Source organism: Pseudomonas sp. So3.2b, from assembly GCF_019464415.1.
GTDB lineage: Bacteria > Pseudomonadota > Gammaproteobacteria > Pseudomonadales > Pseudomonadaceae > Aquipseudomonas > Aquipseudomonas shahriarae.
The window spans coordinates 3967240-4023324 of record NZ_CP080494.1 but is presented as its reverse complement, the minus strand read 5'-3'; the positions used below and the strand labels follow the sequence as shown (position 1 = coordinate 4023324).

Below are 56085 nucleotides of genomic sequence, written 5' to 3'. Positions count from 1 at the left end.
CAGGACCAACTCTCGCCCGAGTTTCTGTCCCTGAACCCCAACAACAAGATCCCGGCGATCATCGACCCCAACGGTCCCGGCGGTGAGCCGCTGGCGTTGTTCGAGTCGGGGGCGATCCTGATTTACCTGGCAGAGAAAACCGCGCAACTACTGCCCCAGGCACCCGCCGCGCGCTACGAAACCCTGCAATGGCTGATGTTCCAGATGGCCGGGATCGGGCCGATGTTCGGCCAGGTCGGTTTCTTCAATAAGTTCGCCGGCAAGGCCTACGAAGACAAGCGCCCCCGCGACCGCTATGCCGCTGAAGCCCGACGCCTGCTGGAGGTGCTGGAAAAACGCCTGCTGGGCCGCAGCTGGATCATGGGGGATGAGTACAGCATCGCCGATATCGCCACCTTTCCCTGGATCCGCAACCTGATTGGCTTCTATGAATCGGGCGATCTGGTGGGCATCACCGACTTCCCCAATGTACTGCGCGCGCTGGATGGCTTTGTCGCCCGGCCGGCGGTGATCCGTGGCCTGAATATTCCGAGCTGACCCATGCCGACTTTTGATTTCAAGCAACTGGACGTGTTCAGCAGCGTGGCGCTCAAGGGCAACCCGCTGGCCGTGGTGCTGGGCGCCGATAGCCTCAGTGACCAGCAGATGGCTGACTTCGCCAAGTGGACCAACCTCAGCGAAACCACGTTCCTGCTGCAACCGCGCGACCCGCGTGCGGATTACCGGGTGCGGATTTTCACCACCGTGCAGGAGCTGCCGTTCGCCGGCCACCCAACCCTGGGCAGTTGCCGGGCGTGGCTGCAGGCCGGTGGTGTGCCCCGGGGCGACGAGATCATCCAGGAATGCGAGATCGGCCTGGTGCGCATCCGTCGCCAGGGCGAGGAACTGGCGTTTATCGCGCCACCCTTGCTGCGTTCAGGGCCGTTGGATGCCGAGTTGCTGGAGCGTGTGCGCCTGGCGCTCAACCTTGAGCCCGAAGCGATTGTGCGCAGCCAGTGGGTCGATAACGGCGCCGGTTGGCTGGCGCTGATGTTGACGGACCGGCAGACGGTGCTGGAGTTGCAGCCGGACTATTCAAAACTGCTCGGGCTGGCGGTGGGCGTGGTTGCTCCGTGCGACCCGACGCGCGACGAGGTGGATGCGCAGTTTGAAGTGCGCGCGTTTATTGCCGGTGACGGCGCCCCCGAAGACCCGGCCACCGGCAGCCTTAACGCGGGTGTCGCACAATGGCTGCTCGGTGCGGGCCTGGCCCCCAGCGAATACGTGGTCAGCCAGGGCACGGCCATCGGCCGCGCCGGGCGTATTCGCGTGCAGCAGCAGGGCGATGAGATCTGGATCGGCGGCGCCGTCTCGCTGTGTATCGAAGGGCGCCTGAGCCTGTAACGCCGTAACGCACCTGTGGGGAAGGGGGCAGCTCGGTCTCTACAGGTCACTCGTTGCTGCTCCTGCTTGTTTAGCCTAGACCGCATTGTTACGTGAATGGCAAAACACCGTTATGGCCGCCGTATTTGTGCTCTCGGTCAATCCGGGCATAAGCTTTCGCCCTTAAGCTAGCGGCCTTGCCACGTGCCCTGGCCTTTTTTGTAGGAAACCCCATGTCCAGTCAGTTCCCCGAAGCCCGTTCCCGCCGCCTGCGCCGTTCCCCTGAGCTGCGCAGCCTGTTCCAGGAAACCGAGTTCACCCTCAATGATCTGGTATTGCCGATTTTCGTCGAAGAAGAAATCGACGACTTCGTGCCGATCACCAGCATGCCCGGCGTGATGCGCATCCCCGAATCGAAACTGGCCAGTGAAATCGAGCGCTTTGCCCGTGCCGGGATCAAGTCGGTGATGACGTTCGGCGTGTCCCATCACCTGGACGCCAGCGGCAGCGATACCTGGAACGAGCGCGGGCTGGTGTCGCGCATGTCGGCGATCTGCAAGGACGCGGTGCCGGAAATGATCGTGATGTCCGACACCTGCTTCTGCGAATACACCGACCACGGCCATTGCGGCGTGATGCACGGCAATGAAGTGGACAACGACCGCACCCTGGCCAACCTGGGCAAGCAAGCGGTGGCGGCAGCCCGTGCCGGTGCCGATGTGATCGCGCCGTCGGCCGCGATGGACGGCCAGGTCCAGGCCATTCGCCGGGCGCTGGATGCGGCCGGATTCAGCCATATCCCGATCATGGCGTACTCGACTAAATTCGCTTCGGCCCTGTATGGCCCGTTCCGCGAGGCGGGTGGCAGCGCGCTGAAGGGCGACCGCAAAAGCTACCAGATGAACCCGATGAACCGCCGCGAAGCCGTGCGCGAATCCTTGCTCGATGAGCAGGAAGGGGCCGACTCGCTGATGGTCAAGCCGGCCGGTGCTTACCTGGACATCATCCGCGACATCCGCGAAGCCTCGCGTTTACCGGTGGCGGCGTACCAGGTCAGTGGCGAATACGCGATGATCAAGTTCGGCGCCCAGGCCGGCGCCATCGACGAAGCGCGGGTGGTGCGCGAAACCCTGGGTTCGATCAAGCGCGCCGGTGCGGACCTGATCTTTACCTACTTTGCGATGGACCTGGCGCTCGCCGGTATCTGATCCCAGCGCATGTACTGTGGGAGCCGGCTTGAGGGCGCCATCGCGGGCAAGCCCGCTCCTGCAGGGGGTGGGCGTGGGTTTGTGAGATAGTGGGCACTTTCAGCGACTCACAGGACACCCCCCGCATGCTTTCATCCCGGCTGACTCTCGGCCTGGCCGCCTTATTGGTGCTGGCCGGCTGTTCGACCCAACGCAGCCAGCAACTCCCCGAACGCAGTGAGGCCGAGGTCAAGGCGCAGATTGTGCGACTGATGCCGGCCAGGGTTCCGGATCGTGCCGGTTGGGCCCAGGATATCTACACGGCGCTCGACAGCCAGAAGATCTACCCCAGCACCGAAAATATCTGTGCGGTGCTGGCGGTCACCGAGCAAGAGTCCACCTATCAGGTCGACCCGCCGGTGCCGAACATGGGCAAGATCGCCCAGGATGAAATCCTCAAGCGTGCAGCCAAGGTGCATGTGCCGGCCGTGCTGGTGCGCACCGCGTTGCAACTGCGCTCGCCTACGGGTAAGTCCTACGCCGACCGCCTGAGCGCTGCGCGTACCGAGAAGGACCTGAGTGGGATCTTTGACGACTTTATCGGCACAGTGCCGTTGGGCCGCACCTTGTTTGGCAGTTTCAACCCAGTGCATACCGCAGGCCCGATGCAGGTGAGCATTGCCTTCGCAGAGCAGCAGGCGCGCAATTATCCCTACAGCGTAGATGGGAGCATTCGCCGCGAAGTGTTCACCCGGCGTGGCGGCATGTACTTCGGCATTGCCCATTTGCTGGGTTACCCGGTGAGCTACGAGAAGCCGCTGTACCGCTTTGCCGACTTCAACGCCGGTTGGTACGCCAGCCGCAATGCCGCGTTTCAGGCCGCGGTCAGCCGTGCTTCCGGGACCCGCCTGGCGCTGGATGGCGATTTGATCCGCTATGGCTCGATCATGCCCGGCACCACGGAGTTGGCGGTGCGCTCACTGGGCAAGAAGCTGGACATGCGCAACCCGAGCATTCGCAGCCAGTTGGAGCAGGGTGATCGCCTGGATTTTGAACAGACCACCCTGTACCAGCGAGTGTTTGCCCTGGCCGAGAAAGCCGAAGGCAAGCCGCTGCCACGGGCGATCCTGCCGGGGATTGTGCTCAAGAGCCCGAAGATCACCCGTAACCTCACCACGGCCTGGTTCGCCAAGCGCGTGGATGAGCGTTACCAGCGCTGCATGAAGCGCTGAGGTCAGGGGCGGCGCTTGACCAGCTTGCGCCACAACCAGACCCACAGCCACAACACCGGGAAGGCGAGGATCACGAACGGCAGCACGTAGCTGGAGCGTTCCAGGGCATCGGCGGTGCCGTCGACCAGGTTGTCGCCGAGGTTGCCGAACATCCGCGCAAAACGTGATTGCTGATGCTCGCCGTCGGATGGACTGAAGTTCAAGGTCACGCGGTTGGTGTCCAGGCGCCGCTGCTGGCCGGCGGCGATCTGCGCCAGTTCCTGCAGCTCGTTTTCGATGGAGGCCTGTTCCTTGGTCAGGGTGATCAGGTCGCCCACGGTGATGTCCTTGCGCGCCGCCAGTTCATCCAGGCGTTTTTGCTGGGCCTGCAAACGTTCCTGGCGACGGCGCACATCGGCCACCGCGTCGGCCAAGTCTTCGGCGCTGGTGATGCGCTGCCCCAGTTGCCCCCCCTCGGCCACCATCTTCACCAAGGGTTCGACCCCGCTGGGGGCGATGCGCAACACGATCGTGCCGCCGTCGCTGTTCTCTTCGATACGCAGGATATTGCAGGCGCCGAACTGTGCCGACTCGCAGGCTTGGCGGGTGGCCTGCATGCGTGGCGCGAGCAGGGCCAGCGGCATCGCCAGACTCAACTCGTGTTCATAGGCCAACAGCGCGCCGGCCCGGCCCTGTTCGCCATTGATCGGCGTCGACTCGGAATACTCCTTGGGCGAACAGCCGCCGAGCAGCAGGGCGGCCAATAACATCAATGCAGTAGATCTGCCTTCCAGGTGGCGCATTACGGTTCCTTCAAGTGTGCGGGATAAAGTGCGCGGCGATTAAAGCCGGTTTGCCCGGCGAACGCAAAGCGGGCGCAGGCTTATCGTCACTGATTTACCCGGTTGATCATGCTGGCTGCATCCACCGGAGCAGGTTAAACCTCGGGCCCGGTCACAAGGAAGATCCACCATGACTCACGTCCCTGAAGGCTTTATTCCCTTGCCCCGCAGCAGCCCGCTCCTGGATTTGCTGGGGCCGGTGTATTGCCGTGGCGAGGGACTGCACCTGCAACTGGGCCTGCGCGCCGACAACCGCCATGCCAACGGGCGTGGCACGGTGCATGGCGGCGTACTGGCGACCCTGGCGGATGTCGGCATGGGGTATGCCATGGCGTTCTCCAGTGACCCGCCGTTGCCGTTGATTACCGCGAGCATGACCCTCGATTATCTGGGGGCGGTGCAGGTGGGGGAGTGGATCGAGGTGCAGCTGGAGCACCACAAGCGCGGACGGCAGATGGCGTTTGCCACGGTCAGCTTGCAGGTGGGGGAAAAGGTGGTGGTGCGGGCCACCGCGGTATTTGCCGTGCCGCAATCCAATGGACGCTAGATATCTAATGTAGGAGCCGGCTTGCCTGCGATAGCGGTGTATCAGTCAATGCTACCGGTGACTGCCCCTCCGCTATCGCAGGCAAGCCAGCTCCCACATCGGAGGGGGGCGCAAATCAAATAGGCAAAAAAAGGCCCGGCTTTTCGTGGAGCCGGGCCTCTTTCATGTTGCTCGTTGAATCAGTCGCGCTCAAGGGCCAGTGCCACGCCCTGGCCGCCACCGATGCACAAGGTCGCCAGGCCTTTCTTGGCGTCGCGCTTGAGCATTTCATGCAGCAGGGTCACCAGCACACGGCAGCCTGAGGCGCCAATCGGGTGGCCAATGGCAATCGCGCCGCCATTGACGTTGACCTTGGCCGCGTCCCACTCCAGTTCCTTGCCCACTGCCAGCGCCTGTGCGGCGAAGGCTTCGTTGGCTTCGATCAGGTCCAGGTCGGCCAACTGCCAGCCGGCCTTGTCCAGGCAACGACGGGTCGCGGACACCGGGCCAATGCCCATGATCGCCGGATCAACACCCGCATTCGCGTAGCTGGCGATACGCGCCAGCACCGGCAGGCCGAGGGCCTTGGCTTTATCGGCACTCATCAGCAACACGGCGGCGGCGCCGTCGTTGAGGCTCGACGCGTTGCCGGCGGTGACGCTGCCGTCTTTCTTGAAGGCCGGTTTGAGTTTGCCCAAGGATTCGGCGGTAGTGCCGGCGCGGGGCTGCTCGTCCACCGCAAAGGCAATCGGGTCGCCCTTGCGCTGGGGAATCAGGATCGGGGTGATTTCATCGGCAAAGCGCCCGGCTTCAATCGCCGCGGCCGCTTTTTGCTGGGAGGCAGCGGCGAAGGCGTCCTGGGCTTCACGGCTGATGCCGTACTTGTCCACCAGGTTCTCGGCGGTGATGCCCATGTGGTAGTCGTTGAACGCGTCCCACAGGCCGTCGGTGATCATGCTGTCGACCATCTTCGCGTGCCCCATGCGCAGGCCGGTGCGGGCGGCAGGCAGCACGTACGGGGCCAGGCTCATGTTCTCCATGCCGCCGGCGATAATCACCTCGGCGTCACCGCAACGGATGGCCTGTGCGCCCAGGTGCAGGGCCTTGAGGCCCGAGCCGCAGACCTTGTTCAAGGTCAGGCTGGGCACTGCATGTGGCAGGCCGGCGAGAATCGACGCCTGGCGTGCCGGGTTCTGGCCCGAACCTGCGGTCAGGACCTGGCCGAGGATCACTTCGTCCACTTGCGCAGGGTCCAGGCCGGTCTGCTCCAGCAGGCGGCGGATCACGGCGGCGCCCAGTTCCGGTGCCGGGATGCCGGCCAGGGCTCCTTGAAAGCTGCCCACGGCGGTGCGGGTGGCAGCAACAATCACGACGTCTTGCATGGAATCTGTCCTCACTGGAAGTGCATTTCTGGAACGTGGTCCGGGACGATCAGTTTACCGGCGGTCTTGCTCACAATCTCTTCAACGCTGACGCCAGGTGCGCGTTCCTTGAGGACAAAAGCGCCATTTTCGATTTCCAGGTACGCCAGGTCCGTCAGCACGCGCTTGATGCAGTGGGCACCGGTCAGCGGCAGGCTGCACTGGCTGAGCAGCTTGGACTCACCGTCCTTGGAGGCGTGGGTCATGATCACGATGATGTTTTCTGCGCCGGCCACCAGGTCCATGGCACCGCCCATGCCCTTGACCAGCTTGCCGGGGATCATCCACGAGGCGATGTTGCCGTGTACGTCCACTTCAAAGGCGCCGAGTACCGTGAGGTCTACGTGGCCGCCGCGAATCATTGCGAAGGACTCGGCCGAGGAAAAGATCGAGGCGCCGATACGCGCGGTGACGGTCTGCTTGCCGGCGTTGATCATGTCGGCATCAATGGTGTCTTCGGTAGGAAACGGTCCCATGCCCAGCAGGCCGTTTTCCGATTGCAGCATCACTTCCATGCCTTCGGGAATGTAGTTGGCCACCAGGGTCGGGATGCCGATGCCGAGGTTGACGTAGAAGCCGTCCTGCATTTCGCGGGCGACGCGTTGAGCCATTTGTTCGCGGGTAAGAGCCATAGTGCTGTTCCTCTTATTGTTCGGGCTGGGCAGATTATTTGCGGACGGTGCGCTGTTCGATGCGCTTCTCGAAGGTGCCGCAGATGATCCGGTCGACGTAGATGCCAGGGGTGTGGATCTGCGCCGGGTCCAGCTCGCCCGGTTCGACGATTTCCTCGACTTCGACCACGGTGATCTTGCCGGCGGTGGCGGCCAGCGGGTTGAAGTTCTGGGCGGTGTGGCGGTAGATGACGTTGCCGAAATGGTCGGCTTTCCAGCCTTTGACGATGGCGAAGTCGCCGGTGATGGATTCTTCCATCAGGTACGGGCGACCATTGAACTCGCGGGTTTCCTTGCCTTCGGCGACGGGCGTGCCAACACCGGTGGCGGTAAAGAACGCCGGAATGCCCGCGCCGCCTGCACGCATTTTTTCGGCCAGGGTGCCCTGGGGCGTCAGCACGACTTCGATTTCACCGCTGAGCAGTTGCTTCTCGAACAGGGCGTTTTCACCGACATAGGAGGCGATGACCTTGCTGATCTGTTTTTCTTCGAGCAATACACCCAGGCCAAAGCCATCGACGCCGCAGTTGTTGGAGACCACCGTGAGGTCGCGGGTGCCTTTGCGCTTGATTTCGGCGATGAGGTTTTCCGGGATGCCGCACAGGCCAAAGCCGCCGGAGAGTACGGTCATGCCGTCTTCAAGGCCTGCCAGCGCTTCTTCATAGGACGCCACGCGTTTATCGAAACCTGCCATATGCACCTCTTTTATTGTTTGTGGTCCAGCCAGTGACTCGAGTGTTGCGCTGACAGATTGATTTGTTAAGTTGTTTTTTAAGGTTGATTGATTTAAAAAACAGCACAATCGCCAAGCCGTAGGAGCAGCGTCATGACAGTTAAACAGATGCGGGCCTTTCTTGCCGTGGCCCAGAGCCTGAGTTTTGCCGCCGCCTGTGAGCGCCTGCATTTGTCCCAGTCGGCCCTGAGCCTGACCATCAAGGGCCTGGAGGAGGGCCTGGGCGGGCGGCTGTTCAGCCGTAATACGCGCAACGTCGCGCTGACCCCTGAAGGCGAATCCCTGTTGCCCCTGGCTCGCCGGTTGATTGCCGACTGGGACAATGCCGAGGATGAACTGCGCCAGCGTTTTACCCTGCAGCGCGGGCGCGTGACGGTGGCGGCGATGCCGTCGTTTGCCGGCAACCTGCTGCCGCCGATCCTGAAGGTGTTCCGTGCGCGGTTTCCCCAGGTCAATGTCACGGTGCACGATTTGATCAATGAGCAGGTCCTGGAAATGGTCCGTGATCGCCAAGTGGAGCTGGGTGTGGCGTTTGAGCCTTCACCGGGGTCGTCGCTGGCCTTCACCCCGCTGTATCTGGACCGCTTTGTCGCGGTGGTGCCCGGCGACTCGCCGCTGGCGGACATGACCGCGATCGACTGGAAAACCCTGCTGGTGCAACCGTTCATTACCTTGCAGCGGCCTTCCACGGTCCGGGTGATGCTCGAGGAGCACCTCGGCGCGTTACAGATGAAACTGCCGGTGGCGTTGGAAAGCCATCAATTGGCAACCGTGGGCAAGATGGTTGCCAGCGGCCTGGGCGTCAGCGCCGTGCCTGCATTGTGCGCACAGCAGATGGAAGAGGCGGGGGCCCGTTGCATCACCTTGTGTGACCCGGTGATCGAGCGGCCGATTGGGGTGCTGACCAAGCCGGGGCATGAGCTGTCGGCGGCGGCGCAGGCACTGTTTGATATCTTCCGCGACGAAGCGGGGAAGGGGCGATTCCCGGGGATTTAAGTCGACACAAACAAATGTGGGAGCTGGCTTGCCTGCGATAGCTATTTAACACTCAACAACTAGGTTGATCGTTAAACGGTTATCTCAGGCAAACCAGCTCCCACAAAGGTCTAGTTATTCTTAGTAGTAGCGGTCAATCACTTTAACTTGCGAGTTGTCCTTGAACGACTCCCAGGCATTGTTAAGTGTATCGAAGACCTGCTCGATAAAGTTGCGATCGGCAGCTGCTTTTTTACCAACATAACCCTGGCCGCGGCGGTACATCTTCAGGCGCGCCGCCAGTTCACGGTTATTGCGGTCGAACTCGGCTTCTTCGGTATGGGGCGCCAGGCAGTCAATTTGCACTTCGCCCGATTTGCCAATCCACAGGATATGGTCGTCGAGTGTGTCTTTCTGCGCTGCGAACATCTCAGCCAATTCATCAATAGTTGGTTGGTTGTTCAGATTCATGTGTAAGCCCCTTGACCAGTTGGCGATCTTCAGTTGATTCGTTAATTCACGTTAGTTGTCTCCGGCTATGAAAACCGGGCGTCAGAAACGGTCTGCCAAATACGGACAGGGTCTTGAACCTGATGCATGTAGTGTTTCTGATGAACTGCTACGCAATGGTTTCATAACGAAGACAAGCAGCATTTGAGCTTCTTGTACCGATCCTTTCGGGCCGGTCAGCTTCATCAATCTGCCTTGTGGGCAGTGCACATCCGGAAAAACAGCTCGGCGGTCAGACGAGCTTGTTCAAAACGCTTGTTACCAGCACTCCCGATCCGGGAGACGCTTGAATCATGCAAGCTCAAAATGGTTACGTCAACGGTTATGTAGTGATTATTTTTGCTCACTACATATTTTCTGCAGAAGAGAGGGGGGGCTGGGGAAAGGTGACTTGGGCGTCACTTTTTGTGCCGGGGAGTCGAGGGGTTGCGCTGCTGTGGGAGCTGGCAAGCCAGCTCCCACATTGGATTTGTGGTGCTTAGGGGAATGCTATTCGCCGCGGATGTACTGTTCCAGTTGCTGGATCAGTGCCGCCTGCTCGGCGATGGCTTCCTTGACCAGGTCACCGATGGACAGCAGGCCCAGCAGTTCTCCTTCTTCCACCACTGGCAGGTGGCGCAGGTGGCCGTCAGTCATGATGCCCATGCAATCTTCGACGCTTTTGTGGGTGTCCACGGTGATTGCCGGGGAACTCATCACCTGGTGGACCTGGGTGGTCGTCGAGGACAGTCCATGGAGAATCAGTTTGCGCGCGTAGTCGCGCTCACTGATGATGCCGACGACCTTGCCGTCCTTGACTACCGGCAAGGCGCCGACGTTCTTCGCTGCCATCACCACCAACGCTTCAAACACGGTGTGATTCCACTGGATGGTATGGACTTCCTGATTCTTCTGGTCCTTGGACTTGAGCAGTTGTGCGACGGTCTTCATGGTGGCCACCCCGGTTTTGTTATTAGGCAGTGCCTACAGAATCCTCGACCGCTGGCGCCAGGGCAAGAGCCAAAGCGGCGTATATCCGCTTGAAAAGCGTCATTACCTGACTTTTTTTGCAATTTCAGCCCTTGTTTGCCGGTTTTACCGCCCGTTTCGGGCTGGCGGCGGTCTTGGGCTTGGCCGGCTTGCGTTTGTTTTTCCAGGGGGTGGCACCACGACCTGCCGGGCTGGCCGGGCCGCTGATGGTCATTTGCATACCATTGCAGCGGGCCACTTGCTTGCTCATCCAGGCGGCCTGTTTGGCGACGAACTCTTCCAGGCTCATCTCACCGCTCTGCACCATGTCCAGGGCCTGCTCCCAGATGGCGGTGGTGCCGGGATCGGCAATCGCCCTGGGTACCGCGTCGATCAGGCTGAAGGCCGCCGGTGTGGCAGACAGCGCCTTGCCGGTTTTCACCAAGTAACCACGGTCCAGCAGGCCCTGGATGATCCCGGCCCGAGTCGCCTCGGTACCGATGCCGGTGGTGTCCTTGAGCTTTTGTTTGAGCAGCGGGTCTTGCACCAGTTTGGCGACGTTTTTCATCGCCTTGATCAGGTCGCCTTCGGTAAAGGGCTTGGGCGGCTGGGTCCACAGGTCCTTGAGGTTGACCTTGGCCACAGCGTAATCCTGGCCCTGCACCAGCGCCGGCAAAGGCTGCGGCGCCGGCGCCTCACGGCCTTGGCTCGGGGCCAGCGCTTCGGGCAACGCACGCTTCCAGCCGGGTTCCACCACCACTTTACCTACGGCGCGCAAGGCTTCGCCGGCACAGTCGAAGTCCGCCTGGGTGCGGTCGTATTCGTGATTGGGCAGGAACTGCGCCAGGTATCGGGCGCGGACCAAGGTGTAGACGGCGCGGTGTTTGCCGGTCAACTGCGCAAGATCTTTGCCGGCGCCGGTAGGAATAATGCCGTGGTGGGCGCTGACCTTGGCGTCGTTCCAGGCGCGGGAGCGGCGCTGCGCATCGAGGTGTGGCATCAACGCGCTCACCGCCGGGTCGGCGCGGCCCAGTGCCGCGAGAATCGTCGCCGCGTCGCCATGCTGGCTCACGGGCAGGTAACCGCAGTCGCTGCGCGGGTAGGTGATGACCTTATGGGTTTCGTAGAGGGACTGGGCGATATCCAGGGTTTCCTGGGCGCCGAGCCCGAGTTTCTTCGAGCAGATTTCCTGCAGGGTGCCCAGGTCAAAGGGCAGGGGTGCCACTTCGCGCATGCGTTCGGTGCGCAGCTTCACCAGGCGTGCGCTGGCCGCGTTGCTCATCGCCGTCGCCGCGTGTTGTGCCCGCTCCGGGTTGAGGCAACGGCCCTGGTCGTCACAGATATCGTCGGCGGCGCGCCATTGCGCGATAAAACGCATCTGCTGGTGCAGCAACTCAACATCAATGGCCCAGTAAGCCACCGGGACGAAGTCGGCAATGCTGCGGTCGCGGTCCACCACCAGGCGCAGGGTCGGGGTTTGCACCCGCCCAACGGGCAATACACCTTGATAGCCGGACTGACGGCCGAGCAGGGTAAACAGGCGGCTCATGTTCATGCCGATCAGCCAGTCGGCACGGGAGCGGCCCAGGGCCGAATGGTAGAGGCTGAAGGTGTCTGCGCCAGGCTTCAACGATGCCAGGGCCTTGCGGATCGAGGCATCGTCGAGCGCCGACAGCCACAGGCGCTGGATCGGCCCGCGATAGCGGCAATGCTCCACCAGTTCGCGGGCGATCATCTCGCCCTCGCGGTCGGCATCGGTGGCAATCACCAGTTCCCGGGCTTCCCCCAGTAGGCGCTTGACCGCCTTGTACTGGCTGGCGGTCTTGGGCTTGACCGTCATCTTCCATTTTTCCGGGACGATGGGCAGGTCGGCCAGCACCCAGCGCTTGTACTTGGCGTCGTAGGCATCGGGCGGGGCGGTTTCCAACAGGTGGCCGATGCACCAGGTAACGGTGACGTCCGTGCCCAGCCAGCAACCGTCGCCCCGGCGCCGGGCGCCGAGCACGGCCGCGATATCCTTGGCCTGGGAGGGTTTTTCACAGAGGAACAGCCGCATGCTCAGCCCATTCGTTACACAGTTGAATGGGCGAAGGATGGGCAAAAGAAGGCAATTGAGCAACCTTTATCTGGATGGATATACAGCAATTTGTGTGGGCGGCGGGAAACCAATGTGGGAGCGGGCTTGCCCGCGATAGGGGGGGTGCCAGTCAGTACATTCATTGACTGACCCACCGCTATCGCGGGCAAGCCCGCTCCCACAAGGGATTTACAGGGTTTGCGGGAGATTAGTTTTTATCCAGATCCACGTTCTTGGTTTCCTTCAGGCACAGCAGCCCGACGATCAGGCTCACCCCGGTAATCACCACCGGGTACCACAGCCCGTAGAAGATATCGCCGGTGTACACCACCAAGGCAAACGACACGGTCGGCAGGAACCCGCCAAACCAGCCGTTACCGATGTGGTAGGGCAAGGACATGGAGGTGTAGCGGATACGCGTCGGAAACAGTTCCACCATCAGTGCGGCGAGTGGGCCGTAGCACATTGCGGCGATCAGGATCAGCGCGACGATCAGCACCACCACCATGGTTTTGTTGACCTGGGCCACGTCTGCCGATTTCGGGTAGCCGGCCAGGGTCACGGCGCCGCGCAGGGCGTCTTCGTCGTAGCCGTCGATGCGCACATCGCCGATGCTGACTTGCACCGCGCTGCCGGCAGGTGCGGCTTCGCTGCTGTAGGGCAGGCCCTGTTTGACCAGGAAGGTCTTGACCTTGTCGCATGGGCTGTCAAACCGCGCCTTGCCCACCGGGTCGAACTGGAAGGTGCAGGTGGCCGGGTCTGCCAGCACGGTGATCGGGGCCTGGCGGCTAGCCTGGTCCATCGCCGGGTTGGTGTAGTGGGCCAGGCCCTTGAAGATCGGGAAGTACAGCGCGGTGGCCAGCAGCAGGCCGACCATCAGTACTGGCTTGCGCCCCCATTTGTCCGAGAGCCAGCCGAAGAAGATAAAGAACGGCGCGCCAATCACCACGCTGATGATCAGCAGCATATTGGCCAGGGCCGGGTCCATCTTCAGGAACTGGGTCAGGAAGAACAGTACATAGAATTGCGCGGCGTAGAAGGTCACGGCCTGGCCGGCGTTGATACTGAACAGCGCAATCAACACCACCTTGAGGTTTTGCCAGTTACCGAACGACTCGCGGATCGGCGCTTTGCTGGCCTTGCCTTCCTCTTTCATTTTCAGGAACGCGGGGGATTCGTGCAGGCTCAAGCGGATCCAGGTGGAAATCCCCAGCAGCACGATGGACAGCAGGAACGGCAGGCGCCAGCCCCAGACTTCAAACTGATCGCCCGTGAAATAACGGCAAGCCAGCACCACCAGCAACGACAGCAACAGGCCGAGGGTCGCGGTGGATTGAATCCAGCTGGTGTGGAAGCCGCGTTTGCCGGCGGGGGCGTGCTCGGCGACATAGGTCGCGGCGCCGCCGTATTCACCGCCCAGGGCCAGGCCCTGGAGCATGCGCAGCACCACCAGGATGATCGGCGCGGCGATGCCGATGCTGGCGTAGGTGGGCAACAGGCCCACACAGAAGGTTGCCACGCCCATCAGGACGATGGTGGCGAGGAAGGTGTACTTGCGTCCGATCATGTCCCCCAGGCGGCCGAACACCAGCGCGCCGAACGGCCGCACCACAAAGCCGGCGGCAAAGGCCATCAGGGCGAAGATAAAGGCCGTGGTGTCGTTGACCCCGGCAAAAAATTGCTTGCTGATCACCGCCGCGAGGGCGCCATAGAGGAAAAAGTCATACCACTCGAACACCGTCCCCAGGGACGAGGCGAAGATGACCTTTTGCGACTCCTTGCTGCTGACAGTGGCGCCAGGCATGGCGTCCAGGGGTTGAGCACGTTCTGACATGGGGTAGCCCTCACAGTGATTATTTATTGTTGTTCCACTGTCGGCGCCAACTTCAGCGCCGCTCTTGTCCTGTAGGTGCGAGCAAACTCGCGCCTACAGGTCATGCCGGTGTTGTCTGTTCTCTTTCGGGGGTGAGGTTCCTTGTTTGAGGGGACAGAATCAGTTGCGCGGCTTTTTCCGCGATCATCAAAGTGGGTGAGCAGGTATTGCCGGAGGTGATGCGCGGCATGATCGAGGCATCGGCGATGCGCAGGCCGGGCACGCCGTGCACGCGCAACTGGGCATCGACCACCGCGTCTTTATCCTGGCCCATGCGGCAGGTGCCGACCGGGTGAAAAATCGTGGTGCCGATCCGCGCCGCCGCCTCTTGCAATTGTTCATCGCTTTGCAAGGCCTCACCGGGCAGGTATTCCACCGGGTTGAAGGGGCGCAGGGCCTGGGCGCCGACAATGCGCCGGGTCAGGCGGATGGCATCGGCGGCCACGCGCAAGTCTTCGGGATGGCTCAGGTAGTTGGGCTGGATCAATGGCGGCGTCGCGGGATCGGCCGAGCGGATATCAATGCGTCCGCGACTCTGCGGGCGCAAGTCGCAAACCGACGCAGTAAATGCCGGGAATGCGTGCAGCGGTTCGCCAAAGCGTTCCAGCGACAGTGGTTGCACGTGGTATTCGAGGTTGGCCGAAGTCTGCTCCGGCCCCGAGCGGGCGAAGGCGCCGAGCTGGCTGGGCGCCATGGACAGCGGGCCGCTGCGGTCATACAGGTATTGCAGGCCCATGCCCATCTTGCCCCACACGGAACCGGCGATCTGGTTCAGGGTGCGGGCGTTTTCCAGCTTGTAGATCAGCCGCAGTTGCAGGTGGTCCTGCAGATTGCCACCGACCCCTGGCAGTTCGTGCAGGACCTCGATGCCCAAGGGCTTGAGGATGCTCGAAGGCCCTATCCCGGAGCGCTGCAGGATGCCGGGCGAACCCACCGCCCCGGCGCACAGGATGATTTCCTTATGGGCTTTCCAGGTCACTACTTGCCCTAGCTGGCGGCCCACCACCGCACTGGCGCGGCCGCTTTCCAGGAGTACACGGTCGACTTCCACGCCGGTGAGCACCGTGAGGTTGGCGCGCTGGCGGATGGGCTTGAGAAACGCCTTGGCCGCATTCCAGCGTACGCCACCTTTCTGGTTGACCTGGAAGTAGCCACACCCTTCGTTATCGCCCTGGTTGAAGTCGTCGATGCTGGCGATGCCACTTTGCTTGGCGGCTTCGCGGAAGGCGTCGAGGATCGGCCAGTGCAGGCGCTGTTGCTCCACGCGCCACTCGCCGCTGTCGCCATGTAGGGGCGAGGCGCCGGCAAAATGGTTTTCGCTTTGCTTGAACAGCGGTAATACATCGTCCCAGGCCCAGCCGGGGTTGCCTTCGGCGGCCCAGCCATCGTAGTCGTTGGCCTGGCCGCGCATGTAGATCATGCCGTTGATCGACGAGCAGCCGCCCAGCACCTTGCCCCGTGGATAGCTCAGGGCACGACCTTGCAGGCCGGGTTGGGTTTCGGTCTTGAAGCACCAGTCGGTGCGCGGGTTGCCGATGCAGAACAGGTAGCCGACGGGGATATGGATCCAGGGGTAGTTGTCGCGCCCGCCCGCTTCAAGCAGCAGCACACGATGGGCAGGGTTGGCGGACAGTCGATTGGCCAGCAGGCAGCCCGCAGGGCCGGCGCCTACTACCACGTAATCGTATTGCGCAGGTGCAATAGTCATCTGGGGTCTCGCTTGTTTTTCTTATTGGCTCCATCCTAGTTGTTAGTTTTCGTCTTAAAAATGTTAGTTTTTACCCAGCTGCTGTGCGTTTTTAAACAGCGCTGCGCTCATGGCCGAGAGGGGGGTGACATGTTCGACTGGAATGACCTGCGGTATTTTCTTGAGTTGCAGCGCAGCGGGCGCCTGCTCACCGCCGCCCAGCGCCTGAAAACCACGCATGCCACTGTGGCCCGGCATATCGAGGCCATCGAGAAAAGCCTCGGCACCGCGCTGTTTGTGCAGCATGCCCAGGGGTACGAACTGACGCCGTCGGGCGAAGCACTGCTCAAGCATGCCGAAGCCATGGAGAACGTTGCACTGCTCGCCGAAGAAGAGCTGACCCATTCCGCCGCGCCCCTGGGCAAGATTCGCCTGGGGGTCGCCGAAGGCTTGGGGGTGATGTTCCTTGCCAGCCGCATGGGCGGCCTGTTCGAGCGTTATCCGGGGCTGGAAGTGGAACTGGTGGCGGTGCCGCGTTTTGTCAGCATCCTCAACCGCGAGGCGGAGATCAGCATCCACCTGGAGCGCCCCAGCGTCGATCAACTGGTCACGCGCAAACTCACCGACTACCGCCTGGCCCTCTATGCCAGCCGCAGCTACCTGGCGCGTTCGCCAGCCATCGAGAAACGCGAAGACCTGGCCGCCCACGCGTGGATCGACTACGTCGACGACCTGCTGTTCAGCCAGGAACTGAAACTCCTCAGCAGCTTTTGCCGCAACCCCCGGGTGGTATTCCACAGCACCAGCGTCATCGCCCAGCACCAGGCGGCGCGCTCGGGGTTGGGGATTGCCGTGTTGCCGTGTTTTGTGGCCGCTGGGGACCCGGACCTGGTGCCGCTATTGCCGGAAGAGGGCATCCAGCGCAGTTACTGGATCAGCTCCCGACGCGAATTGCACAAGTCGGTGCGGTTGCGGGTGTTGTGGGATTACGTGGTGGAGTTGTGTGCCAAGGAGCAGGGGCTGCTGTTGGGCGCGTAGCGAAGGGCAAGGGGGATCTACAGAGATCAAATGTGGGAGCTGTCGAGCCCTAGCGAGGCTGCGATGGCGGCGGTACTGCCAGCATTGATGTTGACTGACCTGCCGCCATCGCAGCCTCGCAGGGCGAGACAGCTCCCACATGGGACTGTGTGTGGGCTTAGAGTTTTACTGTCTGGTGTACCTGTTCATCACACGCACGGGCATCGTTGATCATCTTTTCAAACGGCGCGCTGACGATTTCATCATGGCTCAACCAGCGCACTTTCTGGGTCAACCGGTAGTGGTAGCGCAAGCCATCCTTGAGCTGTTCGCCATCGAGTTCCAGGTCATACCACGGCGAGTTGATCTTGCAGCCTTGAACCGGCTTGTCCATCTGCCCGCCGGTCAAGGTAAAGGTGTAGTCGACGGTGTCCGGGTTGCCCATGTACAGGTCGCCCCGTTGCCCGTTGCGGCGGTAGTTGAGCAGGCCGTCCCATTTCTCTTTGAGCGACTGGTCGGTGTAGACGTAGCCTTCGTCGAGTTTTTCCAGGGCGCCCAGGTCGGTCATGCTGGCCTTGACCGTGTAGCTGTCGGGCTGCACGAACCCGGTGGGCTGGCGGGTGACCTGGCAATCGCTGATCTCGCGGCCAAAGTTGTCGCAGATGTTCTGGTCGGTGGCGGTAGCCCCCTGTTCGCGATCAGCCATGCTCAGTTGCATCAGGGGCAGGCGGCTGAAGGTGACGCTGGCGCGGGTCGTGCCGTTGCCCTGTTTGTCGTAATGCACCTGCTTGTCCAGGCGGATGCTGGTGTCAGGGCGTGCCAGGGGGATATGTTCCTCACGCACCCGGCCCTGGGCATCGTTGACCAGTACCCAGCGGTCCTGGATATCGGGCAGGGTCTGGCCTGGGGCGAACACCGGGTTGGTCGGGTCCAGCCACCACACCTGGCCGGCCACTTCGGCGCGCACGATGGCATGGTTGGGCGCACCGGTGCCCGGCACCAGCAGCGAATCCACTACATCCCCACGGCTGACCCAGGCAGTCTCGGCCTTGATCCCGCTGGCCTTGAGCATGGCGGTGAGGAGGAGGGACAGGTCCTTGCAGTCGCCATAACCGTGCTGTTCGATCTCCTCCAGGTTAAACGGCACATAGCCGCGATCGGTGGCACGCCAGTCACCCAGGTAACGGTAATGGTCGTTGATGTGCTGCATCAGGCCGGCCACTTGCTGCGCCGGGTCCAAGCCCTTCACCGCAGCTACGGCGGCGGCACTGTCAGCCGGCAGCTTGGCCGCGAGGATCTGGTTGTAGCGCTGGGCAAAACCGCCGAAATGTTTTTGCACATCGAGGCTGCTGCCCACTTCGATCCGTGGGATCAGGCGGATATAGGCGTGGCCCGATTCGTTGATGTAGTTGAGATAGGTCGGCGTCTTTTGCTCGATATCCAGGGTCTTGCGATTGACCGAGGGGGTAATGGTGAAGCCGTCCATCAACTCGGCGCGCCACTCGATCGGCCGTTCTGCGGTGAAGCGCGCCTTGAGCCGGTCGCGCCGCGCATTGCTGGGGCCGAACTGCAGGGCGTAGTGGAACTCGGTCATCAGCGGCTTGGCGGGGTGATGCTCGCGCACGGTGTAGCGGATCTGCGTGCCGACCCGCAGGTTGGGGAATGCCAGGGACGTTTGCTTCAGCCTGGAAAACCCCTGGTCAGGGTTGGGCGCGGTGCGCGTGTCGATCTGTGCTTCGCCGAGCAGCTGTGGCTTGCCGCCGGGCTGGGTGGACTCGGCGTGCAGCACTTCAAAGCTATCGCCTTCGGCATAGTTGAAGTCGATTCGCGACAAAATTTCCCGGCCGCTGGGCTTGAGAATGGTATAGCGGTAGGTGGTGGTGCAATCGGTGCTGGCATCACGGTTGAAGTGGCAGTGCAGCTCGGATTCGTTGGCAAGTGCAGCTTCGGCCATGGGTTGCAACGCGGCATGAGCAGTGTGCGAAACAAGCCCCAGACTGGCGCAAATCAAAGGGCAGTAAAACGAGAAACGGTGCATGGGCGCCTCAGGTGGAACATTGACACAGATACCCTGGCGGGTACCAAGAAGGCGGCAGATGATAATGGATCGCAACACCAAAAACCAGTATTGTCGGACAATAAATATCGCTGAAAGGCCCGAGATAGAGCCTTCGTCTTGGTAAAGGTGGTCAGTCGAGCAGCTCGAAGTCGCTGCTGGCCAGGCGTTCGCCGTTCACCAGCACATGCACCGTATGCCGGCCGGGGTAGTGCTTGCGCGTGGTCATATCGCGGATATGTTGGCCACGCAGCAGCGTATGCCGTTCACCCGCGCCGAGGGTAAAAGCCTTGAGCTTGAACACTTTGGCGGCGCTATGGCCTGCGCTTTTTACATAGTCGATGGCGTAGTCCACCACCAGTTTTTGTGGGGCGCTGGTGGTGGATTCGAGGCTGAACGACAGGTTGATCCGCTCACCCAGGCGAATCACCGGGGGCTCGACCTTGAACTGGTGGATTTTCACCTCGGCCCGCGCCCCGGCCCCCATGATCGTCAGCGCGCGGGTATTGCCTTGTTTGATCAGGCTGCGCAGGGCGTGGCGGGCGATCCAGGCGGTGTGGGGGTTGTCCAGGGACCAGCTTTCGATGACATCCAGCACCCAATCCGGATGGTCCTTGGTGATGTCATTGAGGTGGTTGGCCACGGACTTGCGTACATACAGACTGCTGTCGGCCTTGAGGTTCTCCAGGATCGACGCGCACAGGCGCGGATCGGCCTGCACCTGGGCCAGGCGAAACGACCATGGCAACCTCGGCCGCGAGCCCTCGCTGGCGAGGCGGCGTACGTGCTCGTTGTCATCCAGCGACCATTGCTGCATCACCGCCAGGGTGCGTTGGAAATCCTTGAGCAGAAAGGCCCGCACAGCAAATTCGGCAGAGCCAAATGTGGTGAAGTACTTGAGCGCCGCCATTGAGCGCTGGAAATCATCCAGGCCATAGCTGGCCACATAATGCCCGAGGAACAGGCTGACAAAACCACTGTTCAGGCGCGGGGCCAGGGCATACAAATGTTCGAGGGTTTGCGGATAGTCCAGGGGCATCACTGCGTGCAGGCTTTCACTGACCCGAGCCATGCGCTGCATGACCGACAACCCGGCCAGGTCACGCTTGGCGTGCTTGAGAAAGCCCTTGGCATCGAAGGGCGGGTACACCGCGCTCATCTCATCGGCGATGTGTTGCAGGCGTTCGACGTTGAAGATTTCCTTGAGGGCAGGGGCGCTTTGGTCGGTCATGGGGCAGTCCGCAGGAGAGGGCGATGGTCGGGCTTTTTCAAAGTAGCACCTTACTCAAGGTCGCGAAGCTCAAAATGTGGGAGCCAGCTCCCACAAGGAATGTGCAGGGTGCTCGGTATCTACAGGTACCAGCGATATTCCCGCGCATTGATCTCCTGCTGGAAGGCCAGATGATCCTGGCGTTTGTTTTCGCAATAGACGTCGACAAACTCCGCACCCAAGCCCTCGCGCAGGACCGGTTGTTGCTGCATGGCGCGCACCGCCTCGAGCATTTCCAGGGGGAAGTCATGGCCGCTGGTGCGGTCTTCGTTCAGCGGTGCGATAGGCTCCTGCGCGGCGTCCAGGCCGTGCTCCAGCCCGACCAGGATCGCCGCCAGCACCAGGTACGGGTTGGCGTCGGCACTGGCCAACCGATGTTCGATCCGCAGGTTGCGCGGGTCGGACTCGGGAATGCGCACGCAGGCGTCACGGTCCTCGTAGCCCCAGCAGGCCTTGGTGGCCGCATTGACCGTACCGCCCAGGCGGCGGAAGGCGTTGTGGTTGGGCGAAAAAATCGGCATGCAGTGCGGCAGCAGTGCCAGGCAACCCGCCACCGCGTGGCGCAACGGCTGTTGCTGGTGCGTCGCCAGAAGGTTGTTGCCGGCGGCGTCATACAGGCTCACATGCACATGCATGCCACTGCCCGGATGTTGCAGGTAGGGCTTGGCCATGAAACTGGCGCGATAGCCATGCTTGAGCGCCACGCCACGGGTACTGCGGCAGAACAGGGCGGCCCAGTCGGCGGCGCGCAGGCCATCGTCGAGGTGACCAAAATTGATTTCAAACTGGCCGGGGCCCAGTTCGGCAGTGACCACCGTAATGTCGATCCCCTGGGCCTGGGCGGTCTGCACCATATCATCGAGCACCGGCGCAAAACGCGACAGCCGCTCGATATGCAGGGTCGGTTGGTCATCGGGGTCGTCGCTCAACGGGTCGCGGGCAAATTGCGGCAGGCCGTCGTTGAGCTTTTTATCGAACAGGTAGAACTCCAGCTCAAACGCCACCACCGGGTGAATGCCCTTGCGGTGCAGGCGCTCGAGGACTTTGGCCAGGACTTCACGGGGTTCGAATTCGATGGGGGCCTCGGTGCCGTCGGAGGTGATCAGCATTTGCCCCAGAGGCTGGGCTTCCCAGCTCACCGGCTTGAGCGTACCGGGCACCAGGCGGCGGTTGGCGTCGGGGTCGCCGTCATGGAAGCAGTAGTCGCCAATCTTGAACAGACCGCCCTGGGCGCCCAGCAGCACGGCGTTCTGCGGCAGCTTCAGGGGGCTGCCGGCGGCGACTTTTTCCAACATTTCAACCGGGTAGCGCTTGCCGTAGAAACGCCCTGGGATATCCAGGGCGATCAGGTCGACATAACGTACATCCGGATGGTTCTGGCGAAAGGTCCGTACTTCGGCCAGTAACGTGGAGGAATGGCTTTTCACGGGTGACGCTCCTTGGTGTGCCTTAGTTGTAGACCCACAGCACGCGTGCCGGCAGGTCGGTCAGGTTGCCGTAGCGGCAGTGGGCAAAACTGGCGAGGTGAAAGCTGTCGCCGGGGCCGAGAGTCACCGCGTCGGCCTCGCCTTCGACCCACAGCGTCAGGTGGCCTTCGAGTACATAACCGGCCTGCTCGGCGCGGTCGCTCATGGTCTGCTCGCCACTGTTGGCGCCGGGTTCGAGCAGGCTGTCGAGGATCGAAAACGCCCCCTGCATGCTGGGGGAGACGAGGATGTCGGTGATGCCGTTGGCGTAATACACCGTGCGCCGCTCGTTGGGGCGGGTGACCCAGGCCACAGCCTTGGGTTTGGACAGGCTGTAGAAGTAGGTGGTGGGTACGTCCAGCGCATGGCTGATGGCAGTCAGGTCCGCCACGGTGGGGCGCGACAAGCCACGCTCGACCTGGGACAGGAACCCCACGGAGCGCTCGATCTTCTGCGCCAGTTGGGCCAGGGTGAGCTTCTTGTATTTGCGCAGGTCGTGAATCAGGATCGCCAGGGCGTCCAGTTCTTCTTGTTTGTCCATGGGTGCTTCGTGAAATTCTTATCTAAAAATTTCATGAAAAATTACAGGATTAATTTCATGCGCGCAATAGAGAGCCCTTGTAAGAGCCGGCCAGCCAGCTCCTGCAAGGGCCTGTATCACCTCACTCGCGCTCGAAGCTATCGGTCTGGTTGCCATCGGCGTCGAACACATTGACCCGGTTTGGCACCTGGGTATCCCAGATGCTATAGGTCGCTTCGTTGCTGTTGTACGGGAAGCTGTAGTGGGTATACGACCCCAGTTTTTTCACCACGCGGTTGTTTTTGTCGATCAATACCAAGCCTTCAAACCCATCCATTTCTGCCGAGGCGAGGTTCTTCTGGAAGGGGTTGAGTTTGCTGTAGGTCACGGGCACGCGCAGTTTGCCGTGTACATCAATGGCGCCATAGCGGCTGCCCTTTTGCACCACCGCCATGCCGTTGGAGAACGGGTTGACGTCATCGAATGGCAGGCTCAAAGGCAGCGCCTTGCCCTGTTCGTTGATAAAGCTGTATTTGCGGCTGCCACGGTCCTGGATCAGCAGGGGCTGGCCCTGGACAAACTGGCCGAAGACGGTCGCGCCGGGTGGGTTGAGTTTCTTCATCTGCAGGTTGTAGACGTCGGTCTGTTTCTGGTCGGCGGAGGTGGCGTAGATAAACTCGCCGCTGCCGTTGATTGCGGAGTAGCGCGGTGCCAACAGCTCCTTGCCGCTCAGGCTCCAGGCGCCGTACAACGAGTTCGAGCCATAGGTGGTCTCGCCAGGGCGGGCGATGAACACGTTGCCGATCACACTGGGGTTGACGTACTTCATGGGCACCACGACCTGTAGCTTCTTCACGTCGTAGACCCCATAGGGGCCGTTGGTTTCACGCTCGACAATCATCAGGTCGTCGTTGACCGCGCTGTCGATGATTTCGAAGGGCAGTTCTTTCAACGTTTGCGTACCGGGTACAAAGGCAAAGTACTTGAACTGCAATTCGCTCCAGCCCTCGCCGGAGGATTTTTCGCCGACCATGATGTGGTACACACCGGGCATCTCGGTGGTATCAATGCGCTTGAAGCGCGGCTTGACCACCCATTGCCCCTTGCTGTCGATAAAACCGCTGCTTTCGCTGGCGCTATCGTAGGCAATGTAGCGCTCGCGAGGGGTGGTGCTGTTGTGCATGTCCCAATCAAGGGTTTGGGGTTGGAGCGGGTCCAGCACGTAAATCACGATGCTGGCGGGGGTGTCTTCGAATTGGTAGGTGGCCTGCACGTTACTCAGCTCGCTGTCGGAGCTGGGCAGGTTGCTGGCGAACTGTTCCAGATGATCCTGCACCGCCGCGGCACTCTTGAAGTCGGCGAAGTTGTCTTCCATACGCAGCAGTTCGTTGTAATAGGCCCGCAGGTTGGCCTTTTGTTCGGCGGTGGGCGAGGAATTGGAGCTGTTGCCGCCGCTGTACAGGGTCTTGCCATCGGCCGTCAGGCCCTGGATCACATAGGATTTGTTTTTCGGCGTTGCCAGTTGCAAGGAGGCGCTGGCGTCGCCCAGATGGGTCAGTTGGTACACCTCGCCACCCTCGGCGGTGGCTTTCGGGTGGGCCCGGTCCAGGACGATTTTATTGAAGCCGGGGTAGGCCTGATACGTCAGGGCCAGGCTGATGCGTTCCAGGGGCTTGTTGAGCTTGAGTTCGGCCTGGGTGGTGTCCTGGTCCTGCTCCTCACTGTCCTCATCCTTGATCGCCACCTCGGCGAACGGCTGCTGCGAGCCGTCGCGAAAGTACAGGGTCTGGATGCGATAGCTGGCTTCGGTTTGCTGATCGGGCAGGGCCCCGCGCTTGAGCACCTCGCGAATCGCCTCGACTTCCAGTTTCAGCCCGGATGCATTGTCGAAGAACAACTGCTGGAACTGCCCCGGTGTGCGCTTGAGGTCGGTCAATGCCGCCTTCAGTTCGGCGGCGGGGAAGGGCACGAACGGCTCCTCATAGTTCAGCTCTTTCTGTTCGCCTGGTGTAGCGGTGGCCGGGCCGATTTCCAGGCGCATGCTTTCGAGCATGGCGATGCGGTTGATGCCGTCGCGCATATCGAGGATCAGGTAATTCAGGCGTTTTTTTGCTTCTGGCAACGGCAGGTCCCGGATGCCATCCACACCGCCCTCATTGAGTTGCGCTTCGCTGTATTCGGGACCGTCAAGCAGGCCGTGGGTGGCGCGGCGGTCCAGCAAGTAATAAGTGGCACCGCCAATCACGGCGATCACGATCAGGGCGCTGGCCAGCAGTTTGGTTCGGGTCAGGGCTGTTTTCATTGTTCTCGGACTCGATGGAGGGCTGGCGCAAGATTAGCAGGCACCGATACCCGTGGCTGTATTGCCGGTGAATGATTGCAGGGCCCTGCTGTCGGAACCTGGGTACGCATTATTTACTGAAGGAATACCCATGAAAGCAACGTCCCTGATTGCCAGCCTGCTGGTTGCCGCCAGCCTGTCCACCGCCAGCGTTACCGTGCAAGCCGAGGACAATCCGCAGAAAACCGTGGAGCCTTCGAACATCAACACCCGAGACTTGAAAGTCGGAGACCGTGCGCCGGATATCCTGGTGCGCAAGGAGTCGGCCCTGGGCGACTGGAAAAAGCGCAGCCTGAAACCGCCCCACGACGACAGCCAGTGGGCGCGGATCAATGATCGTTATGTGCTGGTGAAAATCACCAATGGCACCATCCTCGACATCACCCCTGCCAAATAACGGGTGTGGGGGGAAACGGGCTGATGCCGCTTTCCCCCCCTTCGCTGCGCGCATTTAAAAATTGCATGCACGAATGCATAAAACAGTCTTTTTTGCTGCTCATCCTGAGGTAAGGTAGCTGCGCACGTGTGCTACGACTCTTTTCAGGAAACGAGAGCAGGATGCTGAAAACAATAAAAAACTACCCCCGCAGCGTAAACCTGCTGCTATCGGCCACGCTGGTATTGACCCTGGCCAAGGCGATCACCTTTCCGTACATGGTGATCTACCTGTCCAGTCACTTCGCCCTGGGCATCAGCCAAGTGGGCCTGGTGATCGGCAGCTCGTTGATCGTCGGTTCCCTGTTGAGCGTGTACGGCGGTTTCCTCGTGGACCGGGTCAATAGCTACCGGCTGTTGCTGGGCCTGAGCCTGCTGTTCGTCCTGGGATTCGTCGGCACCTTGCTGGCTCGCGAGCTATGGCTTTTCTACAGTTGCCTGATCCTGATCAACTTGGCGTATGCGGTGATCGATGTCGCGGTCAAGGCCGGCTTTGCCAGCCTGTTGCCGGTCGATGCGCGCAGCGAAGTGTTTTCCATCAAGTACACCCTGACCAATATCGGCTACGCGGTAGGGCCGTTTCTGGGGGCGATGGTGGCCAAGGTCGATATGAGCTTGCCGTTTGTCTTGTCGGTGTTGCTGGGGATGGGGTTCTTCCTGCTGTACTGGCGCTGGGGCGACCGCAGCCTGGCCACGGTGGACGCCGCGCAAAAACCGGTGCCGTTCCTGGCGGTGGGCCGGGTATTGCTGCGCGATCATCGCCTGGTGTGCTTTACCCTCGGCGGCCTGCTCAGTGCCGTGGTATTCGGGCAGTTCACCGCCTACCTGTCGCAGTACCTGGTGACCACCTCGGACGCCGAATACACCTACACCGTGATCAGCGCCATCCTGACCACCAACGCCCTGCTGGTTATCGCCCTGCAATACGTGATCGGTCGGCAGATCAGCCACCGTCACCTGAGCCGCTGGCTGATCTTCGGGCTGGGCATGTTCATGCTCGGGGTGATGGGTTTTGCGCTGTCCACCAGCGTGTGGTGGTGGGTGGTGTCGATGGCGATCTTCACCGTGGGGGAGATCATCGTGTTTCCCGCCGAATACATGTTTATCGACCGCATCGCCCCTGACCATCTGCGCGGCATGTACTACGGTGCGCAAAACCTCTCCAACCTCGGCGCCGCACTGGGGCCGGTGTTGTGCGGCCTGGTGCTGGCCAGCCTGCCGGCGCACTACATGTTCTACATGTTGGCGGGGTTTATCGTGGCCGGGGGGCTGTTCTACTTTATAGGGGCATCGTTGAAGCCGCGCCCGTTGTAGACAAGGCCAAAGCGCGGAGCTGCGCCCCTGTGGGAGCGAGCTTGCTCGCGATGGCGGTGGGTCAGTCAAGTCACTGTTGGCTGTCTCACCGCCATCGCGGGCAAGCCCACACAGGGGTAGGCGCATGCCCCCTACAGAGGGGTGTTGTCAGATGGAGAGCGCGCCGCCCACGGTGTTGCTGTGCAATTCGTAGCGCAGTTCCTCGACCATCGTTGCGACGTCCTGCGGGGTCTTGAGTTTGTTGACGCTGATCCCGGTGACCACCAGGTCCACGCGGCCGCTCTGGGCGTCAAACACTTTCAAAGTCAGTGACGAGTCGCGGCACAGGGTGAATTCGCAGGTCAGCGGCAACAGGGCTTCTTCGATGCAATTACGCAGTTGGGCCAGGGTAAACATGCCAGCCCCCATCAACGACGACGCAGCAACAGGCCCAGCACCAGGCCCACGCCAGCGACGATCGCCACGGTGGCCAGGGGCTTGCGCTGGGCAAAGTCACCAACAGTGTCCAGCGCATCGCCATAGGTCTGTTGCAGTTGGCCGGCCGCCTGGCGCGCTACGCCCTGGGCCTGCAGTTGTTCGTCGTCGGTCATTTCGCCGAGAAAGTCCTGAGCCTTGCCCACGGCTTTTTTCACGCGGCCGGTGACTTGTTCACTGTTCATGCTGCCTCCTTCAAGGGCAAAAAACTCGCCATGACACAGGGCATCAAACCCTGTGCCTACCCTTCAAGGTTAAGCAGCCCATCGCCCGGCAATAAGGCGAATTTGCACTGGTCGCCCTAGTGCATTTGCACCTTATTTCGCACTTTTTGCCCGCCGTTCCCCGGCAAACAACCCGCGTTCCCTGGCCCAGACGATGGCGGCGCTGCGGCTGTGCACGTTGAGCTTGGAGTACACCGTGGCCACATGATTGCGCACGGTATTGGGTGCCAGCTTCAAGCGCGAGGCGATTTCCTTGTCGGCCAGGCCTTCGCAAATCAGCCCCAGCACATCCCGCTCGCGGGCGGTCAGGTCGGTAAAGGCGATGGTCGTCAGGTTGGGGCTGTTGACGCTCTTGGCGTTGGCCAGTTTTTCGATCAGGGTCTGGCTGAACCAGGACGCGTCCTTCATCACTTCCTCGATAGCCGACACCAACTCCAGCTCCGAGCGTTTGCGCTCGGTGATATTCATCATCACCAGCAGGTAACAGGTCGTGTCCTGGATGCTCACGGTGTCGGCCGACACCACGCAATCAATCACCTCATTGCCTTTCTTGCGGATTTTCAGGTCCTGGCCGTCGAGGTTGCCGGCTTTTTCCAGGGTGGCGAACAACTGCGTGCAGGCCTCCTTGCTGTCGATGAAGTCGATATCGCTGATGGACTTCCCAATCAACTCTTCGCTGGTGTAGCCGGTGACGCTCATGAACGCGTCGTTGACGTCCACCACCTGCTGATTGTCCGCGTCGCACACCAGGGTCGGCACCGGCGTCAGGCGGAAGGACTTGGCAAACCGCTCCTCGCTCTGGCGCAGGGCGGTTTCGGCCTTGCGCCGGGGCTCAAGGTCAGTGAAGGAAAACAGCATGCACTCCTCATCGTTCATATCCAGCGGCTGGCCGGCAACAATCACCAGCTTGCTGCCGCCTTCGGGCAGTTTCAGCTCGGCTTGCATCTGCGGGATGGTCGCGCCTTCGCCCAGGCGCTGGATTGCCAGCTCCTTGCGCTCGGCCTGTTCCAGCACGTCCAGTTCGTACACAGAACGGCCGATCACCTGGTCGCGGTTGTAGCCAGTCATCTCCAGGAAGCCCTGGTTGACCTTGATATAGCGCAGATCACTCAAGCGGCAGATCACCGCCGGCGCCGGGTTGGCGTTGAAGGTCTTTTCAAAGCGCTGCTCGGCGCTGGCCCATTCGGTGGCATCGCTCAAAATCAGCACCAGCAGTTCCGGCTTGCCGGCGCTGTCGGTGAGCGCCAGGCTGCGCAGGCGGTGGACCCAGGTGCGGTCGGTGTCGGCGCTGGGCGTGACTTCGACCACCACATCACTGAACTCTTCGCCGTTGGCCACCCGGCTCAGCGGATAGGCTTCCAGGGGCAGCGGGTGATTGTTGCGGTAGCGCAGGGCAAAGCGCTCGGCGTATTCGGCGGTGTTGGCGCCGAGCCCGGCAATGTCATCCAGGCCATGCATGGCCAGTGCGGCTTCGTTGGCCCAGAGAATGCTCTGGTCGATCTCGGCGAGAATCACCCCATCGGACAGTCCGGAAATGATCTGCTGCAATTGGCGGCGATTGGTTTCTTGGGCGAGAACGGCCTGGCTCATGGTTTCTCCAAAATGGCTACATAACGACATCGGCGCCTGCAACAGGGCATGTCTGGCTTGTGTGGAGTACGACAACTGGCCTTGAGCATAGTGCAGACCGATTCAGCTTGACGGGGTGCGAATGCACCAGTCGTCCTAGTGCATTTGTGCCGAGACCGCAGGCGTCGGCCTGGACAAACTGAAGGTCTGCTCATTTGTCCAAGGAACGATTATGACCTCCCTCTATGAAACCCATCGCTCGCCTTTTCGTGTGTCCTGGGGCTCGGTACTGGCCGGCAGTGCAATTGCCCTGGTGACCTACCTGGTACTCAGCGTACTGGGCACCGCCATCGGCGCCAGTGCGGTCGACCCCATGGCGGCAGGCAACCCGTTGAGCGGCTTTGGCACTGGCGCCGGGATCTGGCTGTTTGTCTCCACGCTGTTGGCGATTGGCGTGGGCGCCTTTGTCGCCGGCCGCACAGCCCCGGATCGCGGCGGCCTGCATGGTGTCCTGAGCTGGACCATCACCACCTTGCTCACCACCTGGCTGCTGGCAGCATTGGCCACCAGCGTGGTCGGCGCCGCGGGCAATGTCGTAGGCAAAGGCCTGTCGGCGGCCGGTAGCGGCATTGCCGCCGTGGCCCCTGGCATCAGCGACAGCGTCAAGCAGCAGTTGGACGAAAAGGGCATCAGCCTGGATTGGGATAGCCTGCAGGGCGAACTCGACACCTTGCTCAAGCAAAGCGGCAAGGCTGAACTGGATCCGGCTAACGTCGAGCAAACAGCTAACCAGGCAGCGGCAGACGGTCAGCAATCGGCCACTGATGCCGCCACCAACCCGGCCCAGGCCGCGAGCGAACTCAAGCAATGGTTCGAGCGCGTCAAAGCCTCTGGTGAGCCGGCGTTGAATGCGGCCGACAAAGAGGCGCTGGTGAACATCGTCGCCGCCCGTACTGGCAAGAGCCAGGCCGAGGCCAGCCAGATTGTCGAGAACTATGCCCAGGCCTATCAGCAGGCCGTGCAGAAAGTCGAAGAACTCAAGGCCCAGGCCGAACAAAAGGCCCGCGAGGCCGGTGAAGTGGCGGCCAAGCAACTGTCCCGCGCGGCGTGGAGCACCTTGTTGATGTTGGTACTGGGTGCCGCATTGAGCTTTGGCATCGGTCGCCTGGCCATTTCGACCCGCAAAGTGCCCGTGGCTTGATCAAGGCCCATTGATTCGTAACCGCAACACCTTGCGTGAGCGCGTAAACTGTCGGCTTTTTTCGCGCTCACGCAAAGGTATGCTTTTGACCCCGGTAAAAACCACAGCCCTCCTGCTATTCACCACCCTGTTGGCGGCGTGCGGTACCTCGCCGCCACGCACCCCTGACGACATCTGCGGCATCTTCCGCGAAAAGGACGACTGGTACGACGCGGCCAAAGTCACCCAGAAGCGCTGGGGTGTGCCGATCCAGGTGCCGTTCGCCATCATGTATCAGGAATCGGGCTTCCGGCAGAACGCCAAGACTCCGCGCAAATACCTGCTGTGGATCATCCCCTGGGGCCGCGTCAGCACCGCTGCCGGCTACGCCCAGGCCAAGGATGAAGTGTGGGGCGACTACCAGAAAAGCACCGGCCGCAACTGGGCCAGCCGCCAGGACTTCGACGACGCCATCGACTTTGTCGGCTGGTACATGGACAAGACCGCCAGCATCAACGGCGTATACAAATACGACGCCTATGGCCAGTACCTCAACTACCATGAAGGCTGGGGCGGCTACCGGAATCGCACCTATGCCAGCAAGGCGTGGCTGTTGCCGGTAGCCGGCAAGGTCAAGGCCCGTTCCGATCTGTATGCGCGCCAGTATGCAGGGTGCAAGGCGGATCTGGAGCGGGGGTTCTGGGGGCGGTTTTGGCGGTGGTTGTAAGGCTGGGAGCGGGTAAGGCTCAAGAGCCTTACCCGGTTGTTTACGCGATCAATCTTCCAACGACGGGCACAATCAGCAAGGTGCTCAACGCCATCGAGATCACATTACCGATATAGGGGTGAAAGTGTGTCGGCAGCCGCCCGGCAATGGCACAGGCCAGCGGCGGCGCGATCAACGCGCCAAGCAACGCACTCGATCCAATCACCATCCAACTCCCGCCATGGGTCAGCACCGCTGCCGGTACGACCGAGACCAGCGGCACGTAGGTGGGATACCAACCGCGCTTGATCCACTGACTGCGCCAGATCAGTACACCCAGAGCCGATGTCAGCGCCTGGGCACCGATCAGTTGCAGCACCAGTCCCGACCCATAGGCGGCACTCAACGGGTTCAAGGCATACGCCAGCAGGACTCCCGCCAGCAGGCCAAGGTTGGCCCACTCATTGCCGAAGAACGGCGCTTCGGAAAAATCGGCCAAGACCCTGCGCAAGCTCCAGCCCAGGCCATAGGTTGGCGGCTTGAGCGGCAATGGTTTGTCCGCGGCGATATAGTCCGAGCGCACCAGAATCGGCACGCGGCGACAGATGACAAAGGCAATCACGCTGCCCGCCGCCATGCCCAGCACGTTACCAATCACCACCGGCAAATCCAGCGGTACACAGACAAAATTGACGATCAGCAAGCACATCGGCGTGACCAGCAGCGCCCCCAACAACGCGCCATTGAGGGTGACTTTCCAACCACCCCCAAACATCAGGACCATTGCTGCCGGCAGTGAAACAAACGCGGCGAAGGTGGGTTGCCAGGTCTCGGCGGTGACCGTCCAACCCCATAGCAGGTTGCTCAGCAGCAGGCCCAGCAGGGAACTGGTCACCAACCACGGCCACAGCCCACTGCCGTAGCAAATCGCAAAGCCTTGCCAGCGCTTGCCGGTGCGGCTGGCCCACCAGGCCAGGTATGCACCCGCCAACAACCCGAGGGAGGCAAGCTCATGCTTGTAGAAGGCCACTTCGCTGACATCTCCCAGTACCCAGCGTAGCCAGGCGATGGGGTCGGGAAATGCTGCCACCATATCGCCGTAGCTAGGCCAGGAGCCTTGGTGCGTGAGGACCGTCCAGACAATCAGCGAGATGCTGATGAGCCCCAATGCGATGATCGCCTTATCGACCCGAGATCGCTCGTTTCCAGGTTTCATGAATAAATTTTCCATGACTCGCCCTCCCTTTAGCGTGGCAGGGCGGGGTGCTGGCAATACCCGAGCATCTGATCGTAAAGATCATCGCGCCGGTCACGGTGCAGGTCGTTGAGACTGTTCCAGATCGGCGCACTGCGGGCGCTGGTCAGGTCTATATCGGCGAAGAGGATTTCCTGGCGGTTAGCCGACGCCACTTTGCCGATAGGCCAGCCATTGGTCCCGGCAATCAACGAACACCCCAGGTAGCGTGCATCACGCTCCTCACCGATCCGGCTGGCGGCGGCGATAAACACATTATTGACGTGGGCGGCGGTCATGGTCAGGTACGACGCCATGCATTTACCGGCCTCGTCGAACAGCGGCGGCGGCGTCCACACCCAGTTGTTGAGGCTACAAATAATATCGGCGCCTTGCTGGCTGAGGATGCGTGGTACTTCCGGGAACCAGATGTCCCAGCAGATCAACAGGCCAATGCGCCCGATAGGCGTTTCAAACACCGGAAAGCCCAGGTTGCCAGGGGTGAACCAGAGCTTCTCGAGGTTCCATAGGTGGGCCTTGCGGTACTTACCGATCAACCCATCCGGCCCCAGCAATACCGCAGTATTGAATAACTGCCGACCCTCGATCTCATTCAGGCCCGCCACCAGATACACCTGATGGGTGGCGGCAAACGCCATCCAGGCTTGCACACTGGCCCCGCCGGGAACGGGCTCGGCATGCTCGAATGCGTCCTGGCGGCTGCTGAAGAAGTAACCGCAGTTCGACAACTCGGGCAGTACGATCAGGTTAGCCCCACCATTGACCGCCTCGGCAGCCAAGGCCAGGCTGCGATGCAGATTGCTTTCGCGGTTATCCAGGCCGACCTGGGGGTCGAACTGCACGACAGCGACGCGGACAGGGCTTGTTGGTTGGCTCATTGGGGTGTGACCTCTTATTGTTGTGCAACCGGGGTGGTTGATTTTTTATAAGAGGGGAAAAGATGGCTGAGGTTAAGTCAGGCGCTTCTGGCTGAGGCGTAGTCTGGATCCTTAAGAGTGCACTTGCCAAAGGCGCTTGATTCTGGGAAAAAGCCAGCCAGTGTGAACCCAACGAGATCCCCCATGAGCAACGAAGAACTGCAAATCACCGACATCCGCCAAGGCGACGGTAAAGCCGTGGTCAAGGGGGCGCTGATCACCACTCAATACACCGGCACCCTGGAAGACGGTACGGTGTTTGATTCGTCCTGGGAGCGGGGCAAGCCGTTCCAGTGTGTGATTGGCACCGGGCGTGTGATCAAGGGGTGGGACCGGGGCTTGATGGGGATGAAGGTCGGCGGCGTGCGCAAGCTGTTTGTGCCGGCGCATCTGGCGTATGGCGAGCGGGCGATGGGCGCGCATATCCAGCCCCATAGCAATCTGCATTTCGAGATTGAGTTGCTGGAAGTGCTGACGCGCGACGATTGAAGGTTCGGGGTCGCTCAACTGTTCTTGATGTGTTTGAAAAAACGTCGGCAGCTCCCACAACTATTTGTTCTACCGTTCGCCGATCTCTCCTTGAATGCCGGGTATCGCTGCTGATACTGTACAAAAACACAGTGTCCGGTAGCCCGCCATGCAGTTGATCGAAAAACTCAGCATCCTCGCCGATGCGGCCAAGTACGACGCGTCTTGCGCCAGCAGCGGGGCGCCCAAGCGCACCTCCGAGGGCAAGGCCGGGCTGGGTTCGAGCGATGGCATGGGCATCTGCCACAGCTACACACCCGATGGGCGCTGTGTGTCGTTGCTCAAGGTGCTGCTGACCAATTTCTGCCTCTACGACTGCCAATACTGTGTCAACCGCCGCTCCAGTGACGTGCCCCGTGCGCGGTTCAACCCGGAGGAGGTGGTGAGCCTGACCCTGGATTTCTACCGGCGTAATTGCGTCAGCGGGCTGTTTCTCAGTTCGGGGATCATTCGTTCGGCGGACTACACCATGGAGCAACTGGTGCGGGTCGCCAAGTTGCTGCGTGAGGAGCATGACTTTCGCGGTTATATCCACCTCAAGACCATCCCCGAAGCGGATCCTGCATTGATTGCCGAGGCCGGGCGATATGCCGATCGCTTGAGCGTGAACATTGAGTTGCCCACCGATAAAAGCCTGCAGATCCTCGCGCCGGAGAAGCAGATCGGTTCGATCAAGCAGGCGATGCAGACGATTTTCACCGGCGAGCAAACCGTGCTCAACGAGCCCCGGGCACCGCGGTTCGCCCCGGCCGGGCAAAGCACGCAGATGATTGTCGGCGCCGATGACACCGACGACAGCACCATCCTGCACGGTGCCGAGGCGCTGTATGGCAACTTCAAGTTGCGCCGGGTGTACTACTCGGCGTTCAGCCCGATTCCCAATAGCCCGAAAAGCGTGCCCCTGGCGGCGCCGCCGCTGATGCGCGAGCACCGTTTGTACCAGGCCGATTTCCTGCTGCGCAGTTATGGCTTTCGCGCCAACGAACTGTTCGCGGGGCCGGGGGATCTGGCGCTGGATATCGACCCGAAGCTGGCCTGGGCCCTGGAGCATCGCGAGGTGTTCCCGCTGGACCTGAACCGTGCCGAGGCGACGTTGATCGCGCGTATCCCGGGGATTGGCCTGCGTACCACCGAACGCCTGGTGGAGCTGCGCCGGCAACGCAAGATCCGTTTTGAAGACCTGGCGCGTATGCGCTGCGTGTTGACCAAGGCCAAGCCGTTCTTCATCACCAGCGACTACCACCCCCAGCAGGCGGAAAGCACCAGCGTGCTGCTGCGCGAGCAACTGCGCGACCGCCCGCAACCGCAACAGATGGGGTTATGGGGATGATCAGCCTGGAATGCGACAACCTGTTCAGTACCTGGCGCGAGCAGGCGCGCTGGCTGCTCAGCCATCAGATCGACCCCAGCCATGTCAGTTGGGGCGAAGTGGAAGTGGCGGACCTGTTTGCCACCGATGAACACTACCCCACGCACAATGGCCCGTTCCAGGCACGCATTCCCAAGGCGCTGCTGGAGCTGCTGGAAAGTGCCGCCTGTTACCACGGTGAGCAGCGCTGGAGCCTGTTGTATGAAGTGCTGTGGCGCGTCAGCCATGGTGACCGCACGGCGATGATGGCGGGGGATCAACTGGGCAGCGAGTTGCAACGGCGGATCAAGCAGGTAAGGCGTGAGGCCCACCATCTGCATGCGTTTGTGCGTTTTATCGCGCTGCCGGCGGCGGCGGGGCCGGAGTTGCCGGAGTACGTGGCCTGGCACGAACCGGCCCACGATATTTTGCACAGTGCCAGCCAGCATTTTGTCGGGCGCATGGGCCGTCATCGCTGGATGATCGCGACGCCCCTGGATGGGGTGTATTACGACGGTGAGCAGTTGATTCATCAACGCCAATGCCCGGAGCAATGGCAGCAGTTGGCGCAGAATGTCGAAGATCCACACAGTGCCATGTGGCTGACCTATTACAGCCATATCTTCAACCCGGCGCGGTTGAATCCCAAGGTCATGGAGGGGCACCTGCCGAGCCGGTTCTGGAAGAATTTGCCGGAGGGTAAGTTGATACCGGGGTTGATCAGCGAGGCGCGGACGGGGAAGCAGCGGGATGGGCAGGCGAAGCTGATTGGTGAGCGCCCCGGCAAGCGGATTTCAGGCGGGCACGGTTAAAACATGTGGGAAACATATGGGAAGCATATGGCGGGCTGGCTTGTGTGGGAACTGGCTTGCCTGCGATAGCATCACCTCGGTATAGCTGATAGACCGAGGCGTCTGCATCGCAGGCAAGCCAGCTCCCACACAGGCAAGCCCACACAAGTCCACCCCCCCACATCTGATCTGCATCGTGTGAGGCGATGGGGTTCAGGCCAACTCAGTCGCGGTGTTTTTCACCACCGCCAGCTCCGGATGGGCCACCAGTTTGTCGATGTGCAGCTCATCATTGTTCAACCAGGTTTCCGTCAGCACGCGGTAGTGCTCCATGTCCCGGCAGCGCATGCGCAGGCTGTAGTCGAAGGGGCCACTGATCAATTGGCACTCGAACACCTGTGGGCAGGCTTTGACGCAGGCTTCGAAGGCTTTTTGCGCCGAGCGCCCGCTCTGGTTCGACAAGGCCACCAGTACCAGCAAGGACAACCCCGGCGAGACCATTTGCACATCAATGATCGCGCCGTAGCCGCGAATCACCCCGCGCCGCTCCAGCTTGCGCACCCGCTCCAGGCAGGGCCTGGGCGTCAGGTGCACCAGCGAAGACAGCTTTTCGTAGGTGATACGCCCCTGATGGCGCAAGACATCAATGATGGCTTCATCAATGCGATCCAGCACTGGGGTGGAATGGGGTCCGTTGGCCTTGGTATCCATGGTCGATTCTGTGTTCACTTCAAGCGGTTGGAGAGAAATTGCTGCAAGCGTTCGCTGGTCGGGTGGTCGAGGATCTCGGCGCTGCCTTGTTCTTCGACACGGCCCTGGTGCAGGAACAGCACCTGGCTGGAGACTTGCCGGGCAAAGCCCATTTCGTGGGTGACCATAAGCATGGTACGACCTTCCTCGGCCAACGTCTGTATGACTTTGAGGACTTCGCCTACAAGCTCCGGATCCAGCGCCGAGGTCGGTTCATCGAACAGGATAATCTCCGGCTCCATGGCCAGGGCCCGGGCGATGGCCACGCGCTGTTGCTGACCACCGGAGAGAAACGCCGGGTATTGATCGGCGACCCGGCCCGGCAGGCCGACTTTATCCAGGTACATCCGCGCGCGTTTCTCCGCTTCGGCGGCACTGACGCCCAACACCCGGCGTGGCGCCATGCAGATGTTTTCCAGCACGGTCATGTGGCTCCACAGGTTGAAGTGCTGGAACACCATGGCCAGGCGCGTGCGCAGGTTCTGCAGTTGTGCCTGGTGCGGCGCCTGCACCCCGGCGCGACCCTGGCGCATTTCAATGCTGATGCCGTCCAGGGTGATTACCCCGGCGTCGGGCTGTTCGAGGAAATTGATGCAGCGCAGCATGGTGCTTTTGCCGGAGCCGCTGGCGCCGATCAGGCTGATCACATCGCCCTTGCTGGCGTTGAGTGAAACCCCCTTGAGCACTTCGTGGTCGCCGTAGCTTTTATGCAGGTCTTCGACCTTGAGTTTGACGTTGGCGCCGGCCGCCACCACGTTCGGGCGGGGCGCGGCAGTGTGTGTGGGATGAGCGGCCAGGGCCTGTGCGGACTGATTCATGGGTTAGCCTCGGGTCGGGACAAGAAAGCGCATCCAGCGTCGTTCGGCCAGTCGGAACAGGCCCACCAATGCGAAGGACAGCAGCATGTACAGCAGCGCAGCAATGCCGAAGGCCTGGAACGTGAGGAACGTTTCGGCATTGGCGTCACGGGCCACCTTGAGGATGTCGGCGATGGTTGCGGTAAATGCCAGGGACGTGGCGTGCAGCATCAGGATCATTTCGTTGCTGTAGGCCGGCAATGCGCGGCGCAGCGCGGCGGGGATCACCACGAACAGGTTCATCCGCCAGCCGTGCAGGCCGTAGGCCCGCGCGGCTTCAATTTCGCCATGGGGAATATTGCGAATGGCCCCGGCGAAGATTTCCACGGTGTAGGCGCAGGTGTTGAGCACAAAGGCCAGCAGCGTGCAGTTCAAGGCATTGCGGAAAAACTGATTGAGCAGGGCGTTGTCCTGCACCACTTCCAGGCTGTACAGGCCGGTGTAGCAAATCAGCAACTGGATATACAGCGGCGTGCCACGAAACAGGTAGGTGTACACCTCCACCGGCCAGCGTAGCCAGAAGTGCTCGCTGACGCGGGCGATTGCCAGGGGGATCGACAGGAAAAACCCGAGGATCACCGACACGATAAACAGCCACAAGGTCATGACCACCCCGGAAAACCCAGAGCCATCGGTCCACAGGTACGCCAGGCCATATTGCTGGATCAGTTCGATCATCGCGCCACCCCTTTGATGCCGACGTTGTAGCGCCGTTCCAGGCGTTTGAAGATGCGGTTGGAGAGGGTGGTGATCACCAGGTACACCAGGCCCGCAAGGATCAGGAAGTACAACGGGTCATTGGTGGTCTTGCCGGCGTTCTGCGCGGCCTTGACCAGGTCCGCCAGGCCGATGATCGACACCAGCGCCGTGGACTTGAGCAGTACCAGCCAGTTATTGCCCAGCCCCGGCAACGCAAACCGCATCAATTGCGGGAACATCACCAGCCGAAACCGCTGCCAGCGGCTCAAGCCGTAGGCGGTCGCTGCTTCCAGTTGGCCCACCGGCACACTGAGCATCGCGCCGCGAAAGTTTTCGGTGAAATACGCACCGTAGATAAAACCCAGGGTGATCACACCGGCGGTGAAGGGATCAATTTCGAAGTAGTTCCAGCCGAGCATCTCGGTCAAGTCATTGAGCCACAGTTGCAGGCTGTAGAAGATCAGCAGGATCAGCACCAGGTCCGGCACGCTGCGGATCAAGGTGGTGTAGAGGGTGGCGGGGATGCGCAACAGTTTATGGCTGGACAGCTTGGCACCGGCGGCGATCAGGCCCAGGCTCAGGCTCAGGACCAGCGCGAGGAACGCCAGCTTGATGGTCATCCAGGCACCCTGGGCCAACAGCGGGCCGAAGCCTTGCAGGTTGAGGAGTTCATTCACGGGAAAGTCTCGATAGAACCGGTAGGAACCTGCCGCAAATGGCGGTGTTTATCGCACCGCCAGCGCTGGCAAGCCGGCTCCTACAGGGGATAGGGCGGGGGATTACTCGTGATAGATATCTTCGTCACCGAAGTACTTCTTCTGGATCAGCGCGTAAGTGCCATCGGCCTGGATGGCTGCGATGCCCTTGTTGATCAGCGCCAGCAGTTCCTGGTCGTTCTTGCGCAGGCCCATGGCAATGTCCAGCGGCAAGGTCGGGTCCTTGAAGGCCGGGCCGGATTGGTAGTCGGCGCCTTCAGGCTTGGACAGGAAGTTGAGCTGGGCTTCGAGCTTGTCGGTCAGCGTCGCGTCGAGGCGGCCGTTTTGCAGGTCGGCGTAGTTCTGGTCCTGGGACTGGTATGCCTTGACCTGGGCGCCGAGCTTGGCCAGGTGGGCGCGGGCATAGGCTTCCTGCAGCGAGCCCTGGAGCACGCCGACCTGTTTGCCCTTGAGGGATTCCGGCGTATCGCCGAAACCGGCGCCCTTGCGGGTGATCACCGAGGTGGGGCTGAGGAACAGGCGGTCGCTGAAGTCGATCTGTTTTTGCCGGGCCGGGGTCACGGCCATGGAGGACATGATGGCGTCGAACTTGCGCGCACGCAGCGCCGGGATCATGCCGTCGAACTCGTTGTGGACCCAGGTGCACTTGACTTCAAGCTTGGCGCAGATAGCGTTGCCCAGCTCAATGTCGAAACCTTGCAGGCTGCCGTCGGCGGCCACGGATTCAAAGGGTGGGTACTCGGGGAACACGCCGAAACGGATTTCTTTCCATTCCTGGGCCTGGACGGCGGTGGCGCACAAAGGCAGGAGCAGCGCGGCGACGAGTGATCGGAGCGGAGTCATGGTGTTTTCCCTATATTTTGTAATTGATGTCAGGGCAGTAGAAAGGGTGCGGCATGCATTCATTTGCTGACTCTTTGGTCGCGCTCAGAATGCTTCATGATGGTGCGTTTTTTGTGTCGTTTACCTAGTCCTTCGCATGCGGAATGCGCTGTTAAAACGCGGATTGCAGCAGAATCGGCTGCGGCACCCTGTATATCGGCTTTTCAAACCGCGGTTTAGGGCCCGCCGCTTGCGCAAAGCGGCAGGCCAGAGCGGTTTCAGGCGCGCTTTTTATGCTGTGCGGTTGGTCGCTGGGCCAGGCGGGCGAACAGGTCCTTGGGGTCGGCCAGGTCCGGTACCAGCTCCAGCTCGCTGCCCACGTCCAGGGCCTTGGCCACATCCAGTACATAACGCAGGGCCGAATAGTCTTCGAGGGCAAAACCTACCGAGTCAAACAGGGTGACCTGGCGCGCATTTTCCCGGCCCGGCTTCTGGCCGTTGATCACTTGCCACAGCTCGGTGACCGGCGAATCCTCGGGCATATGCTGGATTTCGCCTTCGATACGGCTTTGTGGTTCGTACTCGACGATCACCCGCGCGCGCTCGACGATGCGCCGGTCCAGCTCGGTCTTGCCGGGGCAGTCGCCGCCCACGGCATTGAGGTGCATGCCGGGCTCGATCATGTCGTCGGTAAGGATGGTGGCGTAGGCCTTGTCGGCGGTGACGGTGGTGACGATATCGGCGCCTTTTACCGCTTCGGCAACGCTACCCGCGAGGGTCAGCTTGATCGCCGGGAAGGCCTTGAGGTTGTTCGCCAGCTTGTGCATGGCCTGGGTATCTATATCGAACAGGCGGATCTCATTGATGCCCAGCAAGGTGTGGAACGCCAGGGCCTGAAACTCACTTTGCGAGCCATTGCCGATCAGCGCCATGCTGCGGCTGTTGTCCCGTGCCAGGTAGCGCGCAACCAGGGCCGAAGTGGCGGCAGTGCGGATCGCCGTGGTCAGGGTCATCTCGCTGAGCAGCACCGGTTTGCCCGTATCCACATCCCCCAGGGCGCCGAATGCCATGACCGTGAGCATGCCGCTCTGGGTATTTTTCGGGTGGCCGTTGACGTATTTGAAGGCATACAGCGAAGCATCCGAGACCGGCATCAGTTCGATCACGCCCTCGGGCGAGTGGTTGGCCAGGCGCGCGCATTTTTCGAAGTCATTCCAGCGCAGGTAGTCGGCGCGGATGTACTCGGCCATCTCGGTGATGCAGGTTTGCAGGCCTTTTTGCGATACCAGGTAGCTGAGGTCGTTGACGTCGATATAACGGGTCATGGAAAAACTCCTTATTGGAATGAGGCGCGGGCCGGAAGATGCACTTCGGCCAACATGCAGCGGGCACTGCCGCCGCCGATGCGTTCGATGTTGTCGATATTCACCACGACTGGGTGGGTGTGGCGTTCCACATGCAGGCGCTGCGCCGGCTTGAGCGAGCGCCAGGCGCTGGCCGACATCACCAGCAGCGGCTGGCCGTCGCGGTCGTGGAGTTCCAGCATGTTGCCGGCGAAGGCTTCCAGTTGGTCGAAGTCCAGGGCCAGGATGTCTTTGCCGGTGTCGCGCAGGGAGCGTTCCAGGCCCTGGCGTTCGTGGGTCTCGGGCAGCGCGTCCAGGCACACCACCGACAGGTCGCGGCCGACGCTCATCATCACGTTGCTGTGGTAGATCGGTGCGTGATGGCGGTCGACGGCGTGGAAGGCGCAGACCTGATAGTCCAGGCGCTCGGCAAACTGGCGCAGGGCATCGTGATGGGTGCGCCCGGAGTGGCAGGCGTAGCTGATGCGGTGCTGGCGGTCGAGGACCATGCTGCCAGTGCCTTCGAGGAACATGTTCTGTTGTTCCAGGTGGCTGAAGTCGATGGTGTCTTTGATTGCGAAGCGCTGCTCCAGTACTTGCAGCACGCCTTTATCGCGCTCCAGGCGGCGGTTCTGGCCCTCCATCGGGTACAGCACCAGGCTGCCGTCGGCATGACTGCTCCACCAGTTATTGGGGAAGATCGAATCCGGGGTATGGGGCGCGGGTGTGTCCTGCACCACCAACACTTCCACACCATGCTGGCGCAGGGTGTCGACATAACCGTCGAACTCCTCCAGCGCTTTTTGCTGTGCGGCCACCGGATCGACGGGCGCGCGCTGGAAGCGGTTGTTGATCGCGGTGTCCGGGTTAAAGGCAAAGTGCGCCGGGCGAATCATCAGGACGGTATTGGTGGTTTGCATGGGGGCACGAGTCCATGGGGTTGGGCATTGAGGCTATTTTGTGCGCTCTGGCCGCAGAATCCCGGCTGAAACAGGGGAGCAGCCCAGCCGGGAAAGCTGAAAAGAGGGGTATGGCAGCCGAATCGGCTGTCAGGGGGCGCTCAAACCTGTAGGAGCCGACTTGTGTGGGAGCTGGCTTGCCTGCGATAGCATCATCGCGGTGTAGCGGACACACCAAGGTGCCTGCATCGCGGGCAAGCCCGGCTCCCACACAAGCCCACACATGGGTATTGTGGTGGCTGTCATTACGTCACCCGTCAGGAGGAGTCATGTCTACCGCCGTCCGCCTCGCCCAACCCACCGATGCCGAAGGCATCAGCCAGGTCATCCTGGCGGCCCTGCGCAGCAGCAACGCCCGTGACTACCCGGCGGATGTGATTGCGCGGGTGGCGAGCAACTTCACGCCGGAGGCGGTGCTGCAATTGCTCACGCGGCGTACCGTGCTGGTTGCACTCCAGGATCAAGAAATCGTCGCGACCGCCGCCTTGGACGCCAATGTGGTGCGTTCGGTGTTCGTCAACCCGGTGCTGCAAGGGCAGGGCATCGGCCGCCAACTGATGGCCGATATCGAACAGCGGGCCCGTGAGGCTGGGGTCACGGTATTGAGCGTACCGTCGTCCCTCACCGCCGAGCCGTTTTATACCAAGCTGGGGTTCCAGACCGTGCGGGATGTGTACCACGGCAACGAGCGCACCCTGGTGATGGAGAAAGTATTATCGTCTCGCCACCCCATCGGCGTGTATCGCGACCGTTTGCATCGGGCCCAGGTCGCGGCGTTATGGCAGACGGCGTTTGGTTATGACACACCACATAACCGGCCGGAACTGGCGATTGATAGAAAGCTTGCGGTGGAGGACGGGCTGTTCTTTGTCGCCACCCACGGCAAGGCCGTGATCGGCACCTTGATGGCAGGTTACGACGGGCATCGGGGTTGGTTGTATTCGGTGGCCGTGCATCCGGACTATCGCCGGCAAGGCCTGGGCGCGTCGTTGGTGCGCCATGGGGAACAGGCGTTGATCGCCCTGGGCTGCCTGAAGATCAACCTGCAGATCAATCTGGGCAACGAGACAGTGGTGGGGTTCTACGAGGCGCTGGGGTATGGCGTGGAGCCGAGGATCAGCATGGGCAAGAAGATTGCGCAGAACCTGCCCAAATCCTGAAACCACCGCAAAACAAATGTGGGAGCTGGCTTGCCTGCGATAGCGATATGTCAGTCACCAATGCGTTGACTGACAGTCCGCTATCGCAGGCAAGCCAGCTCCCACACAAGCCAGCGCCTACAATCAGGGTCGGCTTAGACCTTGACGATCCAGCCAGCTGGCGCTTCAACGTCGCCGGACTGCACACCGGTCAGCTCTTTGTAGAGCTTCTGGGTCACTGGGCCGACTTCTTTTTCGCTGTAGAACACGTGCAGCTTGTCTTTGTACTCGATCCCGCCGATAGGCGTGATCACTGCCGCCGTACCGCAGGCGCCGGCTTCCTTGAAGTCTGCCAGCTTGTCGATCAGCACGTCGCCTTCGACCACGTCCAGGCCCAGGCGGGTCTTGGCCAGTTCGATCAGCGACAGGCGGGTGATGCCTGGCAGCACCGACGGCGAGTTCGGGGTGACGAACTTGTTGTCGTGGGTGATCCCGAAGAAGTTGGCCGAACCGACTTCTTCGATTTTCGAGTGGGTGGCCGGGTCCAGGTAGATGCAGTCGGCAAAGTTGGCTTTTTTCGCCAGGGAGCCGGGCATCAGGCTGGCTGCGTAGTTGCCACCGACCTTGGCGGCGCCGGTGCCGTTCGGCGCGGCGCGGTCGTAGCCGGAGATCAGGAAGTTGTGCGGGGTCAGGCCGCCCTTGAAGTAGGCGCCGACCGGGATGCAGAAGATCGAGAAGATGAACTCGGGCGCGGTACGCACGCCGATGTTGTCACCGGTGCCGATCACGAACGGGCGCAGGTACAGCGCGCCGCCAGTGCCGTACGGCGGGATGAACCGCTCGTTGGCGCGGACCACTGCCTTGCACGCCTCGATGAAGGCTTCGGTCGGCACCTGCGGCATCAGCAGGCGGGCGCAGCTGCGTTGCATGCGGGCGGCGTTCTGGTCCGGGCGGAACAGGTTGATCGAACCGTCCTTGCAGCGATAGGCCTTCAGGCCCTCAAAGCACTGCTGGCCATAGTGCAGGGCGGTGGAGCCCTCGCTGATGTGCAGCACGTTGTCTTCGGTCAGGGTGCCTTCTTGCCAGGCGCCGTCTTTCCAGGTCTGGAGAAAACGCTTGTCGGTCTTGATGTAGTCAAAACCCAATTTGTCCCAATTGATGCTTTCGTTACCCATGACACCCTCTATCTCTTTTCAACCGCCTGGTCGAAGGCAGGCTTTTGGTTTATTTCTGGATGGGCGCAACAATACTTCATTCTTGGCCTGTGTGGGAGCGGGCTTGCTCACGATAGCGGTGGGTCAGTTAACGCCTCTGACACTGACACATTGCTATCGCGGGCAAGCCCGCTGCCACAGTGGGTCAGAGGTGCAGGGCATGCCCCAGCGCCCGCAGCGCCGCTTCCTGCACGGCTTCACCGAGGGTCGGGTGGGCATGAATGGTGCCTGCCACATCCTCCAGGCGCGCGCCCATTTCCAGGCTCAGGCCAAAGGCCGTGGACAGTTCGGACACGCCAACCCCCACCGCCTGCCAGCCAACAATCAGGTGATTGTCGCGGCGTGCCACCACCCGCACGAAGCCGGTCTTGGACTCCAGGGTCATGGCCCGGCCATTGGCCGCAAACGGGAAGCTCGAGACAATGCAGTCCAGGCCCGCAGCCTTGGCTTCGTCCGGGGTGTTGCCGACCACCACCAGTTCCGGGTCGGTAAAGCACACCGCCGGGATCGCCGCCGGGTTGAACTCGCGGGATTTACCGCTGATCAGCTCCGCGACCATTTCGCCCTGGGCCATGGCCCGGTGCGCCAGCATCGGTTCGCCGCTCAGGTCGCCGATGGCCCACACATTGCGCATGCTGGTCTGGCAACGACTGTCGATCTGGATTGCCGCGCCGTTCATCGTCAGGTTCAAGGCTTCCAGGTTCCAGCCCTGGGTGTTGGGTTTGCGACCGACGGCAACCAGCACCTGGTCGGTGCCGAGGGCCAGGGTCTCGCCATTCGGATCGCGCACTTGCAGGCTGCCACCTTCAAAACCCGTCACGCTGTGCTTGAGGTACAGCTTGACCCCCAACTGCTTGAGGGATTCGGCGACCGGCTGCGTCAGCTCGGCGTCGTAGGCCGGCAGGATGCGGTCCTGGGCTTCGACCACGCTGACCTCGGCCCCGAGTTTGCGATAGGCAATCCCCAGTTCCAGGCCGATATAACCGCCACCCACCACGATCAAGCGTTTTGGCACACGGCTCGGCGCCAAGGCTTCGGTGGACGAAATGATCGGCCCGCCAATCGGCAGCATCGGCAGGTTGACGCTTTTCGAACCGGTGGCCAGCAGCAGGTGCTCGCACTGGATGCGTTGGCCATCCACGTCCACGGTCTTGCCGTCGACGATCTTGGCCCAGCCGTGGATCACCTGCACTTTGTGCTTTTTCAGCAGCGCGGCAACCCCGGTGGTCAGGCGGTCGACAATGCCGTCCTTCCACTCGACGCTCTTGCGGATATCCAGGGTCGGCACATCCACTTCGATGCCCAGGGCCGAACCCTGGCTGTGGTGCACGGTTTGCTGGAACTGCTCGGCAACGTGGATCAGGGCCTTGGACGGAATGCAGCCGATATTCAGGCAGGTACCGCCCAACGCCTGGCCTTCTACCAGAATGGTCGGGATGCCCAGTTGGCCGGCGCGAATCGCCGCCACATAGCCGCCCGGGCCGCCGCCGATAATCAGCAGCGTGGTATGCAAAGTCTGAGTCATGCCCTTACTCCAGGAACAGGCTGGCGGGTTGTTCGAGCAGGCCACGGATGGCCTGGATGAATTGCGCCGCGTCCATGCCATCGACCACCCGGTGATCGAAGGAGCTGGAGAGGTTCATCATCTTGCGGATCACGATCTGCCCCTTGATCACCATTGGTCGCTCGACGATGCGGTTGACGCCGACAATCGCCACTTCCGGCAGGTTCAGCACTGGGGTGCTGACAATTCCGCCCAACGCGCCGAGGCTGGTCAGGGTGATGGTCGAGCCCGACAGTTCGTCACGGCTGGCCTTGCCATTGCGCGCGGCGTTGGCCAGGCGGGTGATTTCTTCGGCGGTGCCCCACAGGCTGCGCGCCTCGGCGTGACGCACCACGGGCACCATCAGGCCGACATCGCTCTGGGTGGCGACGCCCACATGCACCGCGCCAAGGCGGGTGATGACTTGGGCTTCGTCGTCATAACGCGCGTTGATCTGCGGGAAATCGCGCAAGGCCACAACCATCGCGCGCACCAGGAATGGCAGCAACGTCAGCTTGCCGCGGCTGGCGCCGTGTTTTTCATTGAGGTGTACGCGCAAGTCGTCGAGGGCCGTCACGTCGATCTCTTCGACGTAGCTGAAATGTGCGGCGCGGCGCGTGGCGTCCTGCATGCGCTGGGCGATCTTGCGGCGCATGCCGATCACCGGAATCTGCTCTTCCTCGTTACGCTCGGCATACGGGTTGGCGCCGGCCGAGGCGCGGGTGCTGCCCTGTTGCAGATAGGCGTCGAGGTCTTCATGCAGAATACGCCCGGCCGGGCCCGAGCCCTGGACCAGGCGTAGCTGGATCCCGGCGTCCAGCGCATGCTTGCGCACGGCGGGCGAGGCCAGCGGGCGCTCATTGGCGTCGCGGGCCACCGGGGCCTGGGCGGCCACCACCGGCTTGGCGGCCGGTTTGCTTTCAACCGCAGGAGCCTTGATTTCGGCTTTTGGGGCCGGCGCGGCTTCTTCAACCACCGCCGACAACGCCGACTCCCGGGTATTGCCCGCGCCTTCGACTTCAATGCTGATCAGGATACTGCCCACGGCCATGACTTCACCCGGCTCGCCGCCCAGTGATATCACCTTGCCATGGACCGGCGAGGGAATATCCACCATCGCCTTGTCGGTCATCACATCCGCCAGCACCTGGTCTTCCACGACCATATCGCCAACCTTGACGTGCCATACCGACAACTCAACTTCTGCGATGCCTTCGCCAATGTCCGGCATCTTGATAACGTGCGTGCCCATTCAGACCTCCATGACCCGTTGCAAAGCCGCGCCCACACGGGTCGGGCCAGGGAAATACGCCCATTCTTGCGCGTGGGGGTAGGGGGTGTCCCAACCGGTCACACGCTCGATAGGCGCTTCCAGGTAGTGGAAGCAGTGTTCTTGCACCAACGACACCAGCTCGGCACCAAAACCGCAGGTCCGGGTGGCTTCATGCACCACCACGCAACGGCCGGTCTTTTTCACCGACTTGACGATGGTTTCCAGGTCCAGCGGCCACAGGCTGCGCAGGTCGATGACTTCGGCGTCGATGCCGGTTTCTTCGGCGGCCACTTGCGACACGTACACGGTGGTGCCGTAAGTCAGCACCGTGACGGCCGAGCCTGGACGCACGATGGCAGCCACATCCAGCGGCACCGTGTAGTAGCCGTCCGGCACCTGGGCTTGCGGGTGTTTGGACCACGGGGTCACCGGGCGGTCGTGGTGGCCGTCGAACGGGCCGTTGTACAGGCGCTTGGGCTCGAGGAAGATCACCGGGTCATCGTTTTCGATGGAGGCGATCAGCAGGCCCTTGGCGTCATAGGGGTTGGACGGCATCACCGTGCGCAGGCCGCAGACCTGGGTGAACACCGCTTCGATACTCTGGCTGTGGGTCTGGCCGCCGTAGATGCCGCCGCCGCAGGGCATGCGCATGGTCAGCGGTGCAGTGAACTGGCCGGCCGAGCGATAACGCAGGCGCGCCGCTTCCGAGATGATCTGGTCGGTGGCCGGGTACACGTAGTCGGCGAACTGAATCTCGGCCACCGGGCGCAGGCCATAGGCACCCATGCCCACGGCCACGCCGATGATGCCGCTTTCGGAGATCGGCGCATCAAACACCCGCGAGGTGCCGTACTTGCTCTGCAAGCCTTCGGTGCAACGGAACACGCCGCCGAAGTAACCGACGTCCTGGCCGAATACCACCACATTGTCGTCGCGCTCAAGCATCACATCCATGGCCGAGCGCAGGGCCTGGATCATGGTCATGGTGGTCGTGGTCATGGCGGTTTCCAGCTCGATTTTATTGTTGTGATCGTTCATGTCAGATCCCCAACTCTTGACGCTGGCGCTTCAAGTGCTCCGGCATCTCTTTATAAACGTCTTCGAACATGCTCGCGGCGCTTGGAATCTGGCCACCGGCCAGGGTGCCGTACTGTTCGGCTTCTTTCTGCGCGCTGAGCACTTCGGCCTCCAGCTGCGCACTGACCGTGGCGTGTTCCTCTTCGGACCACTGGCCAATCTTGATCAGGTGCTGCTTGAGGCGGGCAATCGGGTCGCCCAGCGGGAAGTGGCTCCAGTCGTCGGCAGGCCGGTACTTGGAGGGGTCATCGGAGGTGGAGTGCGGGCCGGCGCGGTAGGTGACCCATTCGATCAGGGTCGGGCCGAGGTTGCGGCGTGCGCGTTCGGCGGCCCAGGCAGAGGCGGCGTACACCGCGATAAAGTCGTTGCCGTCCACCCGCAGGGAGGCGATGCCACAACCCACGCCGCGTCCGGCGAAGGTGGTGGCTTCACCACCGGCGATGGCCTGGAAGGTGGAGATCGCCCACTGGTTGTTGACCACGTTGAGAATCACCGGCGCGCGGTACACGTGGGCGAAGGTCAGGGCGGTGTGGAAGTCCGATTCGGCGGTGGCACCATCGCCGATCCATGCCGAGGCAATCTTGGTATCGCCCTTGATCGCCGAGGCCATGCCCCAGCCCACGCCCTGTACGAACTGGGTGGCGAGGTTGCCGGAAATGGAGAAGAAACCGAAGTCTTTTACCGAGTACATGATCGGCAACTGGCGGCCCTTGAGCGGATCGCGCTCGTTGGACAGCAGTTGGCAGATCAGGTCTACCAGCGGCACTTCACGGGCCATCAGGATGCTTTGCTGGCGGTAGGTGGGGAAGCACATGTCGTCGATGTTCAAGGCCAGGGCCTGGGCGCTGCCGATGGCTTCTTCGCCAAGGCTTTGCATATAGAACGACATCTTTTTCTGACGCTGGGCGACCACCATGCGGTTGTCGAAGATCCGCGTCTTGAGCATGGCACGCATGCCGCGGCGCAAAATGTCTACCGGGACACCTTCGGCCCATGGGCCCAGGGCCTGGCCCTGGTCGTCGAGCACGCGGATCAGGCCCTTGGCCAGGTCGGCGGTGTCGGCGGCTTCTACGTCAATTGCGGGTTTGCGCACCGTACCCGCATCGGTCAGATGCAGGTAGGTAAAGTCGGTCTTGCAACCTGGACGGCCAGAAGGCTCGGGAACGTGCAGGCGCAGCGGTTCGTATTGCTGGGTCATGGCTTTCTACGCTCGATCTTGTGAATTTCTTGTAGTGGGCGCGCTTAGCTGACAGTCAGTCCCCGGGTAGGAGAAATCTTGTCCTACAACAATCATAGGCCGGGGCGTGGAGAATATTTATCTCTGTTTGGTTGCGCCTGAGATCATTTGAGGATAAAAAATCTGCATAAACATAATAAACAGGTGGTTTTGTCTCATGCGCAAGCTGGACCGTATTGATATCGGGATTCTCAACAGCCTTCAGGAGAATGCCCGCATCACCAACGCCGACCTCGCACGTTCGGTCAACCTGTCGCCCACGCCGTGTTTCAACCGGGTCAAGGCGATGGAAGAATTGGGCTTGATCCGTGACCAGGTCACGCTGCTGGACGCCGATTTGCTGGGGCTGCATGTCAATGTGTTTATCCACGTCAGCCTGGAAAAGCAGAACGAGGAAGCCCTGCAGCAATTCGAGGGGGCGATTTCCGACCGGCCGGAGGTGATGGAGTGCTACCTGATGGCCGGCGACCCGGACTACCTGATCCGGGTGCTGGTGCCGACCATCCAGTCGTTGGAGCGCTTTATGATGGATTTTCTGACCAAGGTGCCGGGTGTGGCGAACATCCGCTCGAGCTTTGCACTCAAGCAGGTGCGCTACAAGACCGCGCTGCCGCTGCCGGCCAATGGTTTGAACCTAGGCAGCTGACTTATTCATAACGGTAGTCAAGTTGCTCAAGGTCCAGGGTCTGCCTGACGGTCCAGCGCTCTGGCCAGGGTGCCGGTTCGTTTGGCGGGTTGAACACCAGGCTTGAGTCCAGCACGCCGTTGGGGGCGTCAGCCCTGGGCTGGAACGGCTCGCTGATCGGATGCTGCTGGCGCCACTGCTCCCATAGAAAGTCCAGATGGCAATGGTGCAGGAAAAACAGCGGGTCATTGGAAGAGGAGGCGGTGGTCATATCGCCGCCGATCCAGGCATGAACCCTGTTGTGCAATCGGTCTTCACTGACATTTTCCCAACCTCCGGAGGCTTCAGCCACGGGGACTTGCCAGTACGGGGTGCGCGCTAACGTTGAAATCACTTCCAGGGGGCCTGGCAAGGGCTGCTCGGGATTTGCCCCCAGGTCGCGACGCAGACCCTGATCACCCGAATTGTCGTCCCACACCTTGAGTTCGAATGCGCCGTTGAACACGGAAAATGGGCCGGTGGTGACACGTTGGTTTTGCATGTTGTCGCCGTTGCCCCCCATGAAATCGGCGGTGAAGGGGTTGCTGCGACCCTCTAGTTGCCAATCCCAATAGGGCAGGGTGATAGACGGATCATTTGCGGCGGCTTTGAGCGCCAGTTCGAACTGCCGAATCAGGATCCGGTGCCAGGGATAGAACAGCGGGCTTTGGTGGGGGTTGGGGACCAGTGGGTTGGGCCCGCCCATAGAGTTGCGATGGACCTGCACAAAATCGTCATAGCGGTTCTGCAGGCCGGGGCACAGGACACTTGGAACGTCGTTCTTGAGCCGCAGAATGGAGGTGACAAAGGCTCGTTTCTGCTCCCCGGTCAGGTCGCGGTGGTTACGTCGGATGTCCATGTTTCAGATGCTCCATAGAATGTGGGTTCCTGGAGTATCCGTGGGGGAGGCAGCAGAATGTGGTGTATAGATCTTCCTCTCGTAACGTCGGTAATACGCAATTGTTTCTATTCATACGAGGCGATGTGACTGATAGCGATCATCTGGAAGTGTCTGGTGAGCAAGCCATTATTATAAAAAACGCTTGTCCTTATGGGCAGTAAGGTATCTGCTAAGCTCATGTCTTAGTCGGAAGAGCGAGTCATAGAGAATGAGAAACTAGTCCATCTGGCTATTTAAGGCTCAAAGGGTGCCCGCTCGTCTGTTATCGTTGCGGCGTATTCCTAGGTCTACTTGACTTATATGAGTAGTTAGCTAAGTAGTGGTTTGCGTGATTTTTTGTTTGTCGGCTCCATAAAACAACGATAGGCCTACATTTTTTTCACAGAACGCTCCACACACTGATGCCATCGAGGCTGTAAAAGTCCTTGAGCCAGTAAGCCTCGGGGAATTGCCATCTCAATGAGATCCATAAGATTGAACTCCCGTACCACCCTGTGTTTTGGCGTGGTGTGCCTGTTGCTTTTAATACAAGGCGCGATGACCCTGGTGAAAGTTGACAAAGTCTATTCGTCCACTGTGCAAATAGAAACTAACTGGCTACCCAGCATTCGTCAGGCTGGAAAGATGGAAAGTACGTTATTGAAACTTCGCTTGGAGTTGCGCAGGTTTGCACTGGATGCTAATCGGCTAAGTTTAACTTCGGTCGGTGCTGTTAAAGAGGCGAGTAGTGCGCTGGTTAAAGTAAGCAATGAGTATGCTTCGTTTGTATCCAGTCCCGAAGAAAAGAATAAATATGATCAAGTCATACGGGATATACAGGCCTATAACCTGAAAGTTGATGAGTTGCTGGCCATGGACAGTTCACATTCGGCTGCTGACTTGAGTGTGTTTTTTAGAGATTACACCAGCCCTCTGGCCGTTAAGCTGCAGTCCATGATTGGGGAATTGTTGGCTATCAACGAAACGGGTGGGCAGGCCGCAGTGGCCACTGCGGCCCATGAATATGATGCTGCCCGATTGTTCACATTGATCCTGATGGTGGCGTCGGTGCTGTTGACCATTGTGGTCGCCCGACTGTTCACCAAAAGTATCATCACGCCGGTTGGCGAACTGTTGGCCGCGACGGCGAAGATTGCCCAAGGAGACTTGCGTGTCGCCATCCAGATCAGCGGCAAGGACGAACTGACCGACCTGCAACAGTCCACTGCAGCCATGCAGATGAGTTTGAAAAGTACTTTGCAGCATATATCCGAAGCATCCGGACAACTGGCATCGGCTGCTGAAGAGAGGAGTTCGATCACCAAGGAGTCCAGTGCCGGTATTGAACGACAAAGTATGGAGACCGATCAGGCCGCCACGGCGGTCAATGAGATGACTGCCGCGGTAGAAGAAGTGGCGCGTAATGCGGTGTCGGCCTCCCAGTCGACACAGGACTCCCAACGCTCGGCAAAAGTCGGCCAGGAGCGGGTGACCCAGACCATCGCATCGATTGAAAAATTGAGCGCCACCGTCCAGCAAACCGGGGTCGAAGTAGAGGGGCTGGCCAAACAGGCCCAGGACATTGCAAGGGTGGTGGAAGTCATCCGCTCCATTGCCGAGCAAACCAACCTGCTGGCCCTGAACGCGGCCATCGAAGCGGCCCGGGCCGGCGAGCAGGGGCGCGGCTTTGCGGTGGTGGCCGACGAGGTCAGGGCGTTGGCCCATAGAACGCAGACCTCGACCCAGGAAATCGAGCAGATGATCGCGAAGATCCAGAGCTGTTCCAGTGAGGCGGTGCTCTCGATGGGGCTGAACCGAACTGAGGCCGTGGATTCGTTGAAAATCGCCCATGAAGCGGGTGCGGCCATTACTCAAATCACCCACGCGATCGAGGATATCAACGAGCGAAACCTGCTGATCGCCACCGCGTCGGAAGAGCAGGCCCATGTCGCACGCTCTGTCGACCAGAACCTCATCAGCATTCGTGACCTGTCTATCCAGAGCTCGTCGGCCGCCAGTCAAACCTCGATCGCCAGTAATGAACTGTCGAAGCTGGCGATTGATCTCAAACAGATTGTTTCGAGGTTCTCGGTGAACTGAGTCGAGTCGGGCAGGTTGTTTGATCTTGAACTGTGAGGTAATGCCTATGTTGAAATGCATTCCTACTTCGCAAGTCAGGTTGGGTATGTACGTCCAGAAGCTCAACGGCGCCTGGACTGACCATGGTTTTTGGAAAAACAGTTTTTTGCTGACCCGTCTGCAAGACCTGCAGCGTTTGCGTCAGTCACAGGTGCAGAGCCTCTGGATTGATACCGAGAAGGGGGACGACGTGCTGCCGGACGAGCTGCCGCGTTCGCCAGCTGTTACCTTAACGGTCGCTGCACTGGCGCAATCTGCGGTGCCCCCGCGTGTTGATATGAAGGTCGAGGTGGCGCGTGCCGTCAAGGTGTGCGCGCGGGCCAAGAGTGCCGTCGTCGAAATGTTCAGTGACTTGCGCATGGGGGGCGCGATCGACCCTACTCGCGTGGTTAGCCTGGTGGATGAAATTTCCCAGTCGATTTTGCGCCACCCCCATGCCTTGATCAGCCTGGCCCGGTTGAAGCGGGCCGATGAATACACCTACATGCATTCGGTCGCGGTCAGTGGCTTGATGATCGCGTTGGCCAGGCAGTTGGGGCTGTCGCCGGCATTGGTCCAGGAGGCAGGGCTGGCAGGGTTGTTCCATGACGTGGGGAAAATGGCCATCCCGGAGGGCATTTTAAGCAAGGCCGGCAAGCTGACTGAGGCGGAGTTCGAGATTGTGCGCAGCCATCCCCAGGAGGGGGTGAACATGTTGCGCAACAGCCCGCATATCAGCGCCCTGGTATTGGATGTGTGCTTGCATCACCATGAAAAGTGCAACGGCGAGGGTTATCCCCACGGCCTGCTCCAGGATCAGATCAGCTTGTTTGCACACATGGGCGCTGTGTGTGATGTGTACGATGCGGTGACCTCAGAGCGGCCTTATAAACAAGGCTGGGGGCCGGCCGATGCCATTCAGAAAATGGCCGAGTGGAAAGGCCATTTCGATGAGCGGGTGTTCCAGGCGTTTGTCCGGTGCATGGGGATTTACCCGGTGGGCGCCTTGGTGCGCCTGGAGAGCGGGCGTATCGGTGTGGTGATTGAGCAAAGCCAGAAGTCGTTGCTCACGCCACGGGTCAAAGTGTTCTTTTCGGCGCGCTCCCGCTTGCCCATTATCCAGGTGGTGGTGAACCTGGCCGAGCAGCGCGACAAGATTGTCGCTCGCGAGAGCATCGAGGACTGGGGCTTCAAGCATGTCGACGAGCTTTGGTCAGGCTTGCCCAAGCCCAAGGGCTCTTACTTCAGTTGAGCCCGATGTGCCGTGTCACAGCTGGTTGATCGGGATTTTCAGGTACACCACGCCATTGTCTTCCGCCGGCGGCATATTCCCCGCTCGTACATTCACCTGGATCGCCGGCAGCAACAGCGTCGGCATGCCCAGCCCGGCATCACGGGTGGTGCGCATTTGCACAAATGCCGCTTCATCCACCCCGTCATGCACATGGATATTGCTCGCTCGCTGTTCAGCCACGCTGGTCAGGCATTTGGCCTCGCGGCCCTCGGGTGGATAGTCATGGCACACGTACAGCCGGGTGTCGCCGGGGAAGGCCAGCAACTTGCGCATCGAGGCATACAACTGGCGCGCATCGCCGCCAGGGAAGTCACAGCGGGCGGTGCCCACGTCGGGCATGAACAGGGTGTCGCCCACCAGGATCAACTGGTCGTCGATCAGGTAGGCCATGTCTGCCGGGGTATGGCCGGGCACGTGCAGGGCCTGGGCCTGGAGGTTGCCGATGTGGAACACCTCGTCGGGGGCGAACAGATGGTCGAACTGCGAACCGTCAACGCGAAACGCCGGCTCCAGGTTGAACAGGTTCTTGAACACGCCCTGCACCTGGCTGATGGACTGGCCAATGGCGATTTTGCCGCCCAAGACACGGCGCAGGTACGGCGCGGCGGACAGGTGGTCGGCGTGGGCGTGGGTTTCCAGCAGCCATTGCACCTGCAAGCCATGGGCCTGGACGAACGCCACGACGTGGTCGGCCTGGCGCGTGTCGGTGCGTCCGGACGCGGGGTCGTAGTTGAGCACCGAGTCGACAATGGCACAGGGTCCACCGTCCGCTTCATAGACGATGTAGGTCCAGGTCGACGAGGCCTCGTCCAGGAAGGGTTGAATCAGCGCAGGCATGACGGTTGTCCCTGATGGCTAAAAAAAGGCGTGATATTCACTTTATGTTTAAACATAATGTTTTGAGCTTAAGTGAGAGAAAGGACCGAAGCAAATGGAATCCAGTCTGAGTGAAGGTGAAGTCGCCCAGTTGCGTGCGTCTGCGTCCAAGGCCTGTACCTTGCTCAAGGCCCTGGCCAATGAGGACCGGCTACTGATCCTCTGCCAGTTGACCCAGGGCGAGCGCAATGTGGGTGAGCTGGAAACCATGACCGGCGTGCGCCAGCCGACGTTGTCCCAGCAACTGGGAATCCTGCGCGACGAAGGGCTGGTGGCGACCCGTCGTGAAGGCAAGTACATCTTTTACGGGTTGGCCAGCCACGAAGTGATTCAAGTGATGAAAACCCTCTCCGGGCTGTACTGCGGGGCGGTGATAAAAAGCTGGGCGTGACGCCATACGGCAACGACCCTTGTGTGCATTGTTGAAATAAGAAAGGCCAGGACTATGAACGACCAACACTGGGGACCGACCATCAGTGGCGACATCGTGGTCATCGGCGGCGGCTCGGCAGGCATCGGCCTGCTGGCCAGCCTGCTCAAGCGCGACCCGCAGCTCAATATCATCCTGATTGAACCCAGCGCCGAACATTACTACCAACCCGCCTGGACCCTGGTGGGCGGTGGCGCCCATGACATCCGCAAGACCATGCGCCCCATGGCCCGGGTATTGCCCGACGGCGTGACCTGGGTGCAGGCGGCGGTCAGTCAGTTGCTGCCCGACGAGCAGGCCCTGGTGCTCGACAGCGGCCAGCGTGTGACCTGGAATAACCTCATCGTCTGCCCCGGCCTGCGCCTGGCCTGGGAGAAAATCCAAGGCCTGGAGCAGACCCTGGGCCACAACGGCGTTACGTCCAACTACAGCTACCAGCACGCGCCCTACACCTGGCAACTGGTGCAGCAGCTCAAGGGTGGCAAGGCGATCTTTACCCAGCCGGCCATGCCGATCAAATGCGCAGGGGCGCCGCAAAAGGCCATGTACCTGTCTTGCGATCATTGGCTCAAGCAAGGTGACCTGAACACCATCGACGTCGAATTCAACCTGGCCGGCGCCGCGCTGTTTGGCGTGGCAACCTTTGTGCCGCCGTTGATGAACTATGTCGAGAAATATGGCGTGCAGTTGGCCTTCAACTCCAACCTGATCAAGGTCGATGGCCCGGCGCGCAAGGCCTGGTTCGAGGTCAAGGACGCCG

Annotated in this window: 53 protein-coding genes (2 of these 53 cut by a window edge); 20 read left to right on the top strand and 33 right to left on the bottom strand. The window is 61.0% G+C overall.

The window, feature by feature from the left end:
• The 4 genes from K1X80_RS17965 to K1X80_RS17950 form a co-directional block, all read left to right on the top strand.
• Positions 1-537 carry the 3' portion of a glutathione S-transferase N-terminal domain-containing protein gene (locus K1X80_RS17965; RefSeq protein WP_057439451.1) on the top strand. 162 nt of this gene lie to the left of the window's left edge, so the window shows 537 of its 699 coding nt (coding positions 163-699); the start codon falls outside the window, past its left edge; its stop codon occupies positions 535-537.
• A gap of 3 nt (positions 538-540) precedes the next feature.
• Positions 541-1383: a PhzF family phenazine biosynthesis protein gene (locus tag K1X80_RS17960; protein WP_220172390.1), complete on the top strand. Its 843-nt coding sequence runs from the start codon at positions 541-543 to the stop codon at positions 1381-1383.
• 212 nt (positions 1384-1595) lie between these two features.
• Complete coding sequence (gene hemB / locus K1X80_RS17955; RefSeq protein WP_057959111.1) at positions 1596-2570, top strand: porphobilinogen synthase; 975 nt, start codon at positions 1596-1598, stop codon at positions 2568-2570.
• A gap of 125 nt (positions 2571-2695) precedes the next feature.
• Complete coding sequence (locus K1X80_RS17950) at positions 2696-3781, top strand: DUF1615 domain-containing protein (protein ID WP_220172389.1); 1086 nt, start codon at positions 2696-2698, stop codon at positions 3779-3781.
• Positions 3782-3783: 2 nt separating this feature from the next.
• Here the strand turns inward: K1X80_RS17950 and K1X80_RS17945 are convergent, their stop codons facing one another.
• Positions 3784-4563 (bottom strand): DUF4349 domain-containing protein, encoded by a 780-nt coding sequence (locus tag K1X80_RS17945; protein ID WP_057439448.1) that lies wholly within the window; start codon positions 4561-4563, stop codon positions 3784-3786.
• Positions 4564-4732: 169 nt separating this feature from the next.
• On the opposite strand from K1X80_RS17945, the gene K1X80_RS17940 reads away from it, so the two are divergent.
• Positions 4733-5149 (top strand): PaaI family thioesterase, encoded by a 417-nt coding sequence (locus K1X80_RS17940; RefSeq protein ID WP_057439447.1) that lies wholly within the window; start codon positions 4733-4735, stop codon positions 5147-5149.
• A gap of 179 nt (positions 5150-5328) precedes the next feature.
• Here the strand turns inward: K1X80_RS17940 and K1X80_RS17935 are convergent, their stop codons facing one another.
• The 3 genes from K1X80_RS17935 to K1X80_RS17925 are packed head-to-tail and all read right to left on the bottom strand — an operon-like array spanning position 5329 to position 7914.
• A complete protein-coding gene (locus K1X80_RS17935) occupies positions 5329-6510 on the bottom strand; it encodes an acetyl-CoA C-acetyltransferase (protein ID WP_057444130.1) in 1182 nt (393 codons plus the stop codon).
• Positions 6511-6521: 11 nt separating this feature from the next.
• On the bottom strand, positions 6522-7181 hold the full coding sequence (locus K1X80_RS17930) for a CoA transferase subunit B (RefSeq protein ID WP_057439446.1): 660 nt from the start codon (positions 7179-7181) through the stop codon (positions 6522-6524).
• A 34-nt stretch (positions 7182-7215) separates the two neighbouring features.
• The gene (locus K1X80_RS17925) at positions 7216-7914 is read right to left on the bottom strand and encodes a CoA transferase subunit A (RefSeq protein WP_010211319.1); all 699 of its coding nucleotides are present in this window, start codon (positions 7912-7914) and stop codon (positions 7216-7218) included.
• A gap of 132 nt (positions 7915-8046) precedes the next feature.
• Here K1X80_RS17925 and K1X80_RS17920 point away from each other — a divergent pair, with 132 nt between their 5' ends.
• Positions 8047-8949 carry a LysR family transcriptional regulator gene (locus K1X80_RS17920; protein ID WP_120733548.1) on the top strand — a complete coding sequence of 301 codons (903 nt, stop codon included), beginning with the start codon at positions 8047-8049 and terminating at the stop codon, positions 8947-8949.
• Between the two features lie 120 nt (positions 8950-9069).
• On the opposite strand, the gene K1X80_RS17915 is transcribed toward K1X80_RS17920, so the two are convergent.
• From K1X80_RS17915 to K1X80_RS17895, 5 genes are all read right to left on the bottom strand, one after another.
• Positions 9070-9399, bottom strand: a complete 330-nt coding sequence (locus tag K1X80_RS17915) for a hypothetical protein (RefSeq protein WP_029296579.1) — start codon at positions 9397-9399, stop codon at positions 9070-9072.
• Between the two features lie 528 nt (positions 9400-9927).
• Positions 9928-10368 (bottom strand): CBS domain-containing protein, encoded by a 441-nt coding sequence (locus K1X80_RS17910; RefSeq protein ID WP_057959116.1) that lies wholly within the window; start codon positions 10366-10368, stop codon positions 9928-9930.
• A gap of 124 nt (positions 10369-10492) precedes the next feature.
• Positions 10493-12442 (bottom strand): DNA topoisomerase III, encoded by a 1950-nt coding sequence (locus K1X80_RS17905; RefSeq protein WP_186626209.1) that lies wholly within the window; start codon positions 12440-12442, stop codon positions 10493-10495.
• Between the two features lie 229 nt (positions 12443-12671).
• Positions 12672-14297 (bottom strand): MFS transporter, encoded by a 1626-nt coding sequence (locus K1X80_RS17900; RefSeq protein WP_057439443.1) that lies wholly within the window; start codon positions 14295-14297, stop codon positions 12672-12674.
• Positions 14298-14397: 100 nt separating this feature from the next.
• Positions 14398-16044, bottom strand: coding sequence for a GMC family oxidoreductase (locus K1X80_RS17895; protein ID WP_057959118.1), 1647 nt, complete (start codon positions 16042-16044; stop codon positions 14398-14400).
• Between the two features lie 129 nt (positions 16045-16173).
• Here K1X80_RS17895 and K1X80_RS17890 point away from each other — a divergent pair, with 129 nt between their 5' ends.
• Positions 16174-17061: a LysR family transcriptional regulator gene (locus K1X80_RS17890; protein WP_057439441.1), complete on the top strand. Its 888-nt coding sequence runs from the start codon at positions 16174-16176 to the stop codon at positions 17059-17061.
• 157 nt (positions 17062-17218) lie between these two features.
• On the opposite strand, the gene K1X80_RS17885 is transcribed toward K1X80_RS17890, so the two are convergent.
• The 5 genes from K1X80_RS17885 to K1X80_RS17865 form a co-directional block, all read right to left on the bottom strand.
• A complete protein-coding gene (locus K1X80_RS17885; RefSeq protein ID WP_220172388.1) occupies positions 17219-19078 on the bottom strand; it encodes a DUF3857 domain-containing transglutaminase family protein in 1860 nt (619 codons plus the stop codon).
• A 151-nt stretch (positions 19079-19229) separates the two neighbouring features.
• Entirely contained in the window at positions 19230-20327 is a 1098-nt protein-coding gene (locus K1X80_RS17880; RefSeq protein WP_169990473.1) for a DNA alkylation repair protein, read from the bottom strand.
• A gap of 119 nt (positions 20328-20446) precedes the next feature.
• Positions 20447-21793, bottom strand: coding sequence for a glutamine synthetase family protein (locus K1X80_RS17875; protein WP_220172387.1), 1347 nt, complete (start codon positions 21791-21793; stop codon positions 20447-20449).
• Between the two features lie 22 nt (positions 21794-21815).
• The gene (locus K1X80_RS17870; protein WP_057959121.1) at positions 21816-22373 is read right to left on the bottom strand and encodes a helix-turn-helix domain-containing protein; all 558 of its coding nucleotides are present in this window, start codon (positions 22371-22373) and stop codon (positions 21816-21818) included.
• A 121-nt stretch (positions 22374-22494) separates the two neighbouring features.
• The gene (locus tag K1X80_RS17865) at positions 22495-24654 is read right to left on the bottom strand and encodes a WG repeat-containing protein (RefSeq protein WP_220172386.1); all 2160 of its coding nucleotides are present in this window, start codon (positions 24652-24654) and stop codon (positions 22495-22497) included.
• 130 nt (positions 24655-24784) lie between these two features.
• Here K1X80_RS17865 and K1X80_RS17860 point away from each other — a divergent pair, with 130 nt between their 5' ends.
• A complete protein-coding gene (locus K1X80_RS17860) occupies positions 24785-25090 on the top strand; it encodes an RcnB family protein (RefSeq protein ID WP_198831232.1) in 306 nt (101 codons plus the stop codon).
• 161 nt (positions 25091-25251) lie between these two features.
• Complete coding sequence (locus K1X80_RS17855) at positions 25252-26442, top strand: MFS transporter (RefSeq protein WP_057959124.1); 1191 nt, start codon at positions 25252-25254, stop codon at positions 26440-26442.
• A 147-nt stretch (positions 26443-26589) separates the two neighbouring features.
• Here K1X80_RS17855 and K1X80_RS17850 read toward each other — a convergent pair whose 3' ends face one another.
• The 3 genes from K1X80_RS17850 to K1X80_RS17840 form a co-directional block, all read right to left on the bottom strand.
• Entirely contained in the window at positions 26590-26838 is a 249-nt protein-coding gene (locus K1X80_RS17850) for a DUF1652 domain-containing protein (RefSeq protein ID WP_038441863.1), read from the bottom strand.
• A gap of 11 nt (positions 26839-26849) precedes the next feature.
• The gene (locus K1X80_RS17845) at positions 26850-27101 is read right to left on the bottom strand and encodes a CsbD family protein (protein WP_057439434.1); all 252 of its coding nucleotides are present in this window, start codon (positions 27099-27101) and stop codon (positions 26850-26852) included.
• Between the two features lie 132 nt (positions 27102-27233).
• Positions 27234-28730, bottom strand: a complete 1497-nt coding sequence (locus K1X80_RS17840; protein WP_057439433.1) for a PAS domain S-box protein — start codon at positions 28728-28730, stop codon at positions 27234-27236.
• 211 nt (positions 28731-28941) lie between these two features.
• On the opposite strand from K1X80_RS17840, the gene K1X80_RS17835 reads away from it, so the two are divergent.
• Positions 28942-29910: a hypothetical protein gene (locus tag K1X80_RS17835; RefSeq protein WP_120733539.1), complete on the top strand. Its 969-nt coding sequence runs from the start codon at positions 28942-28944 to the stop codon at positions 29908-29910.
• Positions 29911-29995: 85 nt separating this feature from the next.
• A complete protein-coding gene (locus K1X80_RS17830; RefSeq protein WP_225923796.1) occupies positions 29996-30616 on the top strand; it encodes a hypothetical protein in 621 nt (206 codons plus the stop codon).
• Between the two features lie 40 nt (positions 30617-30656).
• Here K1X80_RS17830 and K1X80_RS17825 read toward each other — a convergent pair whose 3' ends face one another.
• Both K1X80_RS17825 and K1X80_RS17820 read right to left on the bottom strand, forming a co-directional pair.
• Positions 30657-31826 carry a hypothetical protein gene (locus tag K1X80_RS17825; RefSeq protein ID WP_220172385.1) on the bottom strand — a complete coding sequence of 390 codons (1170 nt, stop codon included), beginning with the start codon at positions 31824-31826 and terminating at the stop codon, positions 30657-30659.
• Between the two features lie 14 nt (positions 31827-31840).
• The gene (locus tag K1X80_RS17820) at positions 31841-32728 is read right to left on the bottom strand and encodes a nitrilase family protein (RefSeq protein WP_057439430.1); all 888 of its coding nucleotides are present in this window, start codon (positions 32726-32728) and stop codon (positions 31841-31843) included.
• A gap of 183 nt (positions 32729-32911) precedes the next feature.
• On the opposite strand from K1X80_RS17820, the gene K1X80_RS17815 reads away from it, so the two are divergent.
• The 3 genes from K1X80_RS17815 to K1X80_RS17805 all read left to right on the top strand — a co-directional run bounded on the left by K1X80_RS17815 (position 32912) and on the right by K1X80_RS17805 (position 35455).
• A complete protein-coding gene (locus tag K1X80_RS17815) occupies positions 32912-33256 on the top strand; it encodes an FKBP-type peptidyl-prolyl cis-trans isomerase (protein ID WP_057959126.1) in 345 nt (114 codons plus the stop codon).
• A 148-nt stretch (positions 33257-33404) separates the two neighbouring features.
• Positions 33405-34625 carry a putative DNA modification/repair radical SAM protein gene (locus K1X80_RS17810; RefSeq protein WP_115128533.1) on the top strand — a complete coding sequence of 407 codons (1221 nt, stop codon included), beginning with the start codon at positions 33405-33407 and terminating at the stop codon, positions 34623-34625.
• Positions 34622-35455, top strand: coding sequence for a TIGR03915 family putative DNA repair protein (locus K1X80_RS17805; RefSeq protein ID WP_057439426.1), 834 nt, complete (start codon positions 34622-34624; stop codon positions 35453-35455). Before K1X80_RS17810 ends, K1X80_RS17805 begins: the two co-directional genes overlap by 4 nt.
• A 192-nt stretch (positions 35456-35647) precedes the next feature.
• On the opposite strand, the gene K1X80_RS17800 is transcribed toward K1X80_RS17805, so the two are convergent.
• From K1X80_RS17800 to ctlX, 7 genes are all read right to left on the bottom strand, one after another.
• The gene (locus tag K1X80_RS17800; RefSeq protein ID WP_057439425.1) at positions 35648-36145 is read right to left on the bottom strand and encodes an Lrp/AsnC family transcriptional regulator; all 498 of its coding nucleotides are present in this window, start codon (positions 36143-36145) and stop codon (positions 35648-35650) included.
• Positions 36146-36159: 14 nt separating this feature from the next.
• Complete coding sequence (locus K1X80_RS17795; RefSeq protein ID WP_225923795.1) at positions 36160-37002, bottom strand: ABC transporter ATP-binding protein; 843 nt, start codon at positions 37000-37002, stop codon at positions 36160-36162.
• A gap of 3 nt (positions 37003-37005) precedes the next feature.
• Complete coding sequence (locus K1X80_RS17790; protein ID WP_220172384.1) at positions 37006-37719, bottom strand: ABC transporter permease; 714 nt, start codon at positions 37717-37719, stop codon at positions 37006-37008.
• Complete coding sequence (locus K1X80_RS17785; protein ID WP_057960092.1) at positions 37716-38417, bottom strand: ABC transporter permease; 702 nt, start codon at positions 38415-38417, stop codon at positions 37716-37718. The genes K1X80_RS17790 and K1X80_RS17785 overlap by 4 nt, the downstream gene beginning before the upstream one ends.
• Before the next feature lie 102 nt (positions 38418-38519).
• Positions 38520-39299 carry an ABC transporter substrate-binding protein gene (locus K1X80_RS17780; protein WP_057439422.1) on the bottom strand — a complete coding sequence of 260 codons (780 nt, stop codon included), beginning with the start codon at positions 39297-39299 and terminating at the stop codon, positions 38520-38522.
• A gap of 257 nt (positions 39300-39556) precedes the next feature.
• Positions 39557-40603 (bottom strand): ornithine cyclodeaminase, encoded by a 1047-nt coding sequence (locus K1X80_RS17775; RefSeq protein WP_057960091.1) that lies wholly within the window; start codon positions 40601-40603, stop codon positions 39557-39559.
• An 11-nt stretch (positions 40604-40614) separates the two neighbouring features.
• A complete protein-coding gene (gene ctlX, locus K1X80_RS17770) occupies positions 40615-41541 on the bottom strand; it encodes a citrulline utilization hydrolase CtlX (protein WP_220172383.1) in 927 nt (308 codons plus the stop codon).
• A gap of 308 nt (positions 41542-41849) precedes the next feature.
• Between ctlX and K1X80_RS17765 the strand changes: the two genes are divergently transcribed.
• Positions 41850-42740 carry a GNAT family acetyltransferase gene (locus K1X80_RS17765; protein ID WP_220172382.1) on the top strand — a complete coding sequence of 297 codons (891 nt, stop codon included), beginning with the start codon at positions 41850-41852 and terminating at the stop codon, positions 42738-42740.
• Positions 42741-42874: 134 nt separating this feature from the next.
• Here K1X80_RS17765 and K1X80_RS17760 read toward each other — a convergent pair whose 3' ends face one another.
• The 5 genes from K1X80_RS17760 to K1X80_RS17740 all read right to left on the bottom strand — a co-directional run bounded on the left by K1X80_RS17760 (position 42875) and on the right by K1X80_RS17740 (position 49024).
• Entirely contained in the window at positions 42875-43894 is a 1020-nt protein-coding gene (locus K1X80_RS17760; RefSeq protein WP_057439419.1) for a branched-chain amino acid aminotransferase, read from the bottom strand.
• A gap of 184 nt (positions 43895-44078) precedes the next feature.
• Positions 44079-45458: a dihydrolipoyl dehydrogenase gene (gene lpdA / locus K1X80_RS17755; protein WP_169990466.1), complete on the bottom strand. Its 1380-nt coding sequence runs from the start codon at positions 45456-45458 to the stop codon at positions 44079-44081.
• Positions 45459-45462: 4 nt separating this feature from the next.
• On the bottom strand, positions 45463-46728 hold the full coding sequence (locus K1X80_RS17750; RefSeq protein ID WP_198799388.1) for a dihydrolipoamide acetyltransferase family protein: 1266 nt from the start codon (positions 46726-46728) through the stop codon (positions 45463-45465).
• Positions 46729-47787 (bottom strand): alpha-ketoacid dehydrogenase subunit beta, encoded by a 1059-nt coding sequence (locus tag K1X80_RS17745; RefSeq protein WP_057439417.1) that lies wholly within the window; start codon positions 47785-47787, stop codon positions 46729-46731. It abuts the gene before it with no gap.
• Position 47788: 1 nt separating this feature from the next.
• Complete coding sequence (locus K1X80_RS17740; protein ID WP_057439416.1) at positions 47789-49024, bottom strand: 3-methyl-2-oxobutanoate dehydrogenase (2-methylpropanoyl-transferring) subunit alpha; 1236 nt, start codon at positions 49022-49024, stop codon at positions 47789-47791.
• Positions 49025-49220: 196 nt separating this feature from the next.
• On the opposite strand from K1X80_RS17740, the gene bkdR reads away from it, so the two are divergent.
• A complete protein-coding gene (bkdR, locus tag K1X80_RS17735) occupies positions 49221-49709 on the top strand; it encodes a Bkd operon transcriptional regulator BkdR (protein ID WP_057439415.1) in 489 nt (162 codons plus the stop codon).
• Position 49710: 1 nt separating this feature from the next.
• On the opposite strand, the gene K1X80_RS17730 is transcribed toward bkdR, so the two are convergent.
• Positions 49711-50586: a tyrosinase family protein gene (locus K1X80_RS17730; RefSeq protein WP_220172381.1), complete on the bottom strand. Its 876-nt coding sequence runs from the start codon at positions 50584-50586 to the stop codon at positions 49711-49713.
• Between the two features lie 501 nt (positions 50587-51087).
• On the opposite strand from K1X80_RS17730, the gene K1X80_RS17725 reads away from it, so the two are divergent.
• Together K1X80_RS17725 and K1X80_RS17720 are read left to right on the top strand one after the other, a co-directional pair.
• Positions 51088-52707 carry a methyl-accepting chemotaxis protein gene (locus tag K1X80_RS17725; RefSeq protein ID WP_057960086.1) on the top strand — a complete coding sequence of 540 codons (1620 nt, stop codon included), beginning with the start codon at positions 51088-51090 and terminating at the stop codon, positions 52705-52707.
• A 46-nt stretch (positions 52708-52753) separates the two neighbouring features.
• Entirely contained in the window at positions 52754-53977 is a 1224-nt protein-coding gene (locus K1X80_RS17720) for an HD-GYP domain-containing protein (protein WP_220172969.1), read from the top strand.
• Positions 53978-53992: 15 nt separating this feature from the next.
• Here K1X80_RS17720 and K1X80_RS17715 read toward each other — a convergent pair whose 3' ends face one another.
• Positions 53993-54856 (bottom strand): MBL fold metallo-hydrolase, encoded by an 864-nt coding sequence (locus K1X80_RS17715; protein WP_120733528.1) that lies wholly within the window; start codon positions 54854-54856, stop codon positions 53993-53995.
• Positions 54857-54950: 94 nt separating this feature from the next.
• Here K1X80_RS17715 and K1X80_RS17710 point away from each other — a divergent pair, with 94 nt between their 5' ends.
• A complete protein-coding gene (locus K1X80_RS17710) occupies positions 54951-55286 on the top strand; it encodes a helix-turn-helix transcriptional regulator (protein ID WP_032860171.1) in 336 nt (111 codons plus the stop codon).
• 54 nt (positions 55287-55340) lie between these two features.
• A protein-coding gene (locus K1X80_RS17705) for an FAD/NAD(P)-binding oxidoreductase (RefSeq protein WP_128593639.1) crosses the window boundary here: on the top strand, positions 55341-56085 show its 5' portion. It continues 500 nt past the right edge of the window; only the first 745 of its 1245 coding nucleotides appear in the window; the start codon lies at positions 55341-55343; the stop codon falls past the right edge of the window.

Excerpts from the sequence above, each read along its gene's own strand:
- K1X80_RS17960 (WP_220172390.1), top strand. The coding sequence starts at position 541 with ATGCCGACTTTTGATTTCAAGCAACTGGACGTGTTCAGCAGCGTGGCG.
- hemB (WP_057959111.1), top strand. The coding sequence starts at position 1,596 with ATGTCCAGTCAGTTCCCCGAAGCCCGTTCCCGCCGCCTGCGCCGTTCC.
- K1X80_RS17950 (WP_220172389.1), top strand. The coding sequence starts at position 2,696 with ATGCTTTCATCCCGGCTGACTCTCGGCCTGGCCGCCTTATTGGTGCTG.
- K1X80_RS17945 (WP_057439448.1), bottom strand. The coding sequence starts at position 4,563 with ATGCGCCACCTGGAAGGCAGATCTACTGCATTGATGTTATTGGCCGCC.
- K1X80_RS17940 (WP_057439447.1), top strand. The coding sequence starts at position 4,733 with ATGACTCACGTCCCTGAAGGCTTTATTCCCTTGCCCCGCAGCAGCCCG.
- K1X80_RS17935 (WP_057444130.1), bottom strand. The coding sequence starts at position 6,510 with ATGCAAGACGTCGTGATTGTTGCTGCCACCCGCACCGCCGTGGGCAGC.
- K1X80_RS17930 (WP_057439446.1), bottom strand. The coding sequence starts at position 7,181 with ATGGCTCTTACCCGCGAACAAATGGCTCAACGCGTCGCCCGCGAAATG.
- K1X80_RS17925 (WP_010211319.1), bottom strand. The coding sequence starts at position 7,914 with ATGGCAGGTTTCGATAAACGCGTGGCGTCCTATGAAGAAGCGCTGGCA.
- K1X80_RS17920 (WP_120733548.1), top strand. The coding sequence starts at position 8,047 with ATGACAGTTAAACAGATGCGGGCCTTTCTTGCCGTGGCCCAGAGCCTG.
- K1X80_RS17915 (WP_029296579.1), bottom strand. The coding sequence starts at position 9,399 with ATGAATCTGAACAACCAACCAACTATTGATGAATTGGCTGAGATGTTC.
- K1X80_RS17910 (WP_057959116.1), bottom strand. The coding sequence starts at position 10,368 with ATGAAGACCGTCGCACAACTGCTCAAGTCCAAGGACCAGAAGAATCAG.
- K1X80_RS17905 (WP_186626209.1), bottom strand. The coding sequence starts at position 12,442 with ATGCGGCTGTTCCTCTGTGAAAAACCCTCCCAGGCCAAGGATATCGCG.
- K1X80_RS17900 (WP_057439443.1), bottom strand. The coding sequence starts at position 14,297 with ATGTCAGAACGTGCTCAACCCCTGGACGCCATGCCTGGCGCCACTGTC.
- K1X80_RS17895 (WP_057959118.1), bottom strand. The coding sequence starts at position 16,044 with ATGACTATTGCACCTGCGCAATACGATTACGTGGTAGTAGGCGCCGGC.
- K1X80_RS17890 (WP_057439441.1), top strand. The coding sequence starts at position 16,174 with ATGTTCGACTGGAATGACCTGCGGTATTTTCTTGAGTTGCAGCGCAGC.
- K1X80_RS17885 (WP_220172388.1), bottom strand. The coding sequence starts at position 19,078 with ATGCACCGTTTCTCGTTTTACTGCCCTTTGATTTGCGCCAGTCTGGGG.
- K1X80_RS17880 (WP_169990473.1), bottom strand. The coding sequence starts at position 20,327 with ATGACCGACCAAAGCGCCCCTGCCCTCAAGGAAATCTTCAACGTCGAA.
- K1X80_RS17870 (WP_057959121.1), bottom strand. The coding sequence starts at position 22,373 with ATGGACAAACAAGAAGAACTGGACGCCCTGGCGATCCTGATTCACGAC.
- K1X80_RS17865 (WP_220172386.1), bottom strand. The coding sequence starts at position 24,654 with ATGAAAACAGCCCTGACCCGAACCAAACTGCTGGCCAGCGCCCTGATC.
- K1X80_RS17860 (WP_198831232.1), top strand. The coding sequence starts at position 24,785 with ATGAAAGCAACGTCCCTGATTGCCAGCCTGCTGGTTGCCGCCAGCCTG.
- K1X80_RS17855 (WP_057959124.1), top strand. The coding sequence starts at position 25,252 with ATGCTGAAAACAATAAAAAACTACCCCCGCAGCGTAAACCTGCTGCTA.
- K1X80_RS17850 (WP_038441863.1), bottom strand. The coding sequence starts at position 26,838 with ATGTTTACCCTGGCCCAACTGCGTAATTGCATCGAAGAAGCCCTGTTG.
- K1X80_RS17845 (WP_057439434.1), bottom strand. The coding sequence starts at position 27,101 with ATGAACAGTGAACAAGTCACCGGCCGCGTGAAAAAAGCCGTGGGCAAG.
- K1X80_RS17840 (WP_057439433.1), bottom strand. The coding sequence starts at position 28,730 with ATGAGCCAGGCCGTTCTCGCCCAAGAAACCAATCGCCGCCAATTGCAG.
- K1X80_RS17835 (WP_120733539.1), top strand. The coding sequence starts at position 28,942 with ATGACCTCCCTCTATGAAACCCATCGCTCGCCTTTTCGTGTGTCCTGG.
- K1X80_RS17825 (WP_220172385.1), bottom strand. The coding sequence starts at position 31,826 with ATGGAAAATTTATTCATGAAACCTGGAAACGAGCGATCTCGGGTCGAT.
- K1X80_RS17820 (WP_057439430.1), bottom strand. The coding sequence starts at position 32,728 with ATGAGCCAACCAACAAGCCCTGTCCGCGTCGCTGTCGTGCAGTTCGAC.
- K1X80_RS17815 (WP_057959126.1), top strand. The coding sequence starts at position 32,912 with ATGAGCAACGAAGAACTGCAAATCACCGACATCCGCCAAGGCGACGGT.
- K1X80_RS17810 (WP_115128533.1), top strand. The coding sequence starts at position 33,405 with ATGCAGTTGATCGAAAAACTCAGCATCCTCGCCGATGCGGCCAAGTAC.
- K1X80_RS17805 (WP_057439426.1), top strand. The coding sequence starts at position 34,622 with ATGATCAGCCTGGAATGCGACAACCTGTTCAGTACCTGGCGCGAGCAG.
- K1X80_RS17800 (WP_057439425.1), bottom strand. The coding sequence starts at position 36,145 with ATGGATACCAAGGCCAACGGACCCCATTCCACCCCAGTGCTGGATCGC.
- K1X80_RS17795 (WP_225923795.1), bottom strand. The coding sequence starts at position 37,002 with ATGAATCAGTCCGCACAGGCCCTGGCCGCTCATCCCACACACACTGCC.
- K1X80_RS17790 (WP_220172384.1), bottom strand. The coding sequence starts at position 37,719 with ATGATCGAACTGATCCAGCAATATGGCCTGGCGTACCTGTGGACCGAT.
- K1X80_RS17780 (WP_057439422.1), bottom strand. The coding sequence starts at position 39,299 with ATGACTCCGCTCCGATCACTCGTCGCCGCGCTGCTCCTGCCTTTGTGC.
- K1X80_RS17775 (WP_057960091.1), bottom strand. The coding sequence starts at position 40,603 with ATGACCCGTTATATCGACGTCAACGACCTCAGCTACCTGGTATCGCAA.
- ctlX (WP_220172383.1), bottom strand. The coding sequence starts at position 41,541 with ATGCAAACCACCAATACCGTCCTGATGATTCGCCCGGCGCACTTTGCC.
- K1X80_RS17765 (WP_220172382.1), top strand. The coding sequence starts at position 41,850 with ATGTCTACCGCCGTCCGCCTCGCCCAACCCACCGATGCCGAAGGCATC.
- K1X80_RS17760 (WP_057439419.1), bottom strand. The coding sequence starts at position 43,894 with ATGGGTAACGAAAGCATCAATTGGGACAAATTGGGTTTTGACTACATC.
- lpdA (WP_169990466.1), bottom strand. The coding sequence starts at position 45,458 with ATGACTCAGACTTTGCATACCACGCTGCTGATTATCGGCGGCGGCCCG.
- K1X80_RS17750 (WP_198799388.1), bottom strand. The coding sequence starts at position 46,728 with ATGGGCACGCACGTTATCAAGATGCCGGACATTGGCGAAGGCATCGCA.
- K1X80_RS17745 (WP_057439417.1), bottom strand. The coding sequence starts at position 47,787 with ATGAACGATCACAACAATAAAATCGAGCTGGAAACCGCCATGACCACG.
- K1X80_RS17740 (WP_057439416.1), bottom strand. The coding sequence starts at position 49,024 with ATGACCCAGCAATACGAACCGCTGCGCCTGCACGTTCCCGAGCCTTCT.
- bkdR (WP_057439415.1), top strand. The coding sequence starts at position 49,221 with ATGCGCAAGCTGGACCGTATTGATATCGGGATTCTCAACAGCCTTCAG.
- K1X80_RS17730 (WP_220172381.1), bottom strand. The coding sequence starts at position 50,586 with ATGGACATCCGACGTAACCACCGCGACCTGACCGGGGAGCAGAAACGA.
- K1X80_RS17725 (WP_057960086.1), top strand. The coding sequence starts at position 51,088 with ATGAGATCCATAAGATTGAACTCCCGTACCACCCTGTGTTTTGGCGTG.
- K1X80_RS17720 (WP_220172969.1), top strand. The coding sequence starts at position 52,754 with ATGTTGAAATGCATTCCTACTTCGCAAGTCAGGTTGGGTATGTACGTC.
- K1X80_RS17715 (WP_120733528.1), bottom strand. The coding sequence starts at position 54,856 with ATGCCTGCGCTGATTCAACCCTTCCTGGACGAGGCCTCGTCGACCTGG.
- K1X80_RS17710 (WP_032860171.1), top strand. The coding sequence starts at position 54,951 with ATGGAATCCAGTCTGAGTGAAGGTGAAGTCGCCCAGTTGCGTGCGTCT.